The organism is Mycolicibacterium arenosum (genome assembly GCF_024320865.1).
GTDB classification, from domain to species: Bacteria; Actinomycetota; Actinomycetes; order Mycobacteriales; family Mycobacteriaceae; genus Mycobacterium; species Mycobacterium arenosum.
Genome location: NZ_JANDBD010000005.1, coordinates 1 through 56,562, shown reverse-complemented (window position 1 = coordinate 56,562; position 56,562 = coordinate 1). Strand labels below are relative to the sequence as shown.

At 68.9% G+C, this 56,562-nt stretch carries 55 protein-coding genes, 1 tRNA gene and 1 pseudogene (1 of these 57 only partly in view); 31 read left to right on the top strand and 26 right to left on the bottom strand.

Translation table 11 applies throughout. The features are described 5' to 3' along the window. Nucleotides 1-303, bottom strand: the 5' portion of a protein-coding gene (locus tag NM203_RS13520) for a cobalamin B12-binding domain-containing protein (protein WP_255060841.1). 105 nt of this gene lie to the left of the window's left edge; the window shows 303 of its 408 coding nt (coding positions 1-303); the start codon lies at nt 301-303; the stop codon falls past the left edge of the window. Between the two features lie 34 nt (nt 304-337). Further along, nucleotides 338-1,927: a methylmalonyl-CoA mutase family protein gene (locus NM203_RS13515; RefSeq protein WP_255060491.1), complete on the bottom strand. Its 1,590-nt coding sequence runs from the start codon at nt 1,925-1,927 to the stop codon at nt 338-340. 217 nt (nt 1,928-2,144) lie between these two features. Here NM203_RS13515 and NM203_RS13510 point away from each other — a divergent pair, with 217 nt between their 5' ends. The 3 genes from NM203_RS13510 to NM203_RS13500 are packed head-to-tail and all read left to right on the top strand — an operon-like array spanning nt 2,145 to nt 4,805. Continuing rightward, nucleotides 2,145-2,981 (top strand): SDR family oxidoreductase, encoded by an 837-nt coding sequence (locus tag NM203_RS13510; protein WP_255060490.1) that lies wholly within the window; start codon nt 2,145-2,147, stop codon nt 2,979-2,981. A gap of 10 nt (nt 2,982-2,991) precedes the next feature. After that, nucleotides 2,992-4,506 carry a class I adenylate-forming enzyme family protein gene (locus tag NM203_RS13505; RefSeq protein ID WP_255060489.1) on the top strand — a complete coding sequence of 505 codons (1,515 nt, stop codon included), beginning with the start codon at nt 2,992-2,994 and terminating at the stop codon, nt 4,504-4,506. Further along, complete coding sequence (locus tag NM203_RS13500; RefSeq protein WP_255060488.1) at nt 4,503-4,805, top strand: hypothetical protein; 303 nt, start codon at nt 4,503-4,505, stop codon at nt 4,803-4,805. The genes NM203_RS13505 and NM203_RS13500 overlap by 4 nt, the downstream gene beginning before the upstream one ends. An 8-nt stretch (nt 4,806-4,813) precedes the next feature. Here NM203_RS13500 and NM203_RS13495 read toward each other — a convergent pair whose 3' ends face one another. Next, nucleotides 4,814-5,590 carry a FadR/GntR family transcriptional regulator gene (locus tag NM203_RS13495; protein ID WP_255060486.1) on the bottom strand — a complete coding sequence of 259 codons (777 nt, stop codon included), beginning with the start codon at nt 5,588-5,590 and terminating at the stop codon, nt 4,814-4,816. A 46-nt stretch (nt 5,591-5,636) separates the two neighbouring features. On the opposite strand from NM203_RS13495, the gene NM203_RS13490 reads away from it, so the two are divergent. From NM203_RS13490 to NM203_RS13475, 4 genes are read left to right on the top strand one after another with little or no spacing between them, the layout of a single operon-like run. After that, on the top strand, nt 5,637-6,806 hold the full coding sequence (locus tag NM203_RS13490; RefSeq protein WP_255060485.1) for an acyl-CoA dehydrogenase family protein: 1,170 nt from the start codon (nt 5,637-5,639) through the stop codon (nt 6,804-6,806). After that, nucleotides 6,803-7,732 carry an acyl-CoA dehydrogenase family protein gene (locus NM203_RS13485; protein ID WP_255060484.1) on the top strand — a complete coding sequence of 310 codons (930 nt, stop codon included), beginning with the start codon at nt 6,803-6,805 and terminating at the stop codon, nt 7,730-7,732. Before NM203_RS13490 ends, NM203_RS13485 begins: the two co-directional genes overlap by 4 nt. Next, on the top strand, nt 7,729-8,919 hold the full coding sequence (locus NM203_RS13480) for an acyl-CoA dehydrogenase family protein (RefSeq protein ID WP_255060483.1): 1,191 nt from the start codon (nt 7,729-7,731) through the stop codon (nt 8,917-8,919). The genes NM203_RS13485 and NM203_RS13480 overlap by 4 nt, the downstream gene beginning before the upstream one ends. Continuing rightward, nucleotides 8,919-9,878, top strand: a complete 960-nt coding sequence (locus tag NM203_RS13475; protein ID WP_255060482.1) for an acyl-CoA dehydrogenase family protein — start codon at nt 8,919-8,921, stop codon at nt 9,876-9,878. The genes NM203_RS13480 and NM203_RS13475 overlap by 1 nt, the downstream gene beginning before the upstream one ends. Nucleotides 9,879-9,892: 14 nt before the next feature. Here NM203_RS13475 and NM203_RS13470 read toward each other — a convergent pair whose 3' ends face one another. From NM203_RS13470 to NM203_RS13460, 3 genes are all read right to left on the bottom strand, one after another. Further along, complete coding sequence (locus tag NM203_RS13470) at nt 9,893-10,570, bottom strand: IF2 family translation initiation factor (RefSeq protein WP_255060481.1); 678 nt, start codon at nt 10,568-10,570, stop codon at nt 9,893-9,895. Nucleotides 10,571-10,621: 51 nt separating this feature from the next. Further along, complete coding sequence (locus NM203_RS13465) at nt 10,622-11,155, bottom strand: CsbD family protein (protein ID WP_308212829.1); 534 nt, start codon at nt 11,153-11,155, stop codon at nt 10,622-10,624. A gap of 61 nt (nt 11,156-11,216) precedes the next feature. Then, nucleotides 11,217-11,780, bottom strand: a complete 564-nt coding sequence (locus NM203_RS13460) for a hypothetical protein (RefSeq protein ID WP_255060480.1) — start codon at nt 11,778-11,780, stop codon at nt 11,217-11,219. Nucleotides 11,781-12,100: 320 nt separating this feature from the next. Here NM203_RS13460 and NM203_RS13455 point away from each other — a divergent pair, with 320 nt between their 5' ends. Genes NM203_RS13455 through NM203_RS13440 form a run of 4 tightly spaced genes read left to right on the top strand, consistent with a single transcriptional unit; the run spans nt 12,101 to nt 15,436 of the window. After that, nucleotides 12,101-13,045 (top strand): manganese catalase family protein, encoded by a 945-nt coding sequence (locus NM203_RS13455; protein WP_255060479.1) that lies wholly within the window; start codon nt 12,101-12,103, stop codon nt 13,043-13,045. Next, nucleotides 13,042-13,188: a hypothetical protein gene (locus NM203_RS13450; protein WP_255060478.1), complete on the top strand. Its 147-nt coding sequence runs from the start codon at nt 13,042-13,044 to the stop codon at nt 13,186-13,188. The genes NM203_RS13455 and NM203_RS13450 overlap by 4 nt, the downstream gene beginning before the upstream one ends. Next, nucleotides 13,188-14,564 (top strand): NAD-dependent epimerase/dehydratase family protein, encoded by a 1,377-nt coding sequence (locus tag NM203_RS13445; protein WP_255060477.1) that lies wholly within the window; start codon nt 13,188-13,190, stop codon nt 14,562-14,564. Before NM203_RS13450 ends, NM203_RS13445 begins: the two co-directional genes overlap by 1 nt. Beyond that, complete coding sequence (locus NM203_RS13440; protein WP_255060476.1) at nt 14,561-15,436, top strand: SDR family NAD(P)-dependent oxidoreductase; 876 nt, start codon at nt 14,561-14,563, stop codon at nt 15,434-15,436. Before NM203_RS13445 ends, NM203_RS13440 begins: the two co-directional genes overlap by 4 nt. Here the strand turns inward: NM203_RS13440 and NM203_RS13435 are convergent. Next, nucleotides 15,433-15,735 carry a hypothetical protein gene (locus NM203_RS13435; RefSeq protein ID WP_255060475.1) on the bottom strand — a complete coding sequence of 101 codons (303 nt, stop codon included), beginning with the start codon at nt 15,733-15,735 and terminating at the stop codon, nt 15,433-15,435. The genes NM203_RS13440 and NM203_RS13435 overlap by 4 nt on opposite strands. A 96-nt stretch (nt 15,736-15,831) precedes the next feature. Here NM203_RS13435 and NM203_RS13430 point away from each other — a divergent pair, with 96 nt between their 5' ends. From NM203_RS13430 to NM203_RS13400, 7 genes are read left to right on the top strand one after another with little or no spacing between them, the layout of a single operon-like run. Continuing rightward, nucleotides 15,832-17,445: a flavin-containing monooxygenase gene (locus NM203_RS13430; RefSeq protein WP_255060474.1), complete on the top strand. Its 1,614-nt coding sequence runs from the start codon at nt 15,832-15,834 to the stop codon at nt 17,443-17,445. Nucleotides 17,446-17,476: 31 nt separating this feature from the next. After that, nucleotides 17,477-18,331: an oxygenase MpaB family protein gene (locus NM203_RS13425; RefSeq protein WP_255060473.1), complete on the top strand. Its 855-nt coding sequence runs from the start codon at nt 17,477-17,479 to the stop codon at nt 18,329-18,331. 55 nt (nt 18,332-18,386) lie between these two features. After that, nucleotides 18,387-18,830 carry a nuclear transport factor 2 family protein gene (locus NM203_RS13420; protein WP_255060472.1) on the top strand — a complete coding sequence of 148 codons (444 nt, stop codon included), beginning with the start codon at nt 18,387-18,389 and terminating at the stop codon, nt 18,828-18,830. A 5-nt stretch (nt 18,831-18,835) separates the two neighbouring features. Continuing rightward, nucleotides 18,836-20,032 carry a sulfotransferase family protein gene (locus NM203_RS13415; RefSeq protein ID WP_255060470.1) on the top strand — a complete coding sequence of 399 codons (1,197 nt, stop codon included), beginning with the start codon at nt 18,836-18,838 and terminating at the stop codon, nt 20,030-20,032. Continuing rightward, nucleotides 20,029-21,282 (top strand): hypothetical protein, encoded by a 1,254-nt coding sequence (locus NM203_RS13410; protein ID WP_255060469.1) that lies wholly within the window; start codon nt 20,029-20,031, stop codon nt 21,280-21,282. The genes NM203_RS13415 and NM203_RS13410 overlap by 4 nt, the downstream gene beginning before the upstream one ends. Before the next feature lies 1 nt (nt 21,283). After that, nucleotides 21,284-22,120 (top strand): oxidoreductase, encoded by an 837-nt coding sequence (locus tag NM203_RS13405; RefSeq protein ID WP_255060468.1) that lies wholly within the window; start codon nt 21,284-21,286, stop codon nt 22,118-22,120. 9 nt (nt 22,121-22,129) lie between these two features. Beyond that, entirely contained in the window at nt 22,130-22,960 is an 831-nt protein-coding gene (locus tag NM203_RS13400) for a mycofactocin-coupled SDR family oxidoreductase (RefSeq protein ID WP_255060840.1), read from the top strand. On the opposite strand, the gene NM203_RS13395 is transcribed toward NM203_RS13400, so the two are convergent. Then, on the bottom strand, nt 22,947-23,405 hold the full coding sequence (locus NM203_RS13395) for a MarR family winged helix-turn-helix transcriptional regulator (RefSeq protein ID WP_255060467.1): 459 nt from the start codon (nt 23,403-23,405) through the stop codon (nt 22,947-22,949). The two genes, NM203_RS13400 and NM203_RS13395, sit on opposite strands and share 14 nt — an antisense overlap. A 76-nt stretch (nt 23,406-23,481) precedes the next feature. On the opposite strand from NM203_RS13395, the gene NM203_RS13390 reads away from it, so the two are divergent. From NM203_RS13390 to NM203_RS13375, 4 genes are read left to right on the top strand one after another with little or no spacing between them, the layout of a single operon-like run. Next, nucleotides 23,482-24,720 (top strand): multidrug effflux MFS transporter, encoded by a 1,239-nt coding sequence (locus NM203_RS13390; RefSeq protein ID WP_303624625.1) that lies wholly within the window; start codon nt 23,482-23,484, stop codon nt 24,718-24,720. A gap of 28 nt (nt 24,721-24,748) precedes the next feature. Then, a complete protein-coding gene (locus NM203_RS13385) occupies nt 24,749-26,539 on the top strand; it encodes a penicillin-binding transpeptidase domain-containing protein (protein ID WP_255060465.1) in 1,791 nt (596 codons plus the stop codon). 48 nt (nt 26,540-26,587) lie between these two features. Then, nucleotides 26,588-28,957, top strand: a complete 2,370-nt coding sequence (locus NM203_RS13380; RefSeq protein WP_255060464.1) for a lysylphosphatidylglycerol synthase transmembrane domain-containing protein — start codon at nt 26,588-26,590, stop codon at nt 28,955-28,957. Nucleotides 28,958-29,002: 45 nt separating this feature from the next. Beyond that, a complete protein-coding gene (locus tag NM203_RS13375) occupies nt 29,003-30,625 on the top strand; it encodes a peptide chain release factor 3 (protein ID WP_255060463.1) in 1,623 nt (540 codons plus the stop codon). A 40-nt stretch (nt 30,626-30,665) separates the two neighbouring features. Here the strand turns inward: NM203_RS13375 and NM203_RS13370 are convergent. Beyond that, nucleotides 30,666-30,748: transfer RNA gene (locus NM203_RS13370), tRNA-Leu, on the bottom strand. Between the two features lie 299 nt (nt 30,749-31,047). Here NM203_RS13370 and NM203_RS13365 point away from each other — a divergent pair. The 4 genes from NM203_RS13365 to NM203_RS13350 all read left to right on the top strand — a co-directional run bounded on the left by NM203_RS13365 (nt 31,048) and on the right by NM203_RS13350 (nt 33,218). After that, a complete protein-coding gene (locus tag NM203_RS13365) occupies nt 31,048-31,605 on the top strand; it encodes an LAGLIDADG family homing endonuclease (protein ID WP_255060462.1) in 558 nt (185 codons plus the stop codon). After that, nucleotides 31,586-31,957 carry a hypothetical protein gene (locus NM203_RS13360; RefSeq protein ID WP_255060461.1) on the top strand — a complete coding sequence of 124 codons (372 nt, stop codon included), beginning with the start codon at nt 31,586-31,588 and terminating at the stop codon, nt 31,955-31,957. The genes NM203_RS13365 and NM203_RS13360 overlap by 20 nt, the downstream gene beginning before the upstream one ends. Continuing rightward, nucleotides 31,954-32,331, top strand: coding sequence for a DUF3817 domain-containing protein (locus NM203_RS13355; RefSeq protein ID WP_408633345.1), 378 nt, complete (start codon nt 31,954-31,956; stop codon nt 32,329-32,331). Before NM203_RS13360 ends, NM203_RS13355 begins: the two co-directional genes overlap by 4 nt. A 74-nt stretch (nt 32,332-32,405) precedes the next feature. Further along, the gene (locus NM203_RS13350; protein WP_255060460.1) at nt 32,406-33,218 is read left to right on the top strand and encodes a GAF and ANTAR domain-containing protein; all 813 of its coding nucleotides are present in this window, start codon (nt 32,406-32,408) and stop codon (nt 33,216-33,218) included. A 71-nt stretch (nt 33,219-33,289) separates the two neighbouring features. On the opposite strand, the gene NM203_RS13345 is transcribed toward NM203_RS13350, so the two are convergent. The 11 genes from NM203_RS13345 to clpS form a co-directional block, all read right to left on the bottom strand. Continuing rightward, nucleotides 33,290-34,741: an MFS transporter gene (locus NM203_RS13345; RefSeq protein ID WP_255060459.1), complete on the bottom strand. Its 1,452-nt coding sequence runs from the start codon at nt 34,739-34,741 to the stop codon at nt 33,290-33,292. Nucleotides 34,742-34,769: 28 nt separating this feature from the next. Continuing rightward, a complete protein-coding gene (rdgB, locus tag NM203_RS13340; RefSeq protein ID WP_255060458.1) occupies nt 34,770-35,384 on the bottom strand; it encodes an RdgB/HAM1 family non-canonical purine NTP pyrophosphatase in 615 nt (204 codons plus the stop codon). 5 nt (nt 35,385-35,389) lie between these two features. Then, entirely contained in the window at nt 35,390-36,172 is a 783-nt protein-coding gene (gene rph / locus NM203_RS13335; RefSeq protein ID WP_255060457.1) for a ribonuclease PH, read from the bottom strand. Between the two features lie 17 nt (nt 36,173-36,189). After that, on the bottom strand, nt 36,190-36,963 hold the full coding sequence (locus tag NM203_RS13330) for a cyclic nucleotide-degrading phosphodiesterase (RefSeq protein ID WP_255060456.1): 774 nt from the start codon (nt 36,961-36,963) through the stop codon (nt 36,190-36,192). 186 nt (nt 36,964-37,149) lie between these two features. Further along, the gene (locus NM203_RS13325; RefSeq protein WP_408633344.1) at nt 37,150-37,875 is read right to left on the bottom strand and encodes a rhomboid family intramembrane serine protease; all 726 of its coding nucleotides are present in this window, start codon (nt 37,873-37,875) and stop codon (nt 37,150-37,152) included. Next, complete coding sequence (locus tag NM203_RS13320) at nt 37,835-38,806, bottom strand: PLP-dependent cysteine synthase family protein (RefSeq protein ID WP_255060455.1); 972 nt, start codon at nt 38,804-38,806, stop codon at nt 37,835-37,837. Before NM203_RS13320 ends, NM203_RS13325 begins: the two co-directional genes overlap by 41 nt. After that, entirely contained in the window at nt 38,803-39,087 is a 285-nt protein-coding gene (locus NM203_RS13315; protein ID WP_255060454.1) for a MoaD/ThiS family protein, read from the bottom strand. Before NM203_RS13315 ends, NM203_RS13320 begins: the two co-directional genes overlap by 4 nt. An 11-nt stretch (nt 39,088-39,098) precedes the next feature. Beyond that, entirely contained in the window at nt 39,099-39,512 is a 414-nt protein-coding gene (locus NM203_RS13310) for a M67 family metallopeptidase (protein ID WP_255060453.1), read from the bottom strand. A 15-nt stretch (nt 39,513-39,527) separates the two neighbouring features. Further along, complete coding sequence (locus NM203_RS13305; protein ID WP_255060452.1) at nt 39,528-40,622, bottom strand: P1 family peptidase; 1,095 nt, start codon at nt 40,620-40,622, stop codon at nt 39,528-39,530. Beyond that, nucleotides 40,619-41,197, bottom strand: coding sequence for an oxidative stress transcriptional regulator AosR (gene aosR / locus NM203_RS13300; protein WP_255060451.1), 579 nt, complete (start codon nt 41,195-41,197; stop codon nt 40,619-40,621). The genes NM203_RS13305 and aosR overlap by 4 nt, the downstream gene beginning before the upstream one ends. 5 nt (nt 41,198-41,202) lie before the next feature. Next, nucleotides 41,203-41,505 carry an ATP-dependent Clp protease adapter ClpS gene (gene clpS, locus NM203_RS13295; RefSeq protein ID WP_255060450.1) on the bottom strand — a complete coding sequence of 101 codons (303 nt, stop codon included), beginning with the start codon at nt 41,503-41,505 and terminating at the stop codon, nt 41,203-41,205. Nucleotides 41,506-41,584: 79 nt separating this feature from the next. On the opposite strand from clpS, the gene NM203_RS13290 reads away from it, so the two are divergent. Genes NM203_RS13290 through NM203_RS13280 form a run of 3 tightly spaced genes read left to right on the top strand, consistent with a single transcriptional unit; the run spans nt 41,585 to nt 46,322 of the window. After that, nucleotides 41,585-42,883: a nicotinate phosphoribosyltransferase gene (locus tag NM203_RS13290; protein WP_255060449.1), complete on the top strand. Its 1,299-nt coding sequence runs from the start codon at nt 41,585-41,587 to the stop codon at nt 42,881-42,883. Further along, nucleotides 42,880-44,883: an ATP-dependent DNA helicase gene (locus NM203_RS13285; RefSeq protein ID WP_255060448.1), complete on the top strand. Its 2,004-nt coding sequence runs from the start codon at nt 42,880-42,882 to the stop codon at nt 44,881-44,883. Before NM203_RS13290 ends, NM203_RS13285 begins: the two co-directional genes overlap by 4 nt. A gap of 5 nt (nt 44,884-44,888) precedes the next feature. Then, nucleotides 44,889-46,322 (top strand): neutral zinc metallopeptidase, encoded by a 1,434-nt coding sequence (locus tag NM203_RS13280; protein WP_255060447.1) that lies wholly within the window; start codon nt 44,889-44,891, stop codon nt 46,320-46,322. Nucleotides 46,323-46,325: 3 nt separating this feature from the next. Here NM203_RS13280 and NM203_RS13275 read toward each other — a convergent pair whose 3' ends face one another. The 3 genes from NM203_RS13275 to glgP form a co-directional block, all read right to left on the bottom strand. Further along, on the bottom strand, nt 46,326-47,048 hold the full coding sequence (locus NM203_RS13275) for an MspA family porin (protein ID WP_255060446.1): 723 nt from the start codon (nt 47,046-47,048) through the stop codon (nt 46,326-46,328). An 81-nt stretch (nt 47,049-47,129) separates the two neighbouring features. Then, nucleotides 47,130-47,978 (bottom strand): Vgb family protein, encoded by an 849-nt coding sequence (locus NM203_RS13270; protein ID WP_255060445.1) that lies wholly within the window; start codon nt 47,976-47,978, stop codon nt 47,130-47,132. Next, nucleotides 47,975-50,596 carry an alpha-glucan family phosphorylase gene (glgP, locus tag NM203_RS13265; protein ID WP_255060444.1) on the bottom strand — a complete coding sequence of 874 codons (2,622 nt, stop codon included), beginning with the start codon at nt 50,594-50,596 and terminating at the stop codon, nt 47,975-47,977. Before glgP ends, NM203_RS13270 begins: the two co-directional genes overlap by 4 nt. A 206-nt stretch (nt 50,597-50,802) precedes the next feature. Between glgP and NM203_RS13260 the strand changes: the two genes are divergently transcribed. Together NM203_RS13260 and glgB are read left to right on the top strand one after the other, a co-directional pair. After that, nucleotides 50,803-52,890 (top strand): alpha-1,4-glucan--maltose-1-phosphate maltosyltransferase, encoded by a 2,088-nt coding sequence (locus NM203_RS13260; RefSeq protein ID WP_255060837.1) that lies wholly within the window; start codon nt 50,803-50,805, stop codon nt 52,888-52,890. Nucleotides 52,891-52,894: 4 nt separating this feature from the next. Continuing rightward, nucleotides 52,895-55,105, top strand: coding sequence for a 1,4-alpha-glucan branching protein GlgB (gene glgB / locus NM203_RS13255; RefSeq protein WP_255060443.1), 2,211 nt, complete (start codon nt 52,895-52,897; stop codon nt 55,103-55,105). Here the strand turns inward: glgB and NM203_RS13250 are convergent. From NM203_RS13250 to NM203_RS13240, 3 genes and pseudogenes are all read right to left on the bottom strand, one after another. Next, nucleotides 55,102-55,989 carry a tetratricopeptide repeat protein gene (locus tag NM203_RS13250; RefSeq protein WP_255060442.1) on the bottom strand — a complete coding sequence of 296 codons (888 nt, stop codon included), beginning with the start codon at nt 55,987-55,989 and terminating at the stop codon, nt 55,102-55,104. The two genes, glgB and NM203_RS13250, sit on opposite strands and share 4 nt — an antisense overlap. Nucleotides 55,990-56,002: 13 nt before the next feature. Next, a complete protein-coding gene (locus tag NM203_RS13245) occupies nt 56,003-56,374 on the bottom strand; it encodes a DUF3817 domain-containing protein (RefSeq protein WP_255060441.1) in 372 nt (123 codons plus the stop codon). Nucleotides 56,375-56,439: 65 nt separating this feature from the next. Continuing rightward, nucleotides 56,440-56,562, bottom strand: a pseudogene (locus NM203_RS13240) (acetyl-CoA C-acyltransferase); the annotation flags it as partial.

The window sequence follows — 56,562 nt, the reverse complement described above, 5'->3', positions numbered from 1 at the left end:
CAGCTTCTGCACGTCGGATTCCGGAATGGTGCCGCCCACGACCACCGCGATGTCGCCGGCGTCGGCGGCGCGCAACGCGTCCACCGTGCGGGTGGTCAGCGCGACGTGCGCACCGGACAGGATCGAAAGGCCCACCAGGGCAACGTCTTCCTGCAGGGCGATGGACACGATGTCCTCGATCCGCTGCCGGATTCCGGTGTAGATGACCTCGAAGCCGGCGTCCCGCAGGGTGCGCGCGACGATCTTCGCGCCGCGGTCGTGGCCGTCGAGACCGGGCTTGGCGACGAGTACCCGGGTGGCCATCAGCAGTGCCCTCTCTTCTTCGCGCAAGCGCTCATCAGAAGACCACCGGTTGCTGGAACTCGCCCCAGACCGCCTTCAACGTGGAGACCATCTCCCCCACAGTGCAATACGCGTTCGCGCAGTCGATGAGCCGGTGCATCAGGTTGTCGTCCCCTTCCGCCGCTTTCGACAGCGCTCCCAGTGCTTCCGCGACGGCGGTGCCACTGCGCTCGGCCTTCACCTTCGCCAGTCGCTTGAGCTGCAGATCGCGGCCCTCGGCGTCGAGCTCGTAGGTCGCGAGGTCGGGTGGCGGCTCGTCGACGACGAACTTGTTGACGCCCACGACGGGCCGCTCGCCCGACTCGACCTCGTAGTGGATCTTGAACGCCTCGTCGGCGATCAGCCCCTGCAGGTAGCCGTCCTCGATGCAGCGCACCATGCCGCCGTGCTCTTCGAGATCGCGCATGATCTCGATGATCTTCTCCTCGGTGGCATCCGTGAGCGCCTCGACGAAGTACGAACCACCAAGCGGGTCGGCCACTTTGGTGACACCGGTCTCGTAGGCCAGGATCTGCTGGGTTCGCAGCGCGAGCGTCGCGGACTCCTCACTGGGCAGGGCGAACGGCTCGTCCCATGCCGCGGTGAACATCGACTGCACGCCACCGAGTACCGAGGCGAGCGACTCGTAGGCGACGCGCACCAGGTTGTTCTGTGCCTGCGGGGCGTACAGGGACGCGCCGCCGGACACGCAGCCGAAGCGGAACATCGACGCCTTGTCGCTGGTGGCGCCGTACCGCTCGCGCACGATGGTGGCCCACCGACGCCGTCCCGCGCGGTACTTCGCGATCTCCTCGAAGAAGTCGCCGTGCGTGTAGAAGAAGAAGGAGATCTGCGGGGCGAACTTGTCGATCGTCATGCGGCCGCGCTCGATGACCGTGTCGCAGTAGGTCACTCCGTCGGCCAGCGTGAACGCCATCTCCTGCACCGCGTTGGCACCCGCGTCGCGGAAGTGCGCGCCCGCCACCGAGATCGCATTGAACCTCGGCACCTCCGCAGCGCAGAACTCGATGGTGTCGGCGATCAGGCGCAGCGACGGCTCGGGCGGCCAGATCCACGTCCCGCGCGACGCGTACTCCTTGAGGATGTCGTTCTGAATGGTGCCGGTGAGCTTCTCCCGCGGCACGCCCTTCTTCTCCGCCGCGGCGACGTAGAACGCCAGCAGGATCGCGGCCGTGCCGTTGATGGTGAAGCTGGTGCTGATCTTGTCCAGCGGGATGCCGTCGAACAGCACCTCCGCGTCGGCCAGCGTGTCGACGGCGACCCCGACCCTGCCGACCTCCTCGCCGTACTCGGCGTCGTCGGAGTCGTAGCCGCACTGCGTTGGCAGATCGAGCGCGACGGAGAGTCCGGTGCCGCCCTGGTCGAGCAGATACCGGTAGCGGCGATTGCTCTCCTCGGCCGTGCCGAACCCCGAATACTGACGGAACGTCCACGTCTTGCCGCGATAGCCCGATGCGAAGTTTCCGCGGGTGAAGGGGTACTCGCCGGGCGGCGGCGGGTCGCCGGACCGGTCGTCGGGGCCGTACACCGGCTCCAGCGGGATGCCGGACGGCGTCTCAAACCGGGGTAGGACGTTCTCACTCATCAGGGGATAACCTACTTGCAGAAAAAGAGAATGCCAATACCGCGTGGCGGAAATGTGTCGCGAGTAAGCCATCGATCGGCACGTCAGCGGCAAGACCGGCGTACTCGCCATTCCCCCACTCCAGGACCGTGGCGCACCGTGGGAGCATGACACTTGCGAAAAATGAGAACGTCACTACCGTTCGGCTACCATCAGTAGCCACCGACCGAGGAGCCGTATGACCAACCCGCAGCAATCACTGGCCGACCGCACCGTGGTCGTGTCCGGTGGCAGTCGAGGCATCGGCCTCGCCATCGGCCTGGGGGCGGCCAAGCTCGGCGCCAACGTGGTGTTGCTGGCGAAGACCAGCGAGCCGCACCCGAAGCTGCCGGGCACCGTGCACACCGCCGTCGCCGACGTGGAGGCCGCGGGCGGGAAGGGCCTCGCCGTGGTGGGCGATGTCCGCAACGAGGAGGACGTCCAGCGCGCCGTCGACGCCGCGGTCGAGCGCTTCGGCGGCATCGACATCGTCATCAACAACGCGAGCGCCATCGCCACCGACCCGACCGAGAAGCTGTCGGCGAAGAAGTACGACCTGATGATGGACATCAACGTGCGCGGCACGTTTCTGCTGACGAAGGCCAGCCTGCCGCATCTTCGAAAGTCGGCCCACGCGCACGTCGTCACGCTGGCGCCGCCGCTGAACATGAACCCCCACTGGCTGGGCGCGCACCCGGCGTACACGGTGTCGAAGTACGGCATGACTCTGCTGTCGCTGGGTTGGGCCGCCGAATACGCCGACGCGGGAATCGGGTTCAGCTGCCTGTGGCCGGAGACGTACATCGCGACGTCCGCGGTGACCAATCTGGCCTCCGGCGATGAACTCGTCGCGCGCTCCCGAAGCACCGACATCATGGCCGACGCCGCGGCGGCGATCCTGACCAGGCCGGCGGCCGAGGCCAACGGCAAGTGCTACATCGACTCCGACGTCCTCGCCGACATCGGTGTCACCGATCTGTCCCGCTACGGCGGCGGCGACAATCCGATGTGGGATATCTTCGTCGACAAGGTATGAGCGGACAATCATGAGCATTTCGTTGCTGTTGGAGATGGCCCAGGGAACGGCGCTGGCGATCACCGGTGAGGCCGCGCTGGTGTCGGGCGAATTGCGCTTGTCCGTAGAAGAATTGAACACCCTGGCCGATGGTGGCGCCGGGGTGATCGCCGCCTCGGGTGCCCGGCACGTGGCCTACGTGGGTGCCGGTGGGGCGATGCTGCCGCTGCTGCTGTTCGCCTCGGCACGGGCCGCGGTACCGGTGACACCCCTGAACTACCGCCTCTCGGCCGACGGGTTGCGCACGCTGATCGGGCGGCTACCCGAGCCGCTGGTGATCGTCGACGACGAGTACCGCGACGCCGTCGGTGATGCCGGGAAGACCGTCATGTCGTCGGCGGAGTTCCTGGCCGCCGCCCGAACCAGCGAACCCGCTGCCGAATTCGCCGACCCGGATGCGGTGGCGGTGGTGCTGTTCACCTCGGGTACCACGTCGGCCCCGAAAGCCGTTGAGCTGACCCACAACAACCTGACCAGCTACATCACCGGCACCGTCGAGTTCGACTCCGCCCAACCCGGCGACGCCGCGTTGATCTGCGTGCCGCCCTATCACATCGCCGGGGTGTCGGCGGCGCTGTCCAACCTGTACGCGGGCCGCAAGATGGTGTACCTCACCGCCTTCGACGCCACCGAGTGGGTGCGGCTCGTCGACGCCGAAGCGGTCACCTCGGCGACCGTGGTCCCGACCATGCTCGATCGGATCGTGAGCGCACTCGAGAGCGCGGACACCTCGCTGCCCACCCTGCGCACGCTGGCCTACGGCGGCTCCAAGGTCGCCCTGCCGCTGGTGCGCAAGGCGCTGCAGCTGCTGCCCGAGGTCGGGTTCGTCAACGCCTACGGCCTGACCGAGACCAGCTCCACGATCGCCGTGCTCGGCCCCGATGACCACCGGGTCGCGCTGGCCGCGGGGGAATCGGGCGATCCCGCCGTCGCCCGCCGCCTCGGGTCGGTGGGCCAACCGGTTCCCGCCATCGAAGTGCAGGTCCGCGGTGAGGACGGTTCGGTGCTCGGCCCGGACGAGCCCGGCGAGCTGTACGTACGCGGCGAGCAGGTGTCGGGCCGCTACACCGGCATCGGCTCGGTCCTCGACGCCCACGGCTGGTTCCCGACCAAGGACGTGGCCTACCTCGACGCCGACGGCTACCTGTTCATCGGCGGCCGCTCCGATGACACCATCATCCGCGGCGGGGAGAACATCGCCCCCGCCGAGATCGAGGACGTCCTGGTCGAACACCCGCACGTGCACGACTGCGCCGTCGTCGGTGCTGACGATCCCGAATGGGGACAGATCATCGTCGCCGTCGTCGTCCCCGCCCCCGACGCGACCCCCGACCCGGAGGACCTGCGCGGCTTCGTGCGCGGACAGCTGCGAGGGTCGCGCACCCCCGACCGGGTGGTGTTCCGCGCCGAACTGCCCACCAACGCGACCGGCAAGGTGCTGCGCCGCGAACTCGTGAACGAACTCAATGAGAAGGAGTCGGCATGATCAAGAACGGCACCCGCCTGCAGAGCCAGGTCTGCGACACCCAGGTCATCGTCGTGCGTGCCTCCGACGCGCTCGACGACCTACGCATCGGCGGTGCCCCCGCCGTGCCCATCGGCGACCCCGTCGACGAGAGCCTGTCGCTGGACGACGCGTTCGCCGCCGGCACCCTGATGGGCAAGCGCTACGTCGACGACGCCGGCGCCGAAGTCCTGGTCACCAAGGCCGGCAAGGGCTCGCTGTCCGTCGGCACCACACCCCTGGAGATCAAGGAAGCGAAGCCGCTGCCCGCCAGCGACTGAACCCGCGCCTACCCGGTGCGGGCCGAGCGGGCGGGTTCGGCGTTGACGACGTCGTCGGTGAACCGGTCGAGCAGCACGGCTTGCGTCGCGGCGAGGTGCTTGCGCGACAGCCGCTGAACCTCGTCGGCGTTGCCCGCGGCGATCTCGTCGACGAGCCGCCGGTGCGTCTTCACCGCCCCTCGCGCCTCGGCGGGCGACGGGTACTCTCCGCGGCGCGTCACCACGGCGGCCCACTGCCGCTCCTGCGCCGACCACAACGCCACCAGACTGCGCACGACGTGCCGGATGGTGTCGTTGGGCGTGAATCCGACCACCAGATCGTGGAACTCGCGGGCGATGCGGGTGAACTCGACGCCGTCGGCGACCACCTCGGCTGACGCGTCGACGTTGGCCGTCAGCACCGGCACGACGGCCGCCGCCCGGTCGGTGCGACGCGCGACCTCACCGGCACACAGCGGCTCGAGCGTCAGCAGCGCCTCGGCGAGGTCTCCGAGAACGACGCCGGACCCCTGCAGCACCAGGCCCAGGTGGTACGCCCCCGACGCCCGGTCCGGCCGATGCACCTCCGCGCCACCGACGCTGCCGCGCCGGACCGTCACCAATCCCTCGGTTTCGAGGATCCGCAGCGCCTCCCGCACCGACGGGTAGCTGACGCCGAACTCGCGCACCAGCTGATCCTGCGTCGGCAGCCGTTCACCTGCGCGTTCGGACAGGATCCGGGCGCGCAGCGTCGCCGCGACCGTCTCCGCGATTCTGCGCTGCGGCGTGCGCCCGCCCGCTGTCATAGGGGAATACTAGCAATCCTTATAAGGATTGCCCTAGGATCCAACCGTGGACTTCGACATGGGCGGGGACGCCGAGGCGCTGCGCAAGCAACTGCGCGGCCTGGTGGCGACACACGTTCCCGATGACTTCCTCGGCGCCTTCACCGACAATCCGGCCGATCTGGAACTCGCGCAGTCGTTCTGCCGACTCCTCGCCGACGAGGGGCTGCTGTGCATGTCGTGGCCGCGGGAGTTCGGTGGCCGCGGCTCATCGGTCTGGGAGCAGACGGTGGTCCGCGAGGAGATGTGGGCACACCACGAACCGCGCGGTGCCCAGTACATGGGGGTCAACTGGGTCGGCCCGACGATCATGCGGCACGGCACGCCAGAGCAGCAGCGCACCCACCTGCCGCCGATCGCCCGCGGTGAGGTCATCTGGTGCCAGGGATTCAGCGAGCCGGAAGCCGGTTCCGACCTCGCCTCCTTGCGCACCACGGCGACCCGCGACGGCAACGGCTGGCGGATCAACGGCCAGAAGATCTGGACGTCGTACGCGACCATGGCGCAGTGGTGCTTCCTGTTGGCGCGCACGACCAAGGTGGGCGAGGGCGCGGCCACCAGGAAACAACAGGGCCTGACGATCTTCCTGGTGCCGATGTCGGATCCCGCGATCACCGTGCGCCCCATCCGCGCCATGTTGGGCCCCCACCACCTCAACGAGGTGTTCTTCGACGATCTCCGGGTGACCGAGGCCGATGTGCTGGGAACCGTCGACGACGGGTGGTCGATCGTGGCCGATGTGCTGTCGTTCGAACGCCTCGGCATCGCGCGGTACGCGCGGTGTGATCGTCTGCTGCACATGGCTCCTCGCGTGCTGGGCGACCGCTGGGACGTGCTGCCCGCCGAGCTGCGCGGCCGGTGGGCGCGCATGCTGACGCACTGCCGGCGCGCCCGGCTACTCGCCTACCGGCTGGTGTCGTTACAGAGCGAGGGTCGCGTGACGCCCACCGATGTCGCCGCGTACCGGATCGCCGTCACCAAGCTCGACCAGGACAGCGCCGAGGTGCTGATGGAACTCGCGGCCGAGATCAGTGACGATAACGCCGGGGGCGCAACGCTGTTCCGCCGCGAAGTGGAGGATCACTGGCGGTACTCGCAGGCGGCGACGGTGTCCTCGGGAAGCATCGAGATGCAGCGCATCCTGTTGTCGCGAGCGATGCTGGGGTCTAAGCGATGATCACCGACCTGTCCAGTGAAGCAACGGAATTCGGCCAGCAGGCACTGCGGGCGTTCGAAGCCGCCGGCGGTGACGACCTCGTTCAGCGGGCCGAGGCCGATCCCGCCACCAGGGGCGCCCTCACCGACGGCGTGTTGGCCGAACTCGGAGCCTGGGACCTCGACCCGCGCGACGACACCGACTCGCTGGAGGCGGCGGCCGCACTGTGCCGCAGTGCCGGGTACTGGGCGCTCCCCTACCCCGTTGCCGAGCGGCTGGCCCGACCCGCCGACGCCGACGGGCTCGTCGTGGTCTCGGAGGTGCGCCCGGCGGCGGCCATCCGCGGCGTCGACGGGACGTGGGCGACGGTGACCCTGGACGGCAGGCGCAGCACCGTGGCCGGACTGCGCGGCACCGACCCCGCGTTCGTCGCTGAGCTCGAACTCGCGCCCACAGACCACGACGGCGGTGCCGATGACATCGCCCTCGCCCTGGTGCTGCCCTGCTGGACGCTGCTCGGAATGCTGGACCGGGCACTGGATCTCACGGTCGCGCACGTGCAGTCCCGACACCAGTTCGGGCAGCCGCTATCGGGCTTCCAGAGCGTGCAGTTCCAGCTGACCGACGGCGAGGTCGAGCGTGCGGGCCTGGAGGTGCTCGCCAAGCACGCGCTGTGGAGCGTCGACAGGCGCAACACCGACGCCGTCGAGGACGCGCTCGCGCTGCGGCTGGCCGCCCTGGAGGCGGCCGAGGTGGTATTCCGCGTGACCCATCAGCTGCACGGCGCGGTCGGGTTCTGCGACGAGACGACGCTGTCGTGGCTGTCCCGGTACAGTCAGCCGTTGCGCCGCTTGCCCTTCGGGCTGTCCGCCACCCGCGACGCGTTGACCCGCAGGGTCGGCAGAACCGGACTGAGGGGCTTGTTCAGCGGCGAGACGGTGTCGTGACCGAACTCGACGACTTCCGCACCGACGTCCGGCGATGGTGTGCCGACCACGTCCCGGCCGACTGGCGTGCGTCACAGACCGGCGTCGGCGACGCCGAGTTCGTCACGTTCCAGAAGCAGTGGTTCGCCGAACTGCACACCGCGGGCTTCGCCGTTCCGCACTGGCCCGCCGAGTGGGGCGGCGGCATGTCGGTGGCCGAGCAGATCGTGCTCTACCAGGAGCTCGCCGCGGCCGACGCGCCCCGACTCGTGTTGGCGTTCGTGGGTATTCACCACGCGGCCTCGACGCTGCTCGCGGCGGGCACGGACGCACAGCGGCAACGGCACCTGCCCGCGATCCTGGACGGCGAGATCTGGGTGCAGGGGTTCTCCGAGCCGGAAGCCGGCTCCGACCTCGCCTCGCTGCGCACCACGGCGCGCCGGGCCGGCGACACCTTCATCGTCAACGGTCAGAAGCTGTGGGCCAGCGGCGGCGCGCATGCCGACTGGTGTCTCCTGCTGGCACGCACCGACCCGAAAGCGCCGAAGCGCAAGGGTATCTCGTACTTCCTCATGGACATGTCCGCGCCGGGTATCGATGTGCGACCGATCCGCAACGCCGTCGGCGACTCGCACTTCTGCGAGGTGTTCCTCAACGACGTCGAGATCCCGGCCGAGAACCTGATCGGTGCCGAGAACGCCGGCTGGCAGGTCGCGCAGTCGACGCTGGGGGCCGAGCGCGGTATGACGATGCTCGAGCTCGCCGAACGCCTCGGCAACGCCGGCTTCCGGTGGCTGGTCGAGCTGTGCGCGACGCGCGACGCCGACGGCAATCGCCCGCTCGACGACGCGGTCGTCCGGGACCGGTTGGCACAGCTCGAGATCGAGCTCACCGGGCTGCGTGGGCTGTGCCGCAGCGTCGTCGAGGGGCACGACGCCGGCGCCGTCGGTCCGGCCGACCCGTCGATCGTGAAGCTCTTCTACAGCGAACTGCTGCAGCGGATGACCGACTTCGGGGCCGATGTGGCCGGGCTTCCGGCACACACCGTGCTGAGCAAGCCGATGTCGAGCGGCTGGGAGTCGGGTGCCTGGGTGCTGGACTTCATCGGATCGTGGGAGTGGACCATTCCCGGTGGGGCCAGCGAGGTCCAGCGCACCATCATCGGCGAGCGCGGCCTCGGCCTGCCGCGGGAACCGGCGAGCGCGTGATGGACCTTCGTGACGAACTCCGCGCGTCCGCGCGGGAGGTGCTGAGCCGGGAGTCGGACTGGTCGCGCCTCGTCGAGGCCGGCTGGCCGGGGCTGGAGGTGCCCGACGAACTCGGCGGCGCCGGCGTGTCGTTCGCGGAAACCGCCGTCGTGCTCGAGGAGTTGGGCCGGGCCGCGTCGGGCGGCGGCTACCTCGGTACCGCGCTCGCCGTCGCGGCGTTGACGGCACTGCCCGCCAACGCCGCCCGCGACGAACTCCTCGAGCGCATCGCCGCGGGCGCGAAAGCCGCTTTCGCCACCGGTTTCTCACTGCGCGACGGTGTCGTGTCGGGCCGGGCGACGTTCGTGCCCGATGCCGCCGACGCCGAGGTGATCGTGCTGCTGGCCGACTCCGGACCGCCCGCGATCGTGAAATGTCAAGGCCTGACCGTTACCCCTCAGCCGGTGCTCGACGCCACCCGCGCGCTGGCGGAGGTGACCGCCGAAGGCGTGCCCGCAACACAGGCGTGGACGCTGCCGATCGACGGCGAGCGACTGCTCGAACGCGCCGCCGTGGCGATCGCCTGCGACAGCCTGGGCGTGGCCGAGGCGATGCTCACCGCCACAGTCGATTACGTGAAGGTACGCCACCAGTTCGACCGGCCCATCGGGTCGTTTCAGGCGGTGAAGCACGCGTGTGCCGACATGCTGGTGCACACCTCGGTGGCGCGGCAACTGGTCGACGCCGCGGTGGCCGACGTCGCGGCGGGAGAGGATGCGGCCACGTCTGCGGCGATGGCCAAGTCGTATGCCACCGCCGCAGCCGTGGACGTCGTCGGGAAGGCGATGCAGTTGCACGGCGGCATCGGATACACCTGGGAGAGCGGGGTTCACGTGTACTTGAAACGGGCCACGCTGAACCGCTCACTGTTCGGAACGCCGATAGCGCACCGCCGGACAGTGGCGATGCGCTACGGCTGAGGGTTCTCGCCGGGTCAGGACTTTCTGGCTCGGGCGGCCTGACGCGAACTCTTCTCGACGTCCGCCAACTCCTCGACCCGATCGGCGCGGGCGCGCTTGGCGTCGGCTTCGTCGCGCTTGGTTCGCGCCTCGTCCAGCTTGGCCTTGGCGTCGTCGGTGGCGCGCTTCTCGTCCGCCGCGATGCTCTGCTTGGCCGCCCACTCGGTGTTGGCAACCGATGCCTTGCGGTTCGCGGCTACCTGGTCGGCCTGCTGTTTGGCAGCGGCGGTCCGCTTCTGCGCAGCCTCGCCCGCTTCGCGCTTGCGCTCTTCGGCCTCGATGCGCGCCTGCTCGACGCGCTGCGCCTTGTCGTCGCGAGCCTGCTTCTGGTCCTCGGCGACCTGGTTTCTCCTGGCCTCGAGTTCGGTTTCGGCGTGCTCCTCCTTGGCCGATGCGGCCGCATCCAACCGCGCAGCGCGGCCGCGCGCGTCGGCGCGCTCGCTCATCGCGGCGCCGCGCCTGGCGACGGTGGAGTCCCCCAGCACGTGGCCGACGGTGGCGTCGAGGACGCCGAGTGACCGTTCGTAGAAGAGTCGGCCGGGCGTCTCCTCGCCCATCCGGACGACGACACGGTCCTCGATCAGTTGCAGGGGCAGGCGGACGAGACGGTACTGGAACCGCAGCACGGCGCGCGGGATGGTGGTGATGCTCATGGATGACTCCTTGGTGTGTCGGGGGTGATCAGGGAAGGTCGGCGTCGCTGGTCAGGCGGTCGGCCGAGCCCTGATCCGATCGGCTTCCTCGTGGGCACGGGTGGCCAGGCGGTCTGCGGTCTGGTGCTCTTCGACCGCCTCGACGGCCTCGTCGGCTGCGGCCCGCACATCGGCGCGTTCCCTGGCCTTCGCCTCGTCGACGTCACGCTGCGCGTCGATCTCGGCCTGCGTGCGAGCCGCGGCCGCCTGCTGCGCACCGACACGCTCGGCTTCGGCCTTCTGCGCGTTCTGCTGACCCTGCACGACCTGGTCGGCGGCCGCCTTCTGCGCGTTCACCGCATTGCGCTCCTGTGCACCATCGACCTTTGCGTCGACTGCTTCCGACAGCGCCTGCTCGGACTCGGCGTCGGCGATCGCTTCGACGCTGTTCGCCTCCTTGCGCTCCTTGGCCTGGGTCTGATCGAGTTGGCCCTCGGCGGTCAGGGAGTCGTTGCCCGTCACGGCGCCGACGACCTCCTTGGCCTTGCCCTTGACGGAATCGATCAGACCCTTGCGTGCCTGGTCGGCCTTTTCGTGCTCTGACATTGCTGCTCCTTCGGTACGAGTGAGAACGGCGCCCGCGCGGGCCCGTTCGAATGGTGGGTGATCAGTCCTGTGCGCGTCGGGCCAGCTTGGTGCCGACCCCGGCCAGGATCTGGCTCGGGCGCTGCTGCTCCCCCTGCTGCGACCCGAGAACGACGATGGCTCCGGTGAGGGCGGGAAGGGCCCACTGCAGATAGCGGAGCTGCCGTTGCGCCGACGCCACGTCGTCGGGTGTCGAAGCGGAGGGATCGGTCGCCCCGTCCACCGGATGACCGTCGCCCTCGGCGGTTTTCGCACCCAGTACGCCGCTGTACACCGTGGCGGCCAGGGCCGCACCGGTGAGTGCCAACTTGACGATCGTGTTCGAGGTGACGCCTGCTTGGTTCTTCGCGCGTCCTCGGTTGGCGTACAGGACGGCGGCGCCGCCGATGAGGTGGGCGCCGATGGCGACGGCGTTGACCGGCGACCACTTCGCCCAGCCCATTGCCGCCGTCCTGGCACGGTCCTTCGGGTCACGGACGGCGTCGGCCGCTCCGTTGACGCCGACTGCTCCCATGAGGGAGCCGCCGAACCAGGCCGCGGCCCCGACGTCGTGCAGGGATCTTTCCAGGGTGTTACGGGTGGTCATGGTGTCCTCGAATTCGAAAAGTACGTCCAGAGCGCCGATCGGCGGTCCCTGCATGAAGCGCCGGGAGCTAGACGCGACTCGGCGAGCGCAGACGCTCGCAGATGAGGAGTTGCCGAATCCCGGGGTCTCAAACCGAACCGGCGAGCCCAATCGAGCACGAAAGTCCTTCGAAATTCGAGGGATAACGCGCTGACCCGAGTCGTTTGCGCTGCCTCGGCCGGGGTACCGCCCACCAACGACGAGAGCTCCGCCAGAACCGTTGAGCGTCGTCGTTGCCTTGCTGAGAGATCAGCACCGGAAGACAATCCAGGAGCACCACCATGTACCTACACACCGAGCAGCTCATCAACGAGATCGCCGTCGACGAGCCCGATCCTGCCGCCGCGAACGCCCTGCAGGAGGGCCTCGGTGGCCAGTTCGGCGAGATGCGCACCATGATGCAGTACCTGTTCCAGAGCATGAACTTCCGGGGCGACGCGGCATCCAAGCCCTACAAGGACCTACTGCAGGGCGTCGGCACCGAGGAGATCAGCCACGTCGAACTCATCGGCACCACGATCTCCCGACTCCTCGACGGCTCGCCGGAATACAACGGCCGCAAGACCGATCCGGTGGACAAGCCGGGCGCCAAAGGTGCCACGCCGCTGAAGATCGCCCTGGACACCGGCAACATCCACCACTTCCTGGTCGGCGCACAGGGTGCGCTGCCCGTCGACGCGGCGGGCAATCCGTGGTCGGGTTCCTATGTCTACAACAGCGGGAACCTCGTCCTCGACCTGCTCTACAACCTCATGCTCGAATCGACGGGTCGGCTGCAGAAGTGCCGCATCTACGAGATGACCGCCAACAAGGCGGCGCGCTCCACGATCGCCTACCTGATCGTGCGCGACCAGGCGCACGAGAACGCCTTCGCCAAGGCGCTGGAGAGCCTCGGCGTGAACTGGGGTGCGGCGCTGCCGATTCCGAAGACGAACGCCGAGCGCTTCCCGGAGGTCAAGAAGCTGGTCGACATGGGCTTGCAGAGCATTCAGTACACCTTCAGCGCCGACGACGAGAGCCAGGCCGACAAGTTGTACCGCGGCGCATCACCGTCGAACGACGGAACCGAACTCAGCACCGCCCTCATGCCCGAGGGGTTCCCGATGACCATCGCCCCCGAACGCCGCGAGGAGTTCGCACCGGGCCTGGACAAGGAACTCCTGGCCCTCATTCAGGCGACCGCCGAGGTCGAAATAGCCTCTACGAACGGGGCATCCGACGTATGAGCAACGTAACGAAGCCCGATGATCCCGGCGGCGCGGCGGCGGTCGACAAAGCGAAGGACGCCGGCGTCGACCCGCATGACACCGACCACCCGACCGGTTCGCAGCAGGCGGCCGAGAACGCCGCGGATGAATCCCCGAGCTAGTGAACGACCCGCTGACTGCACCCGTCACGCGCCGTACGGTGGTGGTGACGGGTGCGTCCGGCAACGTCGCCTCCGGTGTGCTGCGAGCACTCGCGCAACAGTTTCCGGACGCTGAGATCGTCGGTGTCTGCCGGCGCCCACCGACGCTCGGCCGGATCTACGAACGGGTGCGCTGGCACGCGGTGGATCTGTCCGCGGCCGACGCCGCGACGAAGCTGGGGCCTGCGATGGCGGGTGCCGACGTGGTGATCCACCTGGCGCTCGCCACCCAGCCCGTTCGCAACGCCGACTACCTCTACCGCGCGAATGTCCTTGGCACTGCTGCGGTTCTGCAGGCCATGCACAACGCGGGCATCGAGCAACTCGTCTACGCGTCCAGCCTCGGCGTCTACGCTCCAGGGGCCCCGGCCCCGGTCGACGAAACGTGGCCTGACACGGGCCAGCAGTCCTCCACCTACAGCCGACACAAGGTTCTCGTCGAGCGCATGCTGGACGACTACGAGACCGACCACCCTGGCACCTCGGTGGCGCGGTTCCGCCCGACGGTCGTGGTGCAACGGGAAGCCGCTGCGCTGATTCGATCGCTCTATCTCGGGCCGCTGGTCCCGCGCGCTGTATTGCAGGCACTGCACCGCGGACGGCTGCCGCTACTCCCCCTCCCCGCCGGGCTCGCACTGCAGTTCGTCCACGCCGACGACGTCGGGGATGCGGTGGTCCGGTTGATGGAGCGGCGCGCGGTGGGTTCGTTCAACATCGCGGCCGACGCCCTCGACCGCCGCGCGATCGCCGATCTCGTCGGGGCGCGCCCGGTCGAGGTGAACGCCGGACTCGTACGAGCGGCGATCGGCGTGCTCAGCGCGACGCGCCTGGTCGCCCTCACCACCGGCTGGTACGACGTCGCCACCGCAACCCCGGTCATGGACACCACCAGGGCTCGCAACGAACTCGGTTGGGTCCCAAGCAGATCCTCGGCACAGGCGGCTCACGAGCTGCTCGACGGCCTGGCGAGCGGCGCGGTGGGAACCAGCGCCGCGATGGGCCGGAAGGAAGAGAAACGCATGTCAGCGCGAACCACGGTGGACCGAATCCACGATGCCTCACTGGCACTCTGGAGTGCACTGACTCTCGCCAGAGCGCTCGGGTTCGGCCGAGCAGGCGTCGCCGACGCCGCCGTCATCGCGGTGAACCTGGCGTCCGGAACGCCGATGGCGATCGACCGGGTCCGTCAGCGACGTCGTGACCCGGCTGCGCTTCTCGCACCCGTTGCCGTTACCGCCGCGTTGGCCGCGACCCGCCGCGGCGGCTGGTCTCCCGTCATCGCCACCTCGGTGCTCAACGTCCTGGCCGCGTTCGAGTGCAGGCGGACCGTCGGATGACGACGCAGCAGGACGTACCTCAGGTCGTCATAGTCATCGGAGCCTCCAGCGGCATCGGCAAGGAGACGGCGCTGCACTACTCCCGGCGCGGCTGTCGCCTGGTGTTGGCGGCGCGGTCGGATGACACCCTGCAAGCCGTCGCCGAGCAGTGCCGACTGGCCGGTGCCGCGGAGGTCGCCGTCCAGATCACGGACATCGGAATCTCGGAGCAGGTGCACGAGCTGTTCGACGTCGCCGTGGCCAGGTTCGGCCGGGTCGACGTCGCCGCGCAGTGCGCCGCAGTCACCGCTTTCGGACGCTTCGAGGACATCCCCACCGACGTGTTCGACGGGGTGGTCATGACGAACCTGCTCGGGGCGGCCAATGTCGCGCGGGCAGCGCTGAGCCACTTCCGAGAGCGCGAAGCCGGACATCTGGTACTCGTCGGATCGCTGCTCGGTGTCATGGCCGTTCCCAATCAATCTCCTTATGTACTGAGTAAGTTCGCGGTCAGCGCCCTCGTCCGCGTGCTGCGTCAGGAGAACCGGGATCTACCCGCCGTCCGGATCCACGGAATCTATCCCGGCCCGGTCAGTACTCCCGTCTACGGCACAGCGGGAAACTACCTGGGGTACGCACCGAAGGTGCCTCCGACCGCCGACGCCCCCGGCGTCGTCGCCGCGGCCATCGTGCGGGCGACGGACCGCCGACGATCCAGCGAGCGACAGGTCGGCTTGATCAACCGTCCGGCGATCCTGGCCTTCCGGCTCATCCCCGCGATCTTCGACGCGGTGATAGGCCCGCTGATGCGCGCAGTCTCCTTCGAATCCGAACCGATCGCATCCACCGCCGGGAACGTGTTCGGCGTGTCCGCGGCGGAGCCGACGACCTAGGGGCTGTTCCTGATGATCGCGCCGGGCCCGAGCACGGGCCCCGTTGTCAGACCGGGGAATCCGTTGCCGTTGGCTTGGCTCAGCGCGATGCAGACGCCGAGGTGTTCACCGGTACACGGCACGCCCTGAACGGTGGGCACCTGGCCGACCGGGCGGCTGACGCCGGGATTGATGATCGTCCGCGACCCGTCCTGCTGGCACCGCACCAGATAGCCGTCCGCGCAGTCGTCGGCGGATGCGGGGGCCGCCAGCAGCAGGGCACCGGCCACCCCGACGACCAATCCCACACTCACGTTCACCCGCACAGCGTGCACTGTACTCCGGCGCGCCCGAACGCAGCACCATACTGTAGACCTTTCGATAAGGTGGGCTCGCACGCGGGGAGAGAGGCCGACATGGACGACAACCGGTTCGACGCGTTGATCATCGGCGCGGGGTTCTCCGGGCTGTACATGCTGCACGAGCTGCGCCGGCTGGGCCTGCGCACGTGCGTCCTCGAGAAGGCGCACGACATCGGCGGCACCTGGCTGTTCAACCGCTATCCCGGCGCCCGCTGCGATATCGAGAGCATCGAGTACTCCTACAGCTTCTCCGACGAGATCCAGCAGGAGTGGGTGTGGACCGAGACGATGCCCGCCCAGCCCGAGATCGAGGCGTACCTGCACTTCGTCGCCGAGAAGCTCGACCTGCGCCGAGACATTCGGCTGCACACCGACATCGCGGCCATGACGTTCGACGAGGAGGCGTCCGAGTGGGTGCTACGGGCCGCGTCGGGCGAGACGTTCGTCGCGCCCTACGTCGTCGCGGCGTCGGGCATCCTGTCGGTTCCGGTCGAACCCGACTTCCAGGGCGTGGACACGTTCGCAGGCGCGTCGCTGTACAGCAGCCGTTGGCCCGCAGTGGGATTCGACCTCACCCGTAAGCGCGTCGGCGTCATCGGGACCGGTTCGACGGGCGTCCAGATGATCCCGGTGATCGCCGAGCAGGCAGCGCACCTCACGGTCTTCCAGCGCTCCCCCGCTTTCACACTGCCGTGGCGGGTCCGCGAGTTCGCTCCCGGTGAGCTCGACGAGCTCAAGGCGCAGTACCCCGACATCCGGGCGGCACAGCGCGAACACCCCGTCGGAGCGGCGCGACTGTCGGCGTTCTCGGTGCTCATCAACATGCTCGCGCGACCGCCCATCAAGACCGCCACTGCCGACGACAAGGCCGAAGCCGTCGAGAAGGGCGTCATGGGCGCGCTCGACTGGGGTGACATCTTCTTCGACATCGACGCCAACCGGATGGCGACCGAGCTGTACGGTCAGGCGATCGCCCGCATCGTCACCGACGCGGAGACGGCGGCGGCACTGGTGCCGACCCATCCGTTCGGCTGCAAGCGGCCGATCATCGACCAGGGGTATTACGAGACCTTCAACCGCGCCAACGTCGGGCTCGTCGACCTTCGCAAGGGCGTCATCACGGAGGTGACGCCCACGGGCATCGCCACCGAGCAGGGTTTCCACGAACTCGACGTGATCGTCTACGCCACCGGATTCGACGCGATGACGGGTGCACTGTCGCGTATCGACGTGCGCGGCCGCGACGGCGTGCTGCTGCGCGACTACTGGGCGACCGAGGGGCCGGTGTCATACCTCGGGCTGGCGGTCGCCGGCTTCCCCAACCTGTTCATCGTGCAGGGTCCCGGCAGCCCGTCAGCGGCCACGAATTTCGTCGCCGCGCTCGAGCAACACGTCGAGTGGATCGCCGCGTGCCTGAAACACCTGCACGACAGCGGAAACCGCACCATCGAAGCGCTTCCCGAGGCACAGCGCGAGTGGGTCGAGCACGCCACGTCGATCGTCGCCGCCACCGTGCTCGCCCACCCTTCGTGCAACTCCTGGTACAACGGCGCGAACGTACCGGGGAAGAAGCGGATGTACATGGGCTACACGGCGGGCATACCCGAGTACCGGCGCAGGTGTGACGAGATCGCGACGGCCGGCTACACGGGGTTCGCGCTGAGCTGAGCGAGCGTCGCCCCGGCGTACTGTCGGCGTTATGGCGGTACCAGGTCTTACCAACGTGCGCGATAGCCTCGGCCAGCGGCTCTTCGGTTTGGTCGCAGGCCCGGAGGGACCCGCGAACCGGGCGAGGATCCACGACACCCCCGGCGAGCGGTGGTTCGCTGAGGACCGGCCGATCAGGCGCGTCCACGGCGACGCCTCGATGTTCGTCGGCGGTCTGCGGGCACTGCTGCTGCAGTCGCTGCACCCGCTGGCGATGGCGGGCGTGGCCGAACACTCCGACTACCGCGGGGACCCGTGGGGCCGGTTGCAGCGCACCAGCACCTTTCTGGCGGTCACGACGTTCGGGCCCGCCGTGGACGCGCAGCGCGCGGTGGACAAGGTGCGCGGCATCCACCGCCGAGTGCACGGGATCGCGGCCGACGGTCGGCCCTACGAGGCGTCGGACCCGCACCTGCTCGAGTGGGTGCACATCGCGGAGATCGACAGCTTCCTGGCCGCACACCAGCGGTACGGGGCGGCACCTCTCGACCAGGAGGGCCGGGACGGTTACGTCGCCGACACCGCCCGCGTCGCCGAGGCCCTCGGCGTGATCGATCCGCCGCGCACCGAAAGTGAACTAGCACAGCGCCTTTCAGACTTCCGCCCGGAACTGCACAGCACTCCGGCCGCCAGGGACGCGGCACGCTACCTGCTGCTCACCCCACCGCTGCCGATGGTCGCCCGGCCGGCGTACGGCGTCGTCGCCGCGACGTCGGTCGCCATGCTGCCGCAGTGGGCGAGGTGGCCGCTGCGGCTGCCCTACCTCCCGCCCGTCGAAGCCACCGCGGTCCGCGTCGCCGGCCGGACACTGGTCGGCGGCATCAGGTGGGCGCTCAACCGAACCTGACCACGATTCCGCCAAGTCGTTGACATGACACTTTCGGGCTGCTTGTCTACTGACGATGAGCGACGCCGCCCGCGAGATCGAGAATCTCGTGTACGAGTACGCCGAGCGGCTCGATGCCGGTGACCTCGACGGCGTCGCCGCCCTCTTCGCCCACGGCCGCATCTGCGGAATCGAGAACGGCCCCCCGGAAACCGTGTTCGAGGGAACGTCCGGCGTGCGGCGGATGTACGAGCTGGCGACCCGGCTCTACGACGACGGCACGCCCAAGACGAAGCACTTCACCAGCAACGTGCGCATCCGGATCGACGACACGCAGGCGAGCGCGCGCGGCACCGCCTACTACTGCGTGACGCAGGCGACGCCGGCCCTCCCGCTTCAGGTCATCGTGACGGGCCGGTACCGGGACACGTTCCACCGGGTCGACGGCTCGTGGTGGTTCGACACCCGCATCATGTTCGTCGACCAGGTCGGCGACACCAGCGGCCATCTGAAGTTCTGACCGCGGTGCCACTTCCCTTCGACGCCGACGAGCTGAAAGCCACCGCCCAGCGCAAGGAGAGCCTCGACGACTGGGGGCCGCTGTCGTTCGACGAACCACTGGGCGTCCTCGCCGACAGCTACGCCGCCGCCGAGTTGAACGACATCGGCGTGCACATCCTGCGCTCGGGCCTCGTCCACAGCCTGCGGATGCGACTGCGGGCGCAGGAGTGGATTCGGCGCCACCCCGAGATCCTGGACGAGACGATCGTGGCCCCGATCGTCGTCGTCGGCATGATGCGCAGCGGCACGACACTGCTTCAGCGCCTGCTGGCCGCCGACGGCCGCTTCCACTGCGCGTACGGGTGGGAGGTCGTGGAGGTCGCGCCGAAACTCGACTACGAATGGTCGGCAGTCGAGGACCCGCGCATCGCCGTCAGCGAGAAGCGCGAGGCGACGTCCCGCGAACTCGCCCCGGAACTGTTCTCGATACACCCGATGTACGCCCGCGAACCCGAGGAGGAGATCGTCTTCCTCTCCGACGCGTTCCTCTCCCACGTGCCAGAGTCCGGCGCGCACCTGCCCGCGTACCGATCCTGGATCGACACGCAGGACTTCGCTCCCGCGTACACCTACCTGCATCGCATGCTGCAGTTCCTGCAGTGGCAGAAGCGGCAGGTGTCCGATTCCGGACAGGTGAAGCGCTGGGTACTCAAATCGCCCGCCCATCTCGGCTACCTGGACGCGTTGCGCGACCGGTTTCCCGACCTGCACGTCGTGCACATGCACCGCGATCCTCGCGAGACCATCCCATCCGGCGCGAGCCTCAACGCCACCCTGCACGCCATGCACTCCGACACGGTGGATCGGAATCGCGTCGGTTCGGAATGGCTGCAGCGGATGGGCTGGACGAACGACCGCGCGATGGCGACACGTGCGCGCTGGACGGACGAGTCGACGCGGTGTACCGACATCGAGTTCGGTGCCGCTGTCGCCGATCCCATCGGGCAGGTCGCCAGGGTCTACGACGCCGTCGGCGTCCCGCTGACAGTGGACGCCGAGACGGCGATGCGTCGCTGGCTCGACGAGCGGCCCCGTGAGCCGGCCCGCCCGCCCTATGCCGCAGCGGATTACGGGCTCGACGATCAGGTGATCGACGAGCGCTTCGCCGGCTACAACACGCGATTCCGATCCGACGCGCCACCCTCGAGGAGTGTTGAATGACCGACTTCACCGGCCACCCGGTTGCCACGGCGTCCCAGCACGAGCAGGAACTGGCGGCACTGGAACTCCTCGATCATCCGACCGTCAAGGCCGCTAAACGCAGCGTCGCCGAGAAGTGGTTGTCGCGAGCCAAGGCCTCCGACGCGATGCGGTCCTGCTTCGACGACGCCTTCGACGAGGTGATGTTCTCGGCCGCCGTGTGGTCGTCCAACCAGGACAAGCTGCGCCCCGCGGTCAGCTGCATCACCCGGCTGGGCCATCCCGTGGCGGGCGCGGCGATACCCGGATCTCGTTGGGGTATCGACAATCCCGACAGCGTATACCGGGTGATACCCATCTCCGGCGACGAGCGGTACGTCATCCGCGGCCGGGTGGGCGAACACCGCATGACCGAGAACTACTTCACCCTGTGGGACGCCAACATGGGCACGGTCGCGGTGCTCAACGGCCGGACCATGGAGGTCGACCCCGACGGATCGTTCACCATCACCGTCGACGCCGATCCCGCGGGCGACAGACCGAACCACGTGCAGACCACCCCCGAGGCGCACGAGTTCTACATCCGCGACGTGCTGTTGAACTGGGACCGCGACGATCCGAACCACCTTGCGGTGGAACGCCGCGGCGCTGCACCGCAGGGCCCGGCGCGCACGCGCGACGAGCAGGCCGACGCCACCGCGGAGATGATGGCCTACTTCGCCGACTTCACCGGCAAGCTCAGTCACGGCGTGTACAAGATGCCCGCCAACCACTTCAACCTCGCCTGGTCCGCGGACAAGGTCGGCGCGATGCGCAACCAGGTCTACGTGATGGGGCGGTTCGATCTTCAGCCCGGCGAAGCCTTCGTGGTCGACGTCGGCGACGGCGGGGCCGAGTACTTCACCGTCCCGCTGAGCAACATCTGGGGTACCACGCTCGACATCGTCGACCGCACCGGAAGCCTCAACAAAGCCCAGTCGACACCCAACGACGAAGGCTCCTACACCTACGTCATCGCCCCCACCGATCCCGGTGTGGCCAACTGGATCGACTCGGACGGATTGCGTGAGGGCATCCTCACGCTGCGCATGGCGGAGTTCGGCGAGACCGGACCCAAGGAGGACCTGGGGGCGCGAGGTCGCGTCGTCGCGATCGACGACCTCGAACGGGAGGTGCCGACGTTGCGACGAGTCTCCGCAGCGGAGCGGGCGGCCGAACTCGCGGCTCGCCGCGCGGCGTATCTGCGCCGACTTCCCGAAGGGACGAACTGACATGGCCAACTGGTTCATCACCGGATGTTCCACCGGCATCGGTCGCGAAATCGCCCGTGCCGCACTCGAAGCCGGCCATCACGTCGCGGCGACCGCGCGTAAGGCGGGCGCGGTGGCCGATTTCGCGGACGAGTTCGGAGACCGAGCGCTCGCCCTGCCTCTCGACGTCACCGACAGGGCGCAGATCGCCGCGGCCGTCACGGCGACCGAGACCGCGTTCGGGGGTATCGACGTGCTGGTGAACAACGCCGGCTACGGCTACATGTCGGCGATCGAGGAGGGTGACGACGCGGAGGTCCGGAGCCTGTTCGACACGAACTACTTCGGCGTCGTCGACACGCTGAAGGCGGTGCTGCCGGGGATGCGGGCGCGGCACTCGGGCCACGTCGTCAACATCTCGTCGATGACGGGACTGGTGGCCAACCCGCCGAACGCCTACTACTCGTCGACCAAGTTCGCGCTGGAGGCGTTGACCGAGGCGCTGTCCAAGGAGGTCGCCCCACTCGGCATCAAGGTGACCGCGATAGAGCCGGGGGCCTTTCGCACCGATTGGGCCGCCCGCTCGATGCACGAATCATCAACGCCAATCGCCGATTACGACGAGAACGTCGGCGTGCGCAAGACCATGATCAAGGAGTTCGCCAATCACCTGCCCGGTGACCCCCGCAAGGTGGCGGAGGCGGTGCTGATGGTGACGAGCCTCGAGGAACCGCCACTGCGGTTACTGCTCGGACGGGACGTGTTGAAGGCGGTCCGCGACAAGATCGCGGAGATGAGCGCGTCCATCGATCAGTGGGAGGCGGTCACCAAGGACGTCGAGTTCCCCCGTGGGAGGTGACCGGACGTGATGACGACGCAGCCGGGCAGCGGACTCGACGGCAGGGTCGCGTTGATCACCGGTGCCGCACGCGGCATGGGCCGGGCGCACGCCGTTGCCCTGGCCGACGCGGGCGCCGACATCGTCGCCATCGACGTGTGCGGGGAGTTAGAGACGACCGACTATCCCGGCGCCACCGTCGACGATCTGGCCCGGACCGTCGAGGCGGTGGAACGGCTCGGCCGGCGAATCCTGGCCCGGCAGGCCGACGTTCGGGACGCCGGTGCGATGGCCGGTGTCGCGGCCGAGGCGGTGCGGGAACTCGGTCGGCTCGACATCGTGATCGCCAACGCGGGCATCATCCGGGTCACCGACACTCCCGACCGGGCGCAGACGTTCAGGGAGATCGTCGACGTCAACCTCATCGGGGCGTGGAACACCGTCGACGCGGCCATTCCGGCGCTGATCGAGGGCGGCCGCGGCGGGTCGATCGTGCTGGTGAGTTCCACCCAGGGAATCAAGGCGTCCGGGACCGATCGGCCCGGTCTACAGGCCTACGCCGCGTCCAAACGGGGACTGGTCGCGCTGATGCAGGGCTGGGCGGCGCAACTCGCACCGCAGTCCATTCGGGTGAACGCGATCCACCCCAGCGGCGTGGCCACCGACATGATCATCAACGAGGCCACCATGGGCCTGGCCGCCGCGTCCGACCCGTGGCTGGCCACTCAGCAGAACGCCCTGCCCATCGCGCTGCTGCAACCCGAGGACATCGCATCCGCGGTGGCGTGGCTGGTCTCCGACACCGGCAGATTCATCACCGGCACGTCCTGGCCGCTGGACGCGGGTTTCACGGCGCGCTGAGTCCGGCCTCCAGGTCGGTCAGCATCGTCAGCGCCGCATCGAGGTTGCGGCGGTCCGCTCCGGCCGAGGTCAGCAGCCGAGTCCAGTTGGTGCGCAGGCGTTTCAGGTTCTCCGCCGCGCGTGCGGTCGAGTGCAGCCGGGCCTGTCGCCCGTCGGACTCACTACTGGATTTCCGCACCATGCCCTTGGCCTCGAGATCGCGAAGCGCCCTGCTGAGGTTGCTGCGCTGCAGGCCGGTCGCCGCGGCGACGGCGGCCGGCGACGCCCCTGGATTGCGGTCCACGAAGCGCATGACGTTGATCTCCGTCGAGGTGAGATCGACGATTCCGGGGTCGAGGTGCGCGTCGGTCGAGATGGTTCTGGCGAGCGCCAGGATCACGTCGGCCAGATCGGCCAGGCGCTCATCGGCGCCCGTCGACGTGTGACGAGCGTCGCCTTCTCCCATCTCGCCAAGCTTACCCGGATTGTTGTACTTTGATAAGTATCAACTGATAACTACTTTGGAGGCGATCGTGACGGCGCTGGACGAGCGGACGACGACGACCGAACGCGGGCGGACGATCACCGCGGCCCTGCTGGTGACGCTGGCCCTGCTGTCGGCGGTGGCGCCGTTCGCCACGGACCTGTACCTGCCCGCGTTCCCGACGATGGTCGCGGACCTGAACACCTCGGCGACGGCCGTGCAGCTGACCCTGACGGCCTTTCTGCTGGGCCTCGCCGTCGGCCAGCTCGCGTTCGGCCCGGTGTCCGACCGCTACGGGCGGGTACGTCCCCTGCTCGTCGGTGCGACGATATGCGTAATCGCCAGTGCAGCAACGGTTTTGGCGCCGACAATCGAGTTCCTCGTCGGCGCTCGCTTCCTGCAGGGCGTCGCGGGTGCGGCGGGCATGGTGATCGGCAGGGCCATCATCGCCGACCTCGCCACCGGCAGGGCCGCCGCACGGGCGCTCAGCCTGATGATGATCGTCGGCGGTGTGGCCCCGGTGATCGCACCGCTCGCGGGCGGCTTTCTCGTCGGCCCGATCGGCTGGCGCGGCGCGCTCACCGTCATCCTCGGGCTGTCGACGCTGATGCTCGTCGCCGTGCTGGTCATCGTCCGCGAGACGCACACCGAACACCGCCGCGCCGAACTCCGCGCGTCCCGCGCCACGCTGGGCTCGCCGCTTCGCGACCTGACCAGCCGCGCGTTCGTCGGCCACGCCGGAGCGTTCTGCTGCGCGTTCGCCACGATGATGGCCTACATCTCGGCGTCGCCGTTCATCTACCAGACGATGATGGGACTCAGCGCAGGCGAGTACGGCGCGATGTTCGGCGTCAACGCGCTGGCGTTGACGGCCACCAGTGCCGTGTCCGCCCGGTTGACCGCTCGCCACGACGTGCGGCGGCTCGCAGGCATCGGGCTGGCGATCGGCTTCGCGTCGACGGCCGCCCTGCTCGGGATCGCCACGTCGGGAGTTCCCGCGGGCTGGCTCGCGCTGCCCCTGCTGGTGACCGTCGGCAGCATGGGCCTGGTGTTCGGCAACACCACGGCGCTGGCCCTCGGAGCCGCACCGCGCGCCGCGGGCACGGCGTCCGCGGCGCTCGGCGCCACCCAGTTCGGCCTGGCCGCCGCGGTGTCACCCCTGGTGAGCATCGCGGGAGAGCACACCGCGGTGCCCGCCGCGGTCGTGATGACGTGCACGATCACGCTGGCCGTGATCGGGTTCGCCTGCGCCGGCCGGCGTGGGCGAGTGGGTGCGGGCCTGACGCCGCGGGGCTGAGCGCGGTGGTGGTTACCCTCATAGGGCTATGAGTCGCCGCGCCCTCGTTTCCCTGCTGCTCTGCGTCACTCTCATCGCCTCGACGGGCTGCTCGCTGTTCTCCAGCGGCGGGCCGCAGGACGCGTTCCGCGCGTTCGCCGAGGCCCTGCAGCGCAAGGACGCGACCGCCGCGGCGAACGCCACGACGGACCCGTCCGCTGCCACTCCGGTGATCGCGTCGATGCTCGACGGCCTGGGGCCGAACGCCACCGTCGCCGTCACCACGAGCGAGGTCGACAGCGGCGACGACCAGCAGAACCGGGGCAGCCTGCATTACGTCTGGACGTTCGGAGAAGGCCGCACGCTCGAGTACGACGCCGACGTCACAGCCGCCGAGGTCGGCGACGACTGGCGCGTGCAGTGGGCGCCGACCGATCTGCATCCGAAGCTGCGCGACGGGGTGTCGTTCCAGTACAGCGATGACAAGAACCTGCTCACCCCGGTGGTCGATCGAGACGGTCAACCACTGCTGACCTGGCAGACCATCGGCGTGGTCAACCTCAGCCGCGATCACCTCGACGCCGCGCCGGCACTGGCGCCGATACTGCAGCAGTTCGCACCGACCATCACCGCGCAGACCATCGCCGACCAGTTCGCGGGCAACGAGGACGCGCAGGTGACCGTCGTCAGGCTCCGCGAAGCCGATCTGGCCGTCGTGCGCGATCAACTCGCGGGCATCGCAGGGGTGACCGTCGCCGAGCAGGGTGCGTTGCTGACCGCCAACCGCGACGTGACGTCGCCGGCGATCGCCGGACTCCAGGAGATCTGGCAGACGGCGATCGACGCGACGGCGGGCTGGTCGGTGACCCTCGTCGACGCCGACGGCAGGCCGACCGACGAACTCGGTTCCGCACCGCCGCGTGACACGCAGCCCATCCGGACCACGCTCGACATCCGGCTGCAGCAGCTCGCACAGCAGGCCGTGGCCGCCGAGCCACGGCCCGCCGTCATCGTCGCAATCTCCCCCACCACCGGCGGGATCCTCGCCGCCGCACAGAACCCGGCCGCTGATGCGCAGGGACCGATCGCCTTCACCGGCAGCTATCCACCGGGTTCGACGTTCAAGACCATCACCACGGCCGCCGCGCTGAACGCCGGGATCGCGGCGCCAGACACTCCCGAGCCGTGCCCCGGCCGCGTCACCGTCGAGGATCGCACCATCCCCAACGACGACGAATTCGACTTGGGCACAGTGCCGTTGACGACGGCGTTCGCCCGGTCCTGCAACACGACGATGGCAGTGCTCGCCGATCAGCTGCCCGCCGACGCGCTGCCGAAGATGGCGCGCACCTTCGGAATCGGGGTCGACTACGTCATCCCCGGCCTGACCACCATCACCGGCCGCGTGCCGAACGCCGACACCGCGGCGCTGAAGGTGGAGAACGGCATCGGCCAGGGCACGGTCACCGTCAGCCCGTTCGGGCTCGCCGTCGCCGAAGCCAGCCTCGGGCACGGGTCGACGATCACCCCGACGCTCGTCGTCGACCAGAGGACCGAATCCGACACCCCGTCCGAACCGATCCCCCCGGCGATCGTGACGGACCTGCGCGCGATGATGACCCAGACCGTCACCGACGGCACCGCCACCGAACTGCGCGACATCCCGGGTCTCGGCGGCAAGACCGGCACCGCGGAGTTCGGCGACAACACGCGCTCGCACGGCTGGTTCGCGGGAATCGCCGGTGACGTGGCCTTCGCAACGCTGGTCGTCGGCGGCGACACCTCCGCACCGGCAATCAAGATCTCAGGAGACTTCCTGCGCCCGGCAATCGCAGGCTGAGCGGTGTTTCGCGACCGACTTCGGCACCTGAACAGGGATGCTGTGGGGGTGGTTCGCGTCGACGGTCGGGAGGTTCAGGTCACCGGGCGGCTGCTGGCGCCGTGGACCCGCCGGACCAACGACATCCTGCGCCTGGTGTTCGCGACCCTGTTCCTCACGGTCGTCGTGACGAGCTCGTTGATCACCCGCCGCGACTGGGTCGGGCTGGAACGCTCGATATCCGACATCGTCGGCGTCCTGACGCCGACGCAGTCCAACCTGGTCTACATCGCCTACGGCGTCGCGATCCTGGCCCTGCCCTTCGTCATCCTGATCGGGCTCATCGCGACGCGACAGGTCAAGCTGCTGGCCGCGTACGCCGCCGCCGCGGTGATCGCCGGTGTGCTGCTGTCGATCACGCCGCGTGGGCTGGCGGCGCCGCGCTGGCACTTCGACCTGGACGACCGGCTCAACACGGTGTTCTCGCAGTTCCTCGACGATCCGCGCTGGATCGCGATGCTGGCCGCGGTGCTGACGGTGTCGGGCCCGTGGGCGCCACGCCGCTATCGGCGCTGGTGGTGGGGGCTGCTGCTGGCGTTCGTGCCGATCCACCTCGTCGTCAGCGCCGTGGTGCCCGCGCGCTCGCTGCTGGGCCTGTCGGTCGGTTGGTTCGTCGGCGCACTCGTCGTGCTGGTGGTCGGAACCCCGGCGCTCGAGGTGCCACTCGCCGGGGCGGTCCGCGCGCTCGGTCGCCGCGGTGTCGACGTGACCGCCCTGCACGTCGAGCGGCCGGCGGGGCCGGGTCCGCTGGTGCTGTCGGCGACGCGCGGGGAGAGCACCGCGGCCGCGGTCGTCGAACTGTACGGGCCCAATCAGCGCAGCGGCGGTGCCCTGCGGCAGATCTGGCAGTACGTCCGTCTGCGGAACGACGAGACGGCACCGTTTCAGGCCTCGATGCGCCGCGCCGTCGAACACCGTGCACTGATGGCGATCGCCATCCACGACCTGGATCTGGCGAACACCACCACCATCGCCGTCGCGGGGTTGGATCGCGGCTGGACGCTCTACGCGCACACCGCACCGCGAGGCACCCCGCTTTCGGAGGACGATCCGGTCGATGTTCCGTGGAAGTCGTTGCGGGAGTTGCACGATCACGTCATCTCACACGGCGACCTGCGTGCCAAGGAGATCACCCTCGATGACGGCAGGGCCCGGTTCGGCGGGTTCGGCAACGCCGAGTACGGGGCGCTGGACACCCGATTGCAGTCCGACATCGCCCAACTCCTGGTGACGACGACCTCGCTGTACGGGCCGCGCCCGGCCGTCACCGCGGCCATCGAGGCGTTCGGCAGGGACACCGTTCTCACCGCATCGGGACGACTGACCAAAACGGCCATGCCGCAACGGATTCGCAACTCGGTTGTCGACATCAAGACGATGGTGACCACCGCGCGCGACGAGGTGAAACGCCAGACCGGGGCCGACCAGATCGCCACCGAGACCATCACGCGCTTCAACCGCAACCAGTTGATCCAACTGGTCCTGCTCGTCGCGTTGGTGTACGTCGCGTACCCGTTCATCAGTACCGTGCCCGCGTTCTTCAACGAACTGCGAACGGCGAACTACTGGTGGGCGCTTCTCGGACTCGCCATCTCCGGCGTGACGTTCTTCGGAGCGTCCGCCGCACTGTGGGCCTGCACGTCGGAGCAGGTCAACTACAAGAACCTGACGATCATGCAGGTCGCCAACACCTTCGCGGCGACCACCACGCCCGCCGGCGTCGGTGGGCTCGCGCTGAGCACGCGGTTTCTGCAGAAGTCCGGACTGAGCACCGTGCGGGCCACCGCGGCGGTCGCGCTTCAGCAGGCCGTGCAGGTGATCACGCACGTCACGCTGCTCATCTTCTTCAGCGCCGTCGCAGGCGCCTCGGCGAACCTGCGGCATTTCGTGCCGTCGCTGACCGTCCTGTACCTGATCGGCGGGGCTGCGCTGGGGGTGATGGGCACCTTCATGCTGGTGCCGAAGACGCGCCGCTGGCTGGGCACCTCGGTGCGACCGAGGCTCAAGGAGGTCGGCCATGACCTCAGGGAGCTGGCCCGCGAACCGAAGCGGTTGGCGTTGATCGTCCTGGGTTGTGCGTCAACGACTCTGGGTGCGGCCCTAGCGCTGTGGGTCAGCGTCGAGGCGTTCGGTGGCGACGTCGCGTTCGTCACCGTCACCGTGGTGACGATGATCGGAGGCACGCTGGCGTCCGCGGCGCCCACACCCGGCGGGGTCGGCGCCGTCGAGGCGGCGCTGATCGGCGGGCTGGCGGCGTTCGGCGTCCCCGCCGCGGTCGCGGTGCCCTCGGTGCTGCTGTACCGCGTGCTGACCTGCTGGATTCCGGTGTTCATCGGCTGGTTCGTCATGCGCTGGCTGACGAACCACGACCTCATCTAGCCACGATTACGGTTTCACCACCTGGCGAAATATCATCAAGGCAGCATGACCGATAACGCCCCCACCATCGTCAGTTCTCCGAAGGTCGCCGCTGAGGCGCGCCGCCGCCGCACCTTCGCCGTCATCTCCCACCCCGACGCGGGCAAGTCGACGCTCACCGAGGCGCTCGTCCTGCACGCGAACGCGATCACCGAGGCCGGCGCGGTGCACGGCAAGGCTGGTCGCAAGGCGACGGTGTCCGACTGGATGGAGATGGAGAAGGCCAGGGGCATCTCGATCACCTCGACCGCGATGCAGTTCCCGTACAGCCTCGGCGATCAGGACTGCGTCATCAACCTGCTCGACACCCCCGGTCACGCCGACTTCTCCGAGGACACCTATCGCGTGCTCACCGCGGTCGACTGCGCGGTGATGCTCATCGACGCGGCGAAAGGCCTTGAGCCGCAGACCCTCAAGCTGTTTCAGGTGTGTCGGCACCGCCGGATCCCGATCATCACCGTCATCAACAAGTGGGACCGCCCGGGCCGCGACCCGCTGGAACTCCTGGACGAGATCACGGAGCGCATCGGCCTGCGCCCCACGCCGCTGACGTGGCCCGTCGGCGTCGCAGGCGATTTCAAGGGCGTGCTGGACCGACGCACCGGCAACTTCATCCGATACACCCGCACGGCGGGCGGCGCGACGGCCGCGCCGGAGGAGCACCTCACGCCTGACGCAGCGCACGAGTCGGCGGGCGAGGATTGGGACCGGGCCGTCGAAGAGTCCGAACTGCTCGAAGCCGACGGCTCCGACTACGACCGGGACACGTTCCTGAGCTGCGAGACGTCACCGCTGCTGTTCACCTCCGCCATCCTCAACTTCGGCGTGAACCAGCTGCTGGACATCCTGGTGCAGATCGCGCCGCCGCCCCACGGACAGCTCGACGTCGAGGGCCAGCAGCGAGTGCTGGAGTCGCCGTTCAGCGCGTTCGTGTTCAAGGTGCAGGCCGGCATGGACTCGGCACACCGCGACCGCATCGCCTACGCACGGGTGTGCTCGGGCACCTTCGAGCGAGGCGACGTCCTCACCCACGCCGCCACCGGTAAGCCGTTCGTCACGAAGTACGCGCAATCGGTGTTCGGACAACAACGTTCGACGCTCGACAGCGCGTGGCCGGGTGACGTCATCGGGCTCGCGAACGCTGCCGCGCTGCGACCCGGCGACACGTTGTTCCGCGACGAACCGGTGGTGTACCCGCCGATCCCCAGCTTCTCCCCCGAGTACTTCGCAGTGGTCCGCGGCACCGACCCGAGCAAGCACAAGCAGTTCCGCAAGGGCATCGAGCAGCTGGACCAGGAAGGCGTCGTGCAGGTGCTGAAGTCCGACAAGCGCGGCGATCAGGCGCCGGTGTTCGCCGCCGTCGGGCCGATGCAGTTCGAGGTCGCCGAGCATCGCATGAAGGCCGAACTGAGCGCACCGATCGCCCTGGAGTCGCTGCCGTACTCCGTGGCCCGGATCGTCGACCCCGAGGACGCCGAGTTCGTCAACAAACAGCCGTCAGCCGAGGTGTTGATCCGTACCGACGGGGTGATGCTCGCGCTGTTCTCCACCAAGTGGCGGCTCGAGGGCTTCCAGCGCGACAACCCGACGGTAGTGCTGCGATCACTGGTGGCGGCGGGCGACAACTAGCGGATTATACTGCGGCACAGTCACATTCGACGAGGTAGAGTGCGGGCGGGGGGACTTGAACCCCCAAGCTCTTTCGAGCGATGGCACCTAAAGCCATTGTGTTTGCCATTTCACCACGCCCGCAGTCCATGTGATCGTACCAATCCAGGACTTGTCGGAGGCCCGCCCTAGCTTGATATGAGCACGTAAGGGGGCGACCTGTGACGAGATCAGCGGATGAGTTTGAGGAAGTACGACGCCTTATCGCGACGGGAATGAACGACTGCGCGATCGCCCGCGAGACCGGGATACCACGGCCGACCGTTCGCGATTGGCGCCGAAAGCCTCCACTCAGCCCGCGACGTCCTCGCGGATCAACCGCGTGCAGCAGGCTCCACGACTTCGCCGACCTGCCACCAGCCCAATACTCTTATCTGCTCGGCATGTATCTCGGCGACGGATGCGTCTCCAGGGTTGGCCGCAGCTTCAGCCTTCGTGTCACGTGCGACAAGCGGTATCCGGCGATCATCGACCGTTGTAGCGATGCCATCGATGCGCTGTTCCCGCAGCAAAGCGCCGGTGTCTACCGACGCAAAACCGGCTGTGTCGACGTATACATGTTCTCCAATCACTGGCCTTGCTACTTCCCTCAGCACGGCCCCGGACGCAAGCACCTCCGGAAGATCGCACTCCAACCGTGGCAGCAGGACATCGTCGACAAGGAAACGGAGGAGTTCGTCCTCGGCCTCATCCACAGCGACGGCTGTCGTGTCATCGCCAACGACCGCGGCGTGACGAGCATCCGGTATCACTTCACCAACCACTCCGAGGACATCCTCGGACTCTTCACCGCGGCCCTCGACCGACTGGGCATCCACTGGCGGCGGTCCACGAAGTACGTCATCTCCATCTACCGCAAGGCCGATACCGCCCGCATGGACGAGTTCATCGGACCGAAGTCCGTCGCGGTACCGTGGACGAATGTCCACTACGCGGCGTAGGAGGCCGGCGCTCATCGCGTTGGCGGTCCTCAGCGCCGCCGGCTGCCTGGGGCTGGCCTGGTGGCAGTGGGCCCGCTACGAGTCGGCGTCGGGCTCCTTTCAGAACCTCGGCTACGCGCTGCAGTGGCCGATGTTCGCGGGCTTCTGCATCTACGCGTACTACAAGTTCGTCCGCTACGAAGAGGCTCCGCCGCCGACGTCGCGGGCCGGCGAGCTGACCGAGATCCCCGCGGGTCTGCTTCCAGAGCGGCCGGCACCCGCGGCGCGGCCCGACGACGACCCCGCGATGCGCGACTACAACGCCTACCTGGCCGACCTCGCCAACGCCGATAAAGACAGGAAAGACACGTGAGCATTCCCGATCCGGACGTCTCGGCAGACAAGCCGGCGGCCGCCGACCCCGCACCGGCCGTCCAGAAGGAAACCGTCGCTAAAGCCCTGCTCCCCTATCGCATCCTCGCGTGGGGCACGGGCCTCTGGTTGATCGCCCTCTGCTACGAGATGGTCATGAAGTACGGCTACGGGGTCGAGAACCTCAGCTGGATCGGCGTGGTGCACGGCTGGGTGTACTTCGTCTATCTGCTCTGCACCGCGAACCTCGCGGTGAAGGTGCGCTGGCCGATCGGGAAAACCATAGGAGTGCTCCTGGCCGGCACCATTCCGTTCCTGGGCATCATCGTCGAGCACTTCCAAACCAAGCAGCTCAAGGCCCAGTTCAATCTGTAGAACCTGTCACGATGCTGACGGGGACGCCATCCGAGCCACCCGATCGTGACGAGCGTGTCAAAATGGGGTTCGTTATGACCGATACCGACCCGCGGACCGAGAACTCGCTTCTCGCCGATGCCGACGCCGCCCAGGCCGCGGCCGACCTCGTCGCGGTCGCCGCGACGACCCTCACAGCCTCCGAGCTCGGACGCATGCTGCTCAACGTCGGTCGCACCGTCACCGACGAGGATGATCTGCTGCAACTGCTGCAGCAGTTCGTGGAGATCGCGCATCAGGCCATCGAGGGCGCCGACAGTTCGGGCGTCACGATCGACATGGGCGGCCGGACGTACACCGCGGTGCACACCGACGACCGCACCCTCGAGGTGGATCTCAAGCAGTACAACGCCGGCGAGGGCCCGTGCCTGCACGCCGCGCGCACCGGAACGGTCGTGCGCACCGACGCCGACAGCGCACAGCAGGCGTGGCCGGAGTTCGCCGCCGCCGCACGCGCCGAGGGCATCCGCAGCTTCCTCGCGGCGCCGCTGTTCGCGAACGAGCAGGCGATCGGGTCGTTCAACCTGTACGGCCGGACATCGGCCGCCTTCGACCGCATCGACGCCGACGTCCTCGATCTGCTGACCACGGCGGTCTCCCGTGCGATCGCCGACTTCGCTCGTTTCCAGTCGGCGAACCGCGTCGCCGAGACCATTGCGCACGCGCTGGAGTCTCGCCCATCGATCGAGCAGGCCAAGGGCATGCTGATGGCGCTGCACCAGGTCGACGCGGACACCGCGTTCGACATGCTGCGCCGCGAATCGCAGGCGAAGAACGTCAAGCTGCACACCGTCGCCGCCGACCTGGTGCAACGGCTGAGCGCCGCCGGCCCCGCCGCAATGGCTTAACGGCGGCCCCGCCGCAATGGCTTAACGGCGGCCCCGCCGCAATGGCTTAACGGCGGCCCCGCCGCAATGGCTTAAGCCTCGTTCGGCACCAGCGCGCGCTTCTCCTGTGCCACCTCTCCCACGGGGATGAGCATCGCCAGGACGGCGGCCAGCCCCGCTGCGACGGCCGCCACCACCATCGCGACGCGCAGACCTGTGAGCGTCGGAACCTCGTGCCCGCCCAGCGGCATCGTCATCCCCGCCAGGATGGCACCGATGACGGCGCTCGAGATCGCCGTGCCCAGCGACCGTGCGAGCGCGTTGATCCCGTTGGCGGCGGCGGTTTCCGATATCGGAACGGCGGCGTTGATGAGCGCGGGCATCGACGCGTAGGCGAAGCCGACGCCCGTCGCGATCATGATGTTGAGGATCGCGATCTGCCAGGCCGCCCCCAGCAGGAACACCCCGGCGACGTAGGCGACCGTCATCACCAGCGCGCCGATCACCAGGGTGAAGCGCGGGCCGCGCGCAGCGGCGATCCGGGCCGCGATCGGCGACGTGATCATCATCGCCAACCCGCCTGGTGCCAGCCACAAGCCGGTCCACAGCAGCGTCTGCCCCAACCCGTACCCGGTTTCCGGAGGCAGCTCCAGCACCTGCGGGGCCACCAGCGACAGCGCGAACATGCCGAACGCGACGGCGATCGACGCGATGTTGGTGGTCAGCACAGGCCGCTGCACGGTGGTGCGCAAGTCCACCATGGGCGCCGCGACCCGCAGCTCCCACCACGCGAACACCGCGAACACGACCACCGACGAACCGAGCAATGTCAACGTCAGCGCGCTGCCCCAGCCCCAGTTCTGCCCCTTCGAGATGACCAGCAGCAGCGAGACCAGGCCGATCGCCAGCAGCAGCGCGCCGAGCGGATCCAGCCGGTCTGCCGAACGCGGCGGAATGTGCGGCACCAGGGTCGCGAACATCACCAGCGCGGCGACCCCGAGCGCGGTGGCGAACCAGAACAGCACCCGCCAGTCGTAGTGCTGCGCGATCACGGCCGACAGCGGCAGCCCCAGCGCGCCGCCGACGCCCAGCGAGGCGCTCATCAAACCCATTGCGCTGCCGACTCGTTCGGGCGGCACACACGACCGCAGCACGCTGATGCCCAGCGGGATGATGGGGATGCCGAACCCCTGCAGCGCGCGTCCGACGATCAGCGGTATCAGCGAGGTGGTCAACGCTGCGGTCAGCGATCCGGCGATCAGCAGCAGCGCGCACGCGATGAGCATGGGTTTGGGACCGTAGAGGTCTCCGAGTCGGCCGAACACCGGCGTGGCGACCGCCGCCGTCAGCAGCGTCGCGGTGACCGCCCACGACGCATTGGATGCACTGGTGGCCAACAGGTTCGGCAGTTCCGGGATGAGAGGCACGATGAGCGTCTGCATCAGCGAGACGCTGATACCCGCGCCGCAGAGTACGGCGATGAGAACCGCGGGATGGCCCGTCGACACCGTGGCGGACGGATCCACCTCGGCGTCGCGGCTCATCTGACGGAATCTACATTGCTTAGTTCAACTATGTGAAATGCGGTCGGGCGAGCGCGCGCAGTGCCGGCACCAGTAGCGCCAGCGCGCGACCGCGGTGCGACGCCGCATCCTTCTCGGCGGGGGTCAACTCGGCCGCCGAGCGATCAGATCCGAGCGGTACGAACACCGGGTCGTAGCCGAACCCGCCGTCGCCTCTGGGCTCGCGCGCGATGGTCCCGGTCCACTCCCCGCGCACCACGTGCTCGCCGGCCGCCGACACCAGCGCGCACGCCGAGACGAACGCGCCACCGCGGCGTTCGTCGGGCACGTCGCGCAACTGCGCCAGCAGCAGCGCGGTGTTCTGAGCGTCCTGCCCGTGCACGCCCGACCACCGCGCCGACAGCACACCCGGCATCCCGTTGAGCGCGTCGACCTCCAGTCCGGAGTCGTCGGCGACTGCGGGGATGCCGATCGCGGCGTACGCGTCGCGCGCCTTGGCCAGCGCATTGCCCTCGAACGTCGCGGCGGTCTCCGGCGCCTCGTCGAACTCGGGCACGTCCGACAGCGACAGCAGTTCCAGTCCGGTGACGCCCGCGGCATCGAGCACGCGGCGCAGTTCGGCCAGCTTCTTCGCGTTGCGAGACGCGACCAGCAGCCGTGACAACCCCGTCAGCTCCCGAACGCCTTCTTCGCGGGGCCCGACGGCTCCGGCAGCACGCCGGGATACGGGAGCTCCAGTGCCGCACGCTGAATGGCGAACAGCTGATCGCACGCGGCGAGCGCCGAATCCAGCAACTTGTCGAGCGTCGACCGCGGGAACGTCGCTCCCTCACCCGTCCCCTGCACTTCGACGAGCGTGCCCGTGTCGGTCGCAACGACGTTCATGTCGACCTCGGCGCGGGAGTCCTCCGTATAGGGCAGGTCCGTCCGCACGCGGCCGTCGACCACGCCCACCGACACCGCGGCGATCGCGCACGACAGCGGCCGGGGATCGGACAGCTTGCCCGCCGCGGCCAGGTAGGTGACCGCGTCGGCCAGCGCGACGTAGGCACCCGTGATGGCGGCCGTACGCGTCCCGCCGTCGGCCTGCAGCACATCGCAGTCGATGGCGATCGTGTTCTCGCCGAGTGCCGCCAGGTCGATGCACGCGCGCAGCGAGCGGCCCACCAACCGGCTGATCTCCTGCGTCCGGCCGCCGACGCGGCCCTTCACGGATTCGCGGTCGGACCGGTCATGCGTCGCCGCGGGGAGCATGGCGTACTCGGCGGTCAGCCAGCCCAGCCCCGACCCCTTACGCCAGCGCGGCACCCCGTCGGTGACGCTGGCCGTGCACATCACTCGGGTCTGGCCGAATTCCACCAGCACGGAACCGGCCGGGTGAGTGGTGAAGCCACGCGTGATGGTTACCGGACGCAACTCGTCGTCGAGGCGGCCGTCTTCTCGTCTGGACACGGCCCAACCCTACGACGTCAGCGTCGGGTGACGTCGAAGGACTCGTCGCACACGACGGCGTGGACCGGGCCGTCGAATTCGGCCTTCGCCTCGCTGATGACGTCCTCGCGCGACGTCCACGGCGGTATGTGGGTCAGAAGCAGTTCGCGCACACCGGCATTCGCGGCAGCGCGACCTGCCTCGGTGCCCGAGAGATGCAGCCGCGGCGGCCGCTCCGGCGAGTGCGTCCACGACGCCTCGCACAGGAACACGTCGGCCCCGCGCGCGAGGTCGATCAACTGGTCGCAGTAGCCGGTGTCGCCGCTGTAGACGAACACGGCGCCATCGGGATCGGTGAAGCGCATGCCGTAGGACTCGGTGGGGTGGCAGACCAGTTTCGGAAGCACGGACAGCGTGCCGATCTGCACGGCCTCGTTGTCGGCCCACCGGCGGACGTCGAAGATGTCGGAGAAGTCGTCGATCTCGCGGCCCTCGGGCGACGATGCCGCGCCCAGTCGAGCCCAGGTCTCCTCGGGTCCGTACATCAGCGCGCGGCCCGTCGGCGCGTTCGGGTGATAGCGACGCCAGACGAACAGGCCGGGCAGATCGAGACAGTGGTCGGCGTGCAGGTGCGACAGCAGGACCCCGACGGTTCCGGGGTCGGCGTGGCGCTGCAGTGCGCCCAGCACACCGCCACCGAAGTCGACAACCAGCGGCGGCGTATCGGGCGCGGTCACCAAATAACCCGAGGCTGGCGAATCTGGGCCGACGACACTGCCGGAGCAACCCAGCACGGTGATTCGCACGTTCACTAGCTTGCCATGCCCCAGACACGTGTGGCGAAAACATCACAGCTTTGGGCGGCATGTTTCATCTTTTGTCACGTTCGTGAGCTGGGACCTGGGCCGATGCCGGTGCGACGAGGAGCGCCGACCTGCCGGAATGTGGCGGGCGCCTCACCGCCGCCCTGCGATTTCAGCAAATGCTCGCGGGGACTCTCACGCGGGGAACGGCGCCGGTCCACCCGTCTTGCGTAGCGCTCTCGCCTTGCGCTCGGGTCCGGACACCACGTACGCGGCGAAGACGCCTGCGACCGCGCCGCACAGATGGCCCTGCCACGACACCCCCGGCGTCCCCGGGACCACACCGAGCAGCACGCCGCCGTAGACGAACAACACGACCACGCCGACGACGATCTCCCACACCTTGCGGCTGAAGAATCCGAACACGATGAGGAACGCCAGCCAGCCGAAGATGAGACCCGACGCCCCGATGTGATTGGTCGTGCACGTGACGCCGAGGTACGGGCAGTGCGCTCCGATGTTGCCGATCAGCCAGGTGCCGAGCCCGCCCAGAACCCAGATGATGGCGGTGGCGATGACGAACCGCGACATCCCGGCGAGCGTCATCAGGAACCCGAGTACCAGGGCGGGCACGGTGTTGGCGATGAGATGCGGCCACCCGCCGTGCAGCAGCGGCGCCCAGAGGATGCCCCAGAGCCCGTCGGTCTGCAGCGGCCGGATGCCGTCCTGATCGAGTCGGTGGTTCAACACCACGTCGACGGCCTCGATGACGTAGAGCAGCGCGACGAACGTCAGGATCGTCACCCCGCCGACCATCCACGTGGGGCGTTTCTTCTCCGTGGGCGACGTCAGACCGGGCGTCGTCACCGCTGCTTCTCGCTCATGCCCATAGCTGCCCTTCCAGCGCGTCCTCGGCGTCATCCAGGCTACCGGCGTACGCGCCGGTCGACAGGTACTTCCACCCGGCGTCGCAGACGGTGAACGCGATGTCGGCGCGTTCGCCCGCCTTGACGGCCTTGGCGCCCATCCCCAGTGCCGCGTGCAGGATCGCGCCCGTCGAGATGCCCGCGAAGATGCCCTCGACCTCGACGATCTCGCGGGTGCGCTTGATGGCCTCGTAGGCGCCGACCGAGTAGCGGGTGGTCAGCACCTCGGGGTCGTAGAGCTCGGGCACGAAGCCCTCGTCGATGTTGCGCAGCGCGTAGACGCCCTCGCCGTAGCGCGGCTCGGCCGCGACGATCTGGACGTCCGGTACGTGCTCGCGCAGGAAGCGCCCGGTGCCCATCAGCGTGCCGGTGGTGCCGAGCCCCGCAACGAAGTGCGTGATCTCCGGCAGGTCGGCCAGGATCTCCGGCCCGGTGGTCTCGTAGTGGGCGGCGGCGTTGGCTGGGTTGCCGTACTGGTAGAGCATCACCCAGTCGGGGTGCTCCTCCGCCAGCTGCTTGGCCGTCGCGACCGCCGTGTTCGACCCACCCTCCGCGGGCGAGTAGATGATCTTCGCGCCGTACAACTCGAGCAGCTGCCGTCGTTCGATCGACGTGTTCTCCGGCATGACGCAGATCAGCCGGTAGCCCTTCAGCAACGCCGCCATCGCCAGCGAGATCCCGGTGTTGCCGCTCGTCGGCTCCAGCAGCGTGTCGCCGGGCGTGATCAAGCCGTCTCGCTCGGCCTGCTCGATCATCCGCAGCGCCGGCCGGTCCTTGATGGACCCGGTCGGGTTGCGGTCCTCGAGCTTGGCCCACAGCCGGACGTGCGGCCCGTCGTCGTTGTCGTCCCACCGCGGCGACAGCCGCTGCAACCCGACCAGCGGGGTGTTCCCGAGCGCGTGCAGCAGCGAGTCGTACCGCGTCATACGCCCTCTGACCCACCTGCCACGGCGGGCAGGATCGTCACCGAGTCGCCGTCGGCGATCGCGGTCTCGAGCCCGCCGGAGAACCGCACGTCCTCGTCGTTGACGTAGATGTTGACGAAGCGGTGCAGCTTCTCCCCGTCGACGATGCGCTCGGTGATCCCCGAGTAGTTGGCCTCGAGGTCGCTGATCACCGCGGCCAGCGTGTCGCCGGATGCGCTGACGCGCTTCTCGCCGCCGGTGTGGGTGCGCAGGATCGTGGGGATGGACACGGTGACTGTCATGGCTGGCCTCTCTAGTACTGGTCGACGATGGTGACGGGTTCCTCGGTGACGACGCCGTCGAGGATGCGGTAGCTGCGGAGTTCGTGCTGATCGGGGTCGCGGGTGCCGACGAGGACGTAGTGCGCGTCCGGCTCCGATGCGAACGAGATGTCGGTGCGGCTGGGGTACGGCTCGGTCGCGGTGTGCGAGTGGTAGATGACGACGGGCACTTCGTCGGCGTCGTCCATCGCGCGCCACACCTTCAGCTGCTCGCCGGAGTCGAACCGGTAGAACGTCGGCGACCGCTCGGCGTTCAGCATCTGCACGAAGCGCTCGGGGCGGTCGGACCCCTCCGGGCCCGCGATGATGCCGCAGGCCTCGTCGGGGTGGTCGGCGCGCGCGTGCGCCACCATGGCGTCGACGAGGTCGGCGCGGATCGTCAGCACTGCTCGGTCTTCCTTTCAGCCATGGAATGCTCCGGGCAACATGTCACGGTAGGTCGGTATTCCGGCGACCGCTTCGGCGGCGAGCACCCCGACGAGCACGGCGCGGGCCAGACAGTCGGCGGCCGCGATGCCGATCGCCGTCGTCAGCTTGGTCTCGGGCGACATGGCGGCCGGGGTGGCCGCCCCCGTCCAACTGGTCGGCTCCACCTCGACGGCGCCGGTCGCGAGCGCGAAGACGGTGTCCCCGTCGAGCGGCGTGTGCGCGGGCCGGATGGTACGCGCCAAGCCGTCCTGAGCGGCGACGGCGATCCTCTTGCAGGCCGCCTTGCTCAGTGCGGCGTCGGTGGCGACGACGGCGATCGTGGTGTTCAGCGGCGACAGCTCGGCGTCCCGTGCGGCGAAAGCGGCGATCTGGTCCGCGGGCGGCGGGATCAGCCCGAATTCGACGACGTCATCGGCCTGCCACGGCAGCCCGGTCGCCGGATCGACGACGTTGCCCGCCGAGTTCACCGCGACGACCGCGCCGACCGTGACGCCGATGTCGTCGAGCCGGATCGACGCGGTGCCCAGGCCGCCCTTCAACACGCCCGCTCGCGCGCCGACGCCCGCGCCGACCGTGCCGATCGCCACGTCGGTGCCCGCCGCCTCCGCGGCCCGGCGACCGAACTCGGCGGTCGGGCGGCACTGCCAGCCGCCGACGGGCAGGTCGAAGATCACCGCGGCGGGCACGATCGGCACCACGCCGCCGTCCATGACCACTCCGCGGTCGCGCTCCTCGAGGACGTGCATGACGCCGTCGGCGGCCGCGAGGCCGTAGGCGCTACCGCCGGTGAGCACCACCGCGTCGACGTACCGCACGGTGTTCGCCGGGTCGAGCAGGTCGGTTTCGCGGCTACCGGGAGCGCCGCCGCGAACGTCGACCGCTCCCGTGGTGCCCGGCGGCGGGAGGACGACGGTCGTGCCGCACGCCCAACCGATCCCCAGCGTGGCGTCGACGTCGAGGCGGTGGTGGTGCCCGACCTGAACGCCGGACACGTCGGTGATGCTGCCGTGGCGATTTCGCCGCGCTAACCGGTCAGCAGCGCCGGTTTCCGCGCCGGAATCGCTCATTTTGCGACCAGTGCGAGCACCAGGTACTCCTGCAGCACCGTCAGCCACTGGTACACGTCGAGGTGCCCCGCCATCGGGTGGCCCTCGGGCAGCCGGTCCGGTGTGCCCGGCCCGATCTCGAGCATCGTGCCCAGCGCCAATCGCACGTCGTTCACCGCCGACGCCCAGCACTCCGCGTCCGCCTCGGTCAGCTCGAACTTGCCGCCGGCGGCCGGCAGGGTGTCCAACATCCGTTGCGCCGCTTCCCGTTTGGCGTCGATGATCGCCGGCTCGTGCAAGCTCCGGAGCGCGGAGTTGAGGCTCTCGGCAGTGCCCGACCCCGCGGGATGTTCCGACTGGTTGCGATAGAAGTCGGGCAGCAGCCGCTTCATGGTGTCGTCCTCGGGCGCCGTCGAGTGGCCGGTCTTCATGCCGGTGAGCACTTCGAGTTCATCTGTCGGCGAGGATGTTTCGCGCTCGTCGAGCATCTCGACCATCGACGTCACCAGGCTGCGCAGCAGCTCCGACTCGTGCGCCGCGAGCGCCGACCGGAAGCGCGCACCGTCAGCGGCCTCGACCCGTTTCCACTTGCGCACGGGCCTCAGCGGTCCTGCTGCATCGTGGCCCACAGCCCTGCGGAGTGGCACTTGGTCACGTCGACCTCCATCGACTCGCGACTGCCCGAGGACACCACGGCCTTGCCCTTGTGGTGCACCTGGAGCATGAGTTTGGTGGCCTCCGGTTCGCTGTAGCCGAACAGTTTCTGGAACACGTACGTCACGTAGGACATCAGGTTGACGGGGTCGTCCCAGACGATGGTCACCCACGGGCTGTCGGTGGCGTCCTTGGTGTGGACATCGCGTTCCTCGCGGGTCCCCGGACGGGCACGCGCTGGCGTCACCATGGGGCCAGGATAGTCGGGGCAGGCGCGTCACCGCGAACGGCTACGGTTGCGAGGTGACCTGCGGACGGGGTGAGCGGACATGACGACAACGGCGCTGTTCACCGACAAGTACGAACTCACCATGCTGGCCGCGGCGCTGCGGGACGGCACCGCGCACCGGCGGACCGCGTTCGAGGTGTTCGCACGGCGCCTCCCCGACGGCCGCCGGTACGGCGTGGTGGCGGGCACCGAGCGGTTCGTTGAGGCGTTGCAGCGGTTCACCTTCGACGAGGAGACGCTGGCCACCCTCGACTTCCTGGACCCCGCGACCCGCGAGTACCTGGCGGACTACCGGTTCAGCGGTGACATCGACGGTTATCCCGAGGGCTCGCTCTACTTCCCCGGCTCACCGGTGCTCTCGGTGTGCGGCACGTTCGCCGAGTGCGTCATCCTCGAGACGTTGGCGCTGTCCGTCTTCAACCACGACTCGGCGATCGCGTCGGCGGCGGCGCGCATGGTGAGCGCGGCGCAGGGCAGGCAGCTCATCGAAATGGGGTCGCGGCGCGCCCACGAGGAGGCCGCCGTCGCCGCGGCCAGGGCCGCCTACCTCACCGGTTTCGCGGGCACGTCGAACCTCGAAGCACAGCGCCGCTACGGCGTACCCGCGCTCGGCACCAGCGCGCACGCCTTCACGCTGCTGCACACCACCGCGGACGGACCCGACGAACTCGCTGCGTTCCGCGCACAGGTCGACGCCCTTGGCGTGGGAACGACGCTGCTCGTCGACACCTACGACATCACCGCGGGGGTCGCCAACGCGGTCGCCGCCGCCGGACCCGAACTCGGTGCGGTGCGCATCGACTCGGGCGATCTGGGCGTGCTGGTCCGCCAGGTGCGCGACCAACTCGACGGCCTTGGCGCAACGGGAACCAGGATCGTCGTCTCGAGCGACCTCGACGAGTACGCGATCGCCGAACTGCGCGGCTATCCCGTCGACAGCTACGGGGTCGGCACGTCGGTGGTCACCGGCTCCGGCGCCCCCACCGCGGGCATGGTCTACAAACTGGTCGAGGTCGACGGCATCCCCGTCGCCAAGCGCAGCAGCCACAAGGAATCCCACGGCGGGAGCAAGCGGACGCTGCGCCTGGCGAAACCGACCGGGACGATCGTCGAAGAGGTCGTCCATCCCGCCGACTCGCCTCCCCCGGTGCCCGACGGCCTGGTGGGTCAGTCCGTGGCGGTCGCGATCGTGCGCGCCGGCGACGTCGTCGCGGATTTCGACCTGGCGGCCGCGCGTCGGCGCGTCGCCGACGGATTGACGAGCCTGCCGTGGGACGGGCTCAAACTCTCCCGCGGCGAACCCGCGATCCCCACGCGCATGGTCTCCGTCGCGCCTTGACCCCGACCGCCGACGGCACCTCCGTCACCACCCTGCTCGCCACCGCCGTCGCCGCACTCGGTGGCGCGGAGCGTGCCGGCCAGGTGGAGATGGCGACGGCCGTCGAGCACGCCTTCGACGCCGGCGAGCACCTGGCCGTGCAGGCGGGCACCGGCACCGGCAAGTCGCTCGCCTACCTGGTCCCCGCGATGGCCCGCGCCCTGCAAACCAACCGGCCCGTCGTCGTGTCGACCGCCACCATCGCGCTGCAGCGGCAGTTGGTGGACCGCGACCTGCCGCGGCTCGCCGATGCGCTGACCCCCGCGCTGCCGAGACGACCCGCGTTCGCGCTGCTGAAGGGCAGGGGAAACTACCTGTGCCTCAACAAGATCCACAACGGCACGATGAGCGAACCGGATGCCCCGCAGGAGGAGCTGTTCGACGCCGTCGCCACGACGACGCTCGGCCGCGACGTGAAGCGGCTGACCGAGTGGGCGTCCGACACCGAGACCGGCGACCGTGACGAGTTGACGCCCGGCGTGCCGGACCGATCGTGGGGGCAGGTCAGCGTGTCCGCGCGCGAGTGCATCGGCGCGTCGCGCTGCACCTACGGCGCCGACTGCTTCGCCGAGAAGGCCCGCGACAAGGCGGGCAGTTCCGACATCGTGGTCACCAATCACGCGCTGCTGGCCATCGACGCGATCTCCGACGTCAACGTGCTGCCCGAACACGACCTGCTGATCGTCGACGAGGCGCACGAACTCGTCGACCGGGTGACCAGCGTCGCCACCGGCGAACTCTCCGCGACGTCGCTCGGGGTGGCGCTACGGCGCGCATCACGGCTGGTGGAACCCGAAGTGGCGCAACGGCTCGAGGCCGCGATCGCGAACTTCACGTCGGTGATCTACGAGGCCGAGCCGGGCCGCATCGACACCCTCGACGACGAACTGGCCACGTATCTGACCGCGATTCGCGACGCCGCGGACCGGGTGCGGACGTCCATCGACACCTCGCCGTCGGACCCGAAGGCCGCGTCGGCGCGAACCGAGGCCGTCACCGCTTTGTTGGAGGTCAGCGACATCGCCAGCAGGGTGCTGACGTCGTTCGGCCCGGCCATCCCCGACCGGACTGACGTGGTGTGGCTTGATCACGACGAGGTGCGGGGGGCGAAACGAGCGATCCTGCGGGTGGCACCGCTGTCGGTGTCGAGTCTGTTGCGCGGCAGGCTGTTCGAGAACTCGACCGTGGTGCTGACGTCGGCGACGCTGACGGTCGGCGGCACGTTCGACGCGATGGCACGGGACTGGGGCCTGGTGTTCGGAGGCGACAACGACGCCATGTGGCGCGGCCTCGACGTCGGATCGCCGTTCGCTCACCGGACATCGGGCATCCTCTACGTCGCCGCGCACCTCCCGCCGCCCGGCCGTGACAGTGCCGGGTCGGCCGAGCAACTCGACGAGATCGAGGGGCTGATCACCGCCGCGGGCGGCCGCACCCTCGGCCTGTTCTCGTCGATGCGCGCGGCCAAGACGACCGCCGAACTGATGCGCGACCGGCTCGACACCCCCGTGCTGTGCCAGGGCGAGGACACCACCTCGGCGCTGGTGCGGCGCTTCGCCGAGGACGAGGCCACGTCACTGTTCGGGACGCTGTCGCTGTGGCAGGGCGTCGACGTGCCCGGTGCCTCGCTGACGCTGGTGATCATCGACCGCATCCCGTTCCCCCGCCCTGACGATCCGCTGGTCACGGCCCGCCAGCGGGCGATCGCCGCGCGCGGCGGCAACGGGTTCATGGCGGTTGCCGCCAGCCACGCCGCGCTGCTGCTGGCGCAGGGCGCAGGCCGGCTGCTGCGCAGCGTCGAGGACCGCGGCGTCGTCGCCGTGCTCGACTCGCGGATGGCGACGGCTCGGTACGGCGGCTATCTGCGCGCGTCGTTGCCGCCGTTCTGGGCGACGACCGACTCGGCCAGGGTGCGAGGGGCGCTCGAACGGCTCAGCGCCGCCCGCGATTCTCTATCCTGAAAGACGTGCGCGACGCGAGCGGACTCCTCGGCCGTGTCGTCCTCGCGAGCGCCGTTGCGCTCATCGCGGGGTGCGCCACGACCGTGCAGGGCACGCCGGTCTCGATCTTCGCCGATCCCTACCGAGTCGCCGGGATGCCCGCCGTCGACGGTGACACCGGGTTGCGCCCCGACGCCTCCGGGCCGGTCCGCGTCGTGCTCGGCACCGACGGCGGTGAGACCGACGAATTCGGCCGGACCGCGATCAGCGATATCGAGGAGTTCTGGGACACCGCGTACGGCGAGACGTTCGACGGCGAGTTCACTCCGGTCGCCGGGGTCCTGTCGTGGGACTCCGACGGCGTGAACACCGCGTTCTGCGGTGGCGACACCGTCGGCGTCGTCAACGCCGGATACTGCGGCAGCGAGAACACCATCGGCTGGGACCGCGGCGTGCTGATGCCGTCGCTGCGCGAGGCCAACGGCGACATGGGCGTGACGATGGTGCTCGCACACGAGTACGGCCACGCCGTCGCCGATCAGGCGGGAATCGCCGCCGACGACACCCCCACCCTGGTATCCGAGCAGCAGGCGGACTGCCTGGCGGGTGCCTACATGCGCTGGGTGGCCGAGGGGAGATCGCCGCGTTTCACGCTCAGCACGGGCGACGGGCTCAACAGCGTGCTGTCGGCCATGATCGCGTTCCGCGACCCGCTGATGAACGAGGGCGACTTCGCCGTCGGAGACGACGAGCACGGTTCGGCGTTCGAGCGGGTGTCGGCGTTCCAGTTCGGGTTCACCGACGGCGCACCGGCGTGCGCGGCGATCGACGAGGCGGAGGTCGAGCAGCGCCGGGGCGATCTGCCCGTGCTGCTGCCCGCGGACGAGTCCGGCGAACTGGCGATCGACGAGGGTTCGATCCGCGGGTTCGCCGACGCGATGGAGGTGTTGTTCGAGCCCGCGGATCCACCGGAGCTCTCCTTCGCCACCGGCGGCACGGACTGCCGGGATTCGAAGAGTCGCGACCCCGCGGTCTACTGCCCCGCCGACAACACCGTCGCCGTCGATCTGGCCGCGCTGCAGGAGTTGAGCACACCGTCCGAGGAGGGCGACCTCGCCACGGGGGACAACTCGGCGTACTCGGTTGTCGTATCGCGCTACGCGCTGGCGCTGCAACGCGAGCGCGGTGTCACGCTGGACACCGCGCAGGCCGCGCTGCGCACCGCGTGTCTCACCGGTGTCGCGACGGCGAAGATGGCGTCGCCGGTGACGACGCCGGACGGCAACTCCATCGTCATCACGGCGGGCGACCTCGACGAGGCGGTGTCCGGGCTGCTGACGAACGGCTTCGCCGCCAGCGACGTCAACGGGGCCACGGTGCCGTCGGGCTTCTCGCGCATCGACGCGTTCCGCATCGGGGTGCTCGGCGACGAGGACCGCTGCTTTTCCCGGTTCGCGTGACCGCTAGACGACCTTGGTCTCGCCGTACCAGGCGACGATGGCGTCGGACACCGGGGTCGAACGGGTCAGGAACGCATACGACCGGATGAACGACTGACCGACGCAACCGTCGATCTTGACGTGGAAGTTGCTGATCATCACCCACGGATCCCAGCCGCGGAAGTCCTTCTTCGTGACGGGGACGATGTTGATGATGCCGGGTTTCAGACCGATCGCGATGCCGCCGGTGACGGGTGTGGTGACGACCGGGACGAAGCCCTCCGGGAGCGGTGACGGGATGTCCACGCCGGCGAAGCCCAGCGACGGCGATACGCCCGCGGTCCCCGTCAGCGTCACGCCGTTCGACGTGCTCATGTCGACGCCGCAGCCGATCTGGTAGCCGACCTCGATCGTGCCGTTCGGTTCGTCGGAGTAGTCGGGGCCCCGCACGGTGCCGTCGAAGATGCCGCCGACGACGTACTCGCGCGACGACAGCGCAGTCGTCAGCGGGGCGTTCGCCCGCTGGGTCTCGTCGCGGGCGGCCAGCGTCAGCGTCCAGCCGTCCGGCGTGTCGACCATCTGCGGTGGTGGCGACATCACGCGGCCGTCGTCGGGCGGCGGCGGAGCGTCCGCGGCCGGGACCACCGGGGGCTCCTGCACGAGATGTGGTTCCGCCCGACCCGCCGGCGCAGTCATGACACCGGCCACGACGCACACGGCCAGCACGGCGACGCAGCGTGACGGCATTCGCGAAAAATAACGCGGCACTCGATCGACCCGGTGCCGACACTCCCACCGCCCAGATTGCGAAACGGCGTCGAACAGTTCTCAGATCGGCAGACGCAGAACATAACCGGCTTCCAGCGCCACCCAGAGCGCGCCGTCCGGGGCGACCGCCATCCCGTGCGGTTCGCTGCCGGGCGGCAGGTCGACGGTCGTGATCTCGCCGTCGGCGCTCACCCTGGCGATCTGGTCCGCACCCCAGAGGCTGACCCACACGCCGCCGGACGGATCGGCGACGACCGCGTGCGGTTTCCCCGGCAGGTCCATCTCCTGAATCGCCTCGTTCATCGGGATGCGGCCGATCCTGTCGGCGAGGATCGCGGTGAACCAGACGGCGTCGTCGTGGGTGGCGGTGATGCCGACCGGGCCCGCACCGCGGCTGACCAACTCGCGCACGGTGAGCGCACCCGCGGGGGTGAGCCTGCCGATCGCGCTTCTCGCGTTCATCGTGAACCACAGCGCTCCATCGGGACCCGCGGTGATCATTGCAGGCCCGCCGCCGACCGGATGCTCGTCGACGGCGCCGGTCGCCGGGTCGAGGCGACCGACGACGCCGGACGTCATGGCGGTGAACCACAGCGCAAGGTCGGGCCCGATACACAGCCCGAAAGGGGCACTACCGCTGGACAACTCGATCGAGCTCTGCACTCCCGAGGTGGTGATGCGCCCGATCCGGTCGTCGCCGTTGCGAGTGAACCACAGGGCGCCGTCGGGCCCGGCCGTGATGATCTCGGGCTTGCTCCCGTCGCCGACCTCGTAGCGGTCGACGACGCCGGGGGGCCGGATCCGCGCGACGGCACCGGCGTGTACCAGCGTCACCCACATGGCGCCGTCGGGTCCGGCCGCCAACGCGTACGGCCCGCCGTCGACCGGGATGTCGAGAACGCCGCTCACGCCAGCGCCACCAGCCCGAGCTCGGTGTCGGCGGCCAGCAGCGGGTGGTGCGGCAGCACGCGCACGGTGTAGCCGACCGGACCCGCCACCGGCAGCGGCGTGGTGGTCGAGAACGCGTGCCTGCCGTCCACCGATCCGGTGTGCGTCATCTCGACCTCGGTCGGGTCGACCAGCGAGTCGGCGGCGTCGACCCGCCCGACGACGGCTTGTACGACCACCTCGTCGGGCCGTAGCCCGGCCAGGTGCACCGTCGCGGTCAACGTCAGCTTCGAGCCCAGCAGCGGGGTGTCCGGAAGCCCGTAGCTGTCGACGTCGGTGATCAGGATGTTCGGCCATGCGTTGCGAGCGCGTTCGCTGTACGCCGCGAGCTGACGCGCCGCGCCGAAGGGCACACCGTCGACCGGCTCGATCGTGCGGTGCAGCGACTGCGCCGCGGGCGCGTAATACTTCTCGGTGTAGTCGCGCACCATGCGCGACGCCAGCACCTTCGGACCGAGCGCCTGCAACGTGTGCCGCACCATCTCGACCCAGCGTTGCGGGACGCCGTGCTCGTCGCGTTCGTAGAACTTGGGCGCCACCGACTTGGCCACCAGGTCGTAGAGAGCGGCGGCCTCCAGGTCGTCGCGCCTGGATTCGTCGGCCACTCCGTCGGCGGTCGGGATCTCCCACCCGTTCTCGCCGTCGTACCACTCGTCCCACCACCCGTCTCGGATGGAGAGGTTGAGCCCGCCGTTCAGCGCGCTCTTCATCCCCGACGTGCCGCACGCCTCCAGCGGCCGCAGCGGATTGTTCAGCCACACGTCGCAGCCCCAGTACAGCAGCCGCGCCATCGACATGTCGTAGTCCGGCAGGAACGCGATGCGGTGTCGCACCTCGGGCCGATCGGCGAACCGCACCACCTGCTGGATCAGTGCCTTGCCACCGTCGTCGGCCGGATGCGACTTGCCTGCGACGATCAGCTGCACCGGCCGTTCCTCGTCGAGCAGCAACTGCTCGAGACGGTCGGGATCGCGCAGCATCAGGGTCAGCCGCTTGTAGGTCGGCACCCTGCGCGCGAACCCGATCGTGAGCACGCCCGGATCGAAAGCCGTTGCGATCCAGCCCAGTTCGGCCTCGGATGCCCCACGCTCCAGCCACGACCTGCGCAGGCGGGCGCGGACGTCGTCGATGAGGAGCGCACGCAGCTGCGACCGGATCCACCACAGGTGACCGGGGTCGACCTGGTGCAGGCGCTGCCACGTCTCGGCCTCGCTCAGCGCGCCCAGATCGTCGCCGACCAGTTCGTGCGCCAGCTCCACCCACTGCGGCGCCGCCCACGTCGGCGCGTGGACGCCGTTGGTGATCGACCCGATCGGCACCTCGTCCTGATCGAAGCCCGGCCACAACTCGTTGAACATGCCGCGGCTCACCTCGCCGTGCAGCAGTGACACGCCGTTCGCCCGCTGCGCCAGGCGCAGGCCCATGTGGGCCATGTTGAACTTCGTCGGGTCGTCCTCGTCGCCGAACGCCAGCACGCGGTCCAGCGGCACGCCGGGTAGCAGACGGCCCTCCGCTGGAACATGCTCTTCGCGCGAGCGCTCATCGGAAGCGCCCCCGAAGTACCGGTCCACCATCGCCAGCGGGAAGCGGTCGATACCCGCGGGAACGGGCGTGTGGGTGGTGAACACGGTGCTGGACCGCACTACGGCCAGTGCGGTGTCGAAGTCCAGGCCGCCGTCGGTGACGAGTTCGCGGATGCGCTCGGCACCGAGGAAACCGGCGTGCCCCTCGTTCATGTGGAAGACCTGCGGCTCCGGCAGCGATTCGGCCGCCGTGAACGCGCGGATGGCCCGCACGCCGCCGATGCCGGCCAGGATCTCCTGCTTGATGCGGTGCTCCTGGTCGCCGCCGTACAGCCGGTCGGTGACGCCGCGCAGCTCGTGTTGGGTCTCGGGAATGTCGGAATCCAAGAGCAGCAAGGGAATTCGACCGACCTGGGCGATCCACACCCTGGCGTTCAGCTCGGCGGAGTCGGGCATCGCCAGCGACACCAGCACCGGCGCACCCGCCGCGTCGGTGAGCAGTCGCAGCGGCAACCCCTGCGGGTCGAGCGCGGGATAGTTCTCGTGCTGCCAGCCGTCGGCGGTCAGCGACTGCCGGAAGTATCCGGATCGGTACCAGAGGCCGACGGCGATGAGCGGCAGTCCCAGGTCGGACGCGGACTTGAGGTGGTCACCCGCGAGGATGCCAAGGCCGCCCGAGTAGTTGGGCAGCACCTCGGCGACGCCGAACTCCATCGAGAAGTAGGCGATACCCGTGGGCAGCGCGACCCCCTCGGCGACCTGCTGCTGGTACCACATCGGCCTGCTGAGGTAGTCGTCCAGCTCGCTCGCCAGGCGATCGAGCCGCTCGCCGAACCCGTGATCGCCCGCGAGCTCGTCGAGACGCCTGGGGCTCACGGCTCCGAGCAACGCCACGGGGTCGGGTCCGACCTGCTCCCACAACTCCGGATCGATTGTGGCAAAAAGGTCTTGCGTGGGTTTGTCCCACGACCAGCGCAGGTTCGTCGAGAGCCGCTCCAGTGCGATCAGCCGCTCGGGAAGGTGGGCGCGGACGGTGAATCTGCGGAGTGCCTTCACGTGCGCTCACCCTACTCATGATTGGCGCGTTCGCTGCGCCTCGACGGTTCGCGTGATTGCTCGATCTTGATGCGCGATCCGTTGCGCTTCTCGCTCGCGATGTTGAGCCCGGCACTACGGTGGGTATAGGCGCGACGAGGCTTGAAACAAAGGAACTACACCGCGCAGCCGAATGTGGCTGTGCCAGCGTAAGGAGTTTGTCGGTGGTGGCCGGTCGTATCGAGATCGATGACGTCGCACCCGTGGTCTCAGGTGGTCGTTATCCCGCCAAGGCCGTGGTCGGCGAGGTGGTTCCCGTCAGCGCGACGGTGTGGCGCGAAGGCCATGACGCCGTCGCGGCGACGTTGGTGGTGCGATATCACGGCACCGCCTACCCTGCGCTGGCCGCAGCGCCCGCCGGGCTGCAGAGCTCTCGGGCCGAAGCGGTGCCGATCGAGGAGGTCGTCAGCTCGACGAGGAAACGGCCTCAGCTGTCGGCCATGGCGCTCGGCCGGGAGCCGGACGTCTTCCACGGTCAGTTCGCTCCCGACGCCGTCGGGCTGTGGACCTATCGGATCGACGGGTGGAGCGATCCGCTCGCGACGTGGCGCAAGAACGTCACCGCGAAGTTGGAGGCCGGCCAGAGCGAATCCGAACTCGACAACGATCTGATCGTCGGCGCGACACTGCTCGAACGGGCCGCCACCGGAGTGCCCCGGCAGGACCGTTTTCCCCTCATCGACGCGGCGAGCCGGCTGCGCGAGCCCGGCGATCCGTTCCGGCGCGCCGGAGCGGCACTGTCCGAGGACGTCGATCGCCTGCTGGAGCAGTATCCGCTGCGCGAATTGGTCACGCGCGGTGAGCAGTACGGGGTCTGGGTCGATCGCCCGCTGGCTCGGTTCTCCGCGTGGTACGAGATGTTCCCGCGGTCGACGGGTGGCTGGGACGGTGACGGCAATCCCGTGCACGGCACGTTCGCCACCGCCAGCAAGGCGCTGCCCCGCATCGCCAAGATGGGGTTCGACATCGTCTACCTGCCGCCGATTCATCCCATCGGCAAGGTGCACCGCAAGGGCAGGAACAACAGCGTCACCGCAGCGCCAGGGGACGTGGGGTCGCCGTGGGCGATCGGCAGCAAGAAGGGCGGCCACGACGCGGTGCACCCCAAGCTGGGCACCGTCGACGACTTCGACGACTTCGTCGCCGCGGCGCGTGACCAGGGCTTGGAGGTGGCGCTCGACCTCGCTCTGCAGTGCGCGCCGGATCATCCGTGGGCGGCCGCGCATCCGGAGTGGTTCACGGTGCTGCCCGACGGCACCATCGCCTATGCGGAGAACCCGCCGAAGAAGTACCAGGACATCTACCCGATCAACTTCGACAACGACCCGGCGGGCATCTACGCCGAGGTGCTGCGCGTCGTCCGGTTCTGGGTGTCCCACGGCGTCAAGGTGTTCCGCGTCGACAACCCGCACACCAAGCCGCCGAACTTCTGGGCGTGGCTCATCGGCGAGGTGAAGAACGACGACCCCGACGTGCTCTTCCTGGCGGAGGCGTTCACCCGCCCCGCCCGACTGTTCGGGCTGGCCAAGCTCGGTTACACGCAGTCGTACACGTACTTCACCTGGCGGACGGCGAAGTGGGAACTGCAGGAGTTCGGTGAGTCCATCGCCGAGCACGCGGACTACTCGCGGCAGAGCCTGTGGCCGAACACACCGGACATCCTGCACGAGATCCTGCAGCACGGCGGGCCGGGGATGTTCGCCATCCGCGCGGCGATGGCCTCGACGATGAGCCCGACGTGGGGGGTGTACTCGGGTTACGAACTCTTCGAGGGCGAGGCGGTCAAGCCGGGGAGCGAGGAGTACCTCAACTCGGAGAAGTACGAGTTGCGGCCGCGCGACTTCGATGCGGCCCTGGCCGCCGGGAACTCGCTCGAACCGTTCCTCACCCGGCTCAACGAGATCCGCCGCTGGCACCCCGCACTCAGCGAGTTGCGCACCATCAAATTCCACACCATCGACAACGACGCGATGCTGGCCTACAGCAAGTTCGATCCGGTCACCGGTGACTGCGTGCTGGTCGTCGTGACCTTGAACGCCTTCGGACCCGAAGAGGGCACGCTGTCGCTCGACATGGCCTCGATCGGACACGAACCGTACGAGCGGTTCTGGGTTCGCGATGAGATCACGGGCGACGAATTCCAGTGGGGCCAGACCAATTACGTCCGTCTCGATCCGGTGCGAGCGGTCGCCCACATTCTCAACATGCCGCAGATCCCAGCCGGGAAGCGGTCCGAACTCTTGCGGAGGGAGTGACCTCGTGACCCGCACGAATGTCAGCACTCAGAACCTGCGGCCCGACGCCGCCGAACTCGGCCGGCTGCTCGCCGGCGAGCATCACGACCCGCACTCGCTTCTCGGTGCGCACGAGTACACCGACCACACCGTGATACGCGTGTTGCGGCCCAACGCGTCCGAGGTCACCGCACTGGTCGGCGGCGAGCGGCACCCGCTCAGCCACGTCGAGGACGCCATGTTCGCGGTGGCGTTGCCGATCACCGGGCTGATCGACTACCGACTGGAGATCCGCTATCCCGACGGCCACGTCGTCACGACGGCCGATCCCTACCGCTTCCTGCCCACGCTCGGCGAGATGGATCTGCACCTGTTCTCCGAGGGCCGCCACGAGCGGCTGTGGGACGTCCTGGGCGCCCACCCGCGTACCTACACCACACCGGACGGTCCCGTCGATGGCGTGTCCTTCGCCGTCTGGGCGCCGAATGCCAAGGGCGTCAGCTTGATCGGTGAGTTCAACCACTGGGGCGGCAACGACGCTCCGCTGCGCACGCTTGGTTCCACCGGCGTGTGGGAGGTGTTCTGGCCGGGCTTTCCCACCGACGGTCTCTACAAGTTCCGCGTGCACGGCGCCGACGGTGTGACGACCGAGCGGGCCGACCCGATGGCCTTCGCCGCGGAGGTGCCGCCGGCCCGCGCGTCGCGGGTGACCGAGAGCACCTACACCTGGAACGACGCCGCCTGGATGACACAGCGCGCCGAGAAGAACCCGGTATTCGAACCGATGAGCACCTACGAGGTGCACCTGATGTCGTGGCGGCCGGGCCTGAGCTATCGCGAATTGGCCACGCAACTTACCGATTACGTCGTTGAGCAGGGTTTCACCCACGTCGAACTGCTGCCCGTCGCCGAGCATCCGTTCGGCGGGTCGTGGGGTTACCAGGTGACGTCGTACTACGCGCCGACGTCGCGCCTCGGGTCGCCCGACGATTTCCGGTACCTGGTCGACGCGCTGCACCGGGCGGGCATCGGCGTCATCGTGGACTGGGTGCCCGCGCACTTCCCCAAGGACGCCTGGGCGCTCGGCAGGTTCGACGGCACCCCGCTGTACGAGCACTCCGATCCCCGGCGTGGCGAGCAACTCGACTGGGGAACATACGTTTTCGACTTCGGCCGGGCCGAGGTGCGCAACTTCCTGGTGGCCAACGCACTGTACTGGTTGGAGGAGTTCCACATCGACGGGCTCCGTGTCGACGCGGTCGCCTCGATGCTGTACCTGGACTACTCGCGACCGGAGGGCGGTTGGACGCCGAACATCCACGGCGGCCGGGAGAACCTGGAGGCCGTGCAGTTCCTCCAGGAAATGAACGCCACGGTGCACAAGCAGCATCCGGGCATCGTCACCGTCGCCGAGGAGTCGACGTCGTGGCCCGGCGTGACGCGGCCGACCAGCATCGGCGGACTCGGCTTCTCGATGAAGTGGAACATGGGCTGGATGAACGACACCCTGGCGTTCATCTCACGCGATCCCATCCACCGCAGCTACCACCACCACGAGATGACGTTCTCCATGGTGTACGCGTTCAGCGAGAACTTCGTGCTCCCGATCAGCCACGACGAGGTCGTGCACGGCAAGGGCACGCTGTGGGGCCGCATGCCGGGCGACGACCACATGAAGGCCGCCGGCCTGCGCGGGCTGCTGGCCTACCAGTGGGCACATCCGGGTAAGCAGCTGCTGTTCATGGGCCAGGAGTTCGGACAGCGCGCCGAATGGTCGGAGGAGCGAGGCGTCGACTGGTTCCAGCTCGACGAGTTCGGCTTCTCCGGCGGCGTCAAGCGGATGGTCGCCGACATGAACGCGGTGTACCAGTCGCGCCGGGCACTGTGGTCGCGGGACGTCAGCTCCGAGGGCTACTCCTGGATCGACGCGAACGACTCCGCCAACAACGTGTTGAGCTTTCTCCGCTACGGCGACGACGGCTCGATGCTGGCGTGCGTCTTCAACTTCTCCGGTTCCGAGCACAGCCGGTATCGGCTCGGGCTGCCGCACGCCGGGACGTGGCGCGAGGTGTTGAACACCGATTCCGATGTCTACAACGGCTCCGGCATCGGCAACTTCGGCGCCGTTGAGGCCGTCGACGAGCCGTGGCACGGCAGGCCGGCGTCGGCGCAGATGGTGTTGCCGCCGTTGGCTGCGCTGTGGTTCGAGCCGGCCCCGCCGGAGGCAGCCGGTTAATACAGCGCGTTGGCGAGGCCGCGCCTGCCAGCGATGACCGCGGGATCGGCGGGGTCGAACAGCTCGAACAGTTCGATGAGCCGGGTCCGGATTCTGGTGCGGTCGTCTCCCGCGGTGCGCTTGATCAACGCGATCAGCCGGTCGAAGGCGCCGGCGATGTCCTGCTGCAACACCTGCACGTCGGCGGCGGCGAGCGCCGCGTCGATGTCGTCGGGTGCGGCATCGGCCAGCGCGACCGCGTCCGGTGGCTGCGCGGTGGCCCGCTGCAGGAATCCGATCTGGGCGATCGCACCCTTGGCTTCGGCGTGCGTGGGCTGGGCGTCGAGGATGGCCTGATACGCGGCGACTGCGGCGTCGAAGTCGCCCTCGTCGAGGTGCGCCCGGGCCTGCGCCAACTCCGGGTCGACGGTTTCGTCGTCACCCTCGGGACCGCCGGCGAGCTTGCCCGCCGTCGCGTTCAGCAGGGAGTCGATCCAGCGGCGCACCTGCTCCGGCGGCTGACCGCCCTGAAACGAGGACAGCGGCTGCCCACCCGCCACCGCGACCACCGTCGGCACAGCCTGCACACCGAACATCTGCGCTACCCGCGGCGTGGTGTCGACGTTGACCGTCGCGAGCACCCACTTGCCGCCGTCCGCACCGGCCAGTGCCGCGAGGCTGTCACCCAGTTCGACGCTGGACTCGCTGCGCGGCGACCACAGCAGGACGACGACCGGTATCTCGTTCGAGCGGACCAGCACCTCGGCTTCGAGGTTGACCTCGGTCACCTCCACGCCGCCGGCGACCGCCGTCGCGGCGCCGCCTGCCGAAGCCGGGGGCTGCTTGAGTGCCGAGAGGTCGATGGCGCCTGCCAACGCAGGGCCGACGGGGCGTGGTCGCGTCACGCCCTTGATTTTGTCACGTCGGCTGGGCGGCCGACGGAGCGCCCGCGATAGCGGGACTCGGCGCGATCCTGCCCGTCCGGTCGGCCCAGATGATGAAGATCACACTGCCGAGCGGCACGATGCTTCCCAGCAACGCCAGCGCCCACGTCCCGACGCCCCACTTGCGGGCGATGCCGACCAACAGGGCGGCCACGACGAAGGCGACGAAGATGCCGCCGTGGATGGGACCGAAGACCTTCACGCCGACCTCGGTCTGGGGGGTGCCCACGTACTTGAAGTACATGCCGACCAGCAGTCCGATCCAGCTGAGGGCCTCCGCGAAGGCGATCAGCCGGAACCAGCCCGCGACGCTGCGGACGTCGTAGTTGTTTGCCATGAGCGCCATTGTGCCCGACGGTGAAGCCAGCTACTACGTCACGTCGTTGACGATGCTGAGGGCGTTCTCAGCGGTCAGGGCCTGCGCAGGATGAGGGCGTCGCCCTGTCCGCCGGCGCCGCACAGCGCGGCCACCGCGTAGCCCGAGCCCCGGCGCGCCAACTCCAACGCCGCGTGCAGCGTGATCCGCGCACCCGA

What these genes read in the sequence shown, in the direction of transcription:
- NM203_RS13465 (WP_308212829.1), bottom strand. Translation starts at nt 11,155, where the DNA reads ATGTCAGAGCACGAAAAGGCCGACCAGGCACGCAAGGGTCTGATCGAT.
- NM203_RS13515 (WP_255060491.1), bottom strand. Translation starts at nt 1,927, where the DNA reads ATGAGTGAGAACGTCCTACCCCGGTTTGAGACGCCGTCCGGCATCCCG.
- NM203_RS13245 (WP_255060441.1), bottom strand. Translation starts at nt 56,374, where the DNA reads ATGGCGCTCATGGCAAACAACTACGACGTCCGCAGCGTCGCGGGCTGG.
- NM203_RS13420 (WP_255060472.1), top strand. Translation starts at nt 18,387, where the DNA reads ATGAGCGACGCCGCCCGCGAGATCGAGAATCTCGTGTACGAGTACGCC.
- clpS (WP_255060450.1), bottom strand. Translation starts at nt 41,505, where the DNA reads ATGGTGACGCCAGCGCGTGCCCGTCCGGGGACCCGCGAGGAACGCGAT.
- NM203_RS13320 (WP_255060455.1), bottom strand. Translation starts at nt 38,806, where the DNA reads ATGACGCGGTACGACTCGCTGCTGCACGCGCTCGGGAACACCCCGCTG.
- NM203_RS13410 (WP_255060469.1), top strand. Translation starts at nt 20,029, where the DNA reads ATGACCGACTTCACCGGCCACCCGGTTGCCACGGCGTCCCAGCACGAG.
- NM203_RS13475 (WP_255060482.1), top strand. Translation starts at nt 8,919, where the DNA reads ATGGACCTTCGTGACGAACTCCGCGCGTCCGCGCGGGAGGTGCTGAGC.
- NM203_RS13485 (WP_255060484.1), top strand. Translation starts at nt 6,803, where the DNA reads ATGATCACCGACCTGTCCAGTGAAGCAACGGAATTCGGCCAGCAGGCA.
- NM203_RS13350 (WP_255060460.1), top strand. Translation starts at nt 32,406, where the DNA reads ATGACCGATACCGACCCGCGGACCGAGAACTCGCTTCTCGCCGATGCC.
- NM203_RS13315 (WP_255060454.1), bottom strand. Translation starts at nt 39,087, where the DNA reads ATGACAGTCACCGTGTCCATCCCCACGATCCTGCGCACCCACACCGGC.
- NM203_RS13325 (WP_408633344.1), bottom strand. Translation starts at nt 37,875, where the DNA reads ATGACGCCGAGGACGCGCTGGAAGGGCAGCTATGGGCATGAGCGAGAA.
- NM203_RS13395 (WP_255060467.1), bottom strand. Translation starts at nt 23,405, where the DNA reads ATGGGAGAAGGCGACGCTCGTCACACGTCGACGGGCGCCGATGAGCGC.
- NM203_RS13385 (WP_255060465.1), top strand. Translation starts at nt 24,749, where the DNA reads ATGAGTCGCCGCGCCCTCGTTTCCCTGCTGCTCTGCGTCACTCTCATC.
- NM203_RS13425 (WP_255060473.1), top strand. Translation starts at nt 17,477, where the DNA reads ATGGCGGTACCAGGTCTTACCAACGTGCGCGATAGCCTCGGCCAGCGG.
- NM203_RS13375 (WP_255060463.1), top strand. Translation starts at nt 29,003, where the DNA reads ATGACCGATAACGCCCCCACCATCGTCAGTTCTCCGAAGGTCGCCGCT.
- NM203_RS13510 (WP_255060490.1), top strand. Translation starts at nt 2,145, where the DNA reads ATGACCAACCCGCAGCAATCACTGGCCGACCGCACCGTGGTCGTGTCC.
- NM203_RS13450 (WP_255060478.1), top strand. Translation starts at nt 13,042, where the DNA reads ATGAGCAACGTAACGAAGCCCGATGATCCCGGCGGCGCGGCGGCGGTC.
- NM203_RS13290 (WP_255060449.1), top strand. Translation starts at nt 41,585, where the DNA reads ATGACGACAACGGCGCTGTTCACCGACAAGTACGAACTCACCATGCTG.
- NM203_RS13400 (WP_255060840.1), top strand. Translation starts at nt 22,130, where the DNA reads ATGACGACGCAGCCGGGCAGCGGACTCGACGGCAGGGTCGCGTTGATC.
- NM203_RS13360 (WP_255060461.1), top strand. Translation starts at nt 31,586, where the DNA reads ATGTCCACTACGCGGCGTAGGAGGCCGGCGCTCATCGCGTTGGCGGTC.
- NM203_RS13365 (WP_255060462.1), top strand. Translation starts at nt 31,048, where the DNA reads ATGTATCTCGGCGACGGATGCGTCTCCAGGGTTGGCCGCAGCTTCAGC.
- NM203_RS13495 (WP_255060486.1), bottom strand. Translation starts at nt 5,590, where the DNA reads ATGACAGCGGGCGGGCGCACGCCGCAGCGCAGAATCGCGGAGACGGTC.
- NM203_RS13455 (WP_255060479.1), top strand. Translation starts at nt 12,101, where the DNA reads ATGTACCTACACACCGAGCAGCTCATCAACGAGATCGCCGTCGACGAG.
- NM203_RS13505 (WP_255060489.1), top strand. Translation starts at nt 2,992, where the DNA reads ATGAGCATTTCGTTGCTGTTGGAGATGGCCCAGGGAACGGCGCTGGCG.
- NM203_RS13470 (WP_255060481.1), bottom strand. Translation starts at nt 10,570, where the DNA reads ATGAGCATCACCACCATCCCGCGCGCCGTGCTGCGGTTCCAGTACCGT.
- NM203_RS13405 (WP_255060468.1), top strand. Translation starts at nt 21,284, where the DNA reads ATGGCCAACTGGTTCATCACCGGATGTTCCACCGGCATCGGTCGCGAA.
- NM203_RS13440 (WP_255060476.1), top strand. Translation starts at nt 14,561, where the DNA reads ATGACGACGCAGCAGGACGTACCTCAGGTCGTCATAGTCATCGGAGCC.
- NM203_RS13430 (WP_255060474.1), top strand. Translation starts at nt 15,832, where the DNA reads ATGGACGACAACCGGTTCGACGCGTTGATCATCGGCGCGGGGTTCTCC.
- NM203_RS13345 (WP_255060459.1), bottom strand. Translation starts at nt 34,741, where the DNA reads ATGAGCCGCGACGCCGAGGTGGATCCGTCCGCCACGGTGTCGACGGGC.
- NM203_RS13305 (WP_255060452.1), bottom strand. Translation starts at nt 40,622, where the DNA reads ATGAGCGATTCCGGCGCGGAAACCGGCGCTGCTGACCGGTTAGCGCGG.
- NM203_RS13275 (WP_255060446.1), bottom strand. Translation starts at nt 47,048, where the DNA reads ATGCCGTCACGCTGCGTCGCCGTGCTGGCCGTGTGCGTCGTGGCCGGT.
- NM203_RS13500 (WP_255060488.1), top strand. Translation starts at nt 4,503, where the DNA reads ATGATCAAGAACGGCACCCGCCTGCAGAGCCAGGTCTGCGACACCCAG.
- NM203_RS13460 (WP_255060480.1), bottom strand. Translation starts at nt 11,780, where the DNA reads ATGACCACCCGTAACACCCTGGAAAGATCCCTGCACGACGTCGGGGCC.